Annotated in this window: 61 protein-coding genes (1 of these 61 running past the window's edge); 31 read left to right on the forward strand and 30 right to left on the reverse strand. The window is 37.8% G+C overall.

From position 1 onward, the window contains the following. Window positions 1-259: 259 nt before the first annotated feature. Window positions 260-1,105 carry a CvfB family protein gene (locus BLR60_RS19860; protein WP_090503050.1) on the reverse strand — a complete coding sequence of 282 codons (846 nt, stop codon included), beginning with the start codon at window positions 1,103-1,105 and terminating at the stop codon, window positions 260-262. A gap of 194 nt (window positions 1,106-1,299) precedes the next feature. On the opposite strand from BLR60_RS19860, the gene BLR60_RS19865 reads away from it, so the two are divergent. From BLR60_RS19865 to BLR60_RS19890, 6 genes are all read left to right on the forward strand, one after another. Beyond that, window positions 1,300-3,036, forward strand: coding sequence for an ABC transporter ATP-binding protein (locus tag BLR60_RS19865; RefSeq protein WP_090503052.1), 1,737 nt, complete (start codon window positions 1,300-1,302; stop codon window positions 3,034-3,036). Then, the gene (locus tag BLR60_RS19870) at window positions 2,981-4,780 is read left to right on the forward strand and encodes an ABC transporter ATP-binding protein (RefSeq protein ID WP_244155709.1); all 1,800 of its coding nucleotides are present in this window, start codon (window positions 2,981-2,983) and stop codon (window positions 4,778-4,780) included. The genes BLR60_RS19865 and BLR60_RS19870 overlap by 56 nt, the downstream gene beginning before the upstream one ends. Window positions 4,781-4,923: 143 nt before the next feature. Then, on the forward strand, window positions 4,924-5,814 hold the full coding sequence (locus BLR60_RS19875; protein WP_090503056.1) for an SMP-30/gluconolactonase/LRE family protein: 891 nt from the start codon (window positions 4,924-4,926) through the stop codon (window positions 5,812-5,814). A gap of 736 nt (window positions 5,815-6,550) precedes the next feature. After that, complete coding sequence (locus BLR60_RS19880; protein ID WP_090503058.1) at window positions 6,551-6,829, forward strand: hypothetical protein; 279 nt, start codon at window positions 6,551-6,553, stop codon at window positions 6,827-6,829. A 172-nt stretch (window positions 6,830-7,001) separates the two neighbouring features. Continuing rightward, window positions 7,002-7,190 (forward strand): cold-shock protein, encoded by a 189-nt coding sequence (locus tag BLR60_RS19885; RefSeq protein WP_090503206.1) that lies wholly within the window; start codon window positions 7,002-7,004, stop codon window positions 7,188-7,190. A gap of 241 nt (window positions 7,191-7,431) precedes the next feature. Continuing rightward, window positions 7,432-8,103, forward strand: coding sequence for a hypothetical protein (locus tag BLR60_RS19890; RefSeq protein WP_090503059.1), 672 nt, complete (start codon window positions 7,432-7,434; stop codon window positions 8,101-8,103). A gap of 1 nt (window position 8,104) precedes the next feature. Here the strand turns inward: BLR60_RS19890 and BLR60_RS19895 are convergent, their stop codons facing one another. The 11 genes from BLR60_RS19895 to BLR60_RS19945 form a co-directional block, all read right to left on the reverse strand. After that, window positions 8,105-8,446, reverse strand: a complete 342-nt coding sequence (locus BLR60_RS19895; RefSeq protein ID WP_090503061.1) for a hypothetical protein — start codon at window positions 8,444-8,446, stop codon at window positions 8,105-8,107. A gap of 298 nt (window positions 8,447-8,744) precedes the next feature. Then, on the reverse strand, window positions 8,745-9,653 hold the full coding sequence (moaCB, locus tag BLR60_RS19900) for a bifunctional molybdenum cofactor biosynthesis protein MoaC/MoaB (RefSeq protein ID WP_090503063.1): 909 nt from the start codon (window positions 9,651-9,653) through the stop codon (window positions 8,745-8,747). A gap of 2 nt (window positions 9,654-9,655) precedes the next feature. Further along, window positions 9,656-10,099 (reverse strand): molybdenum cofactor biosynthesis protein MoaE, encoded by a 444-nt coding sequence (locus BLR60_RS19905; RefSeq protein WP_090503065.1) that lies wholly within the window; start codon window positions 10,097-10,099, stop codon window positions 9,656-9,658. Between the two features lies 1 nt (window position 10,100). After that, on the reverse strand, window positions 10,101-11,207 hold the full coding sequence (locus BLR60_RS19910) for a ThiF family adenylyltransferase (protein WP_090503067.1): 1,107 nt from the start codon (window positions 11,205-11,207) through the stop codon (window positions 10,101-10,103). 5 nt (window positions 11,208-11,212) lie between these two features. Next, window positions 11,213-11,446 carry a MoaD/ThiS family protein gene (locus BLR60_RS19915; protein WP_090503069.1) on the reverse strand — a complete coding sequence of 78 codons (234 nt, stop codon included), beginning with the start codon at window positions 11,444-11,446 and terminating at the stop codon, window positions 11,213-11,215. A 182-nt stretch (window positions 11,447-11,628) separates the two neighbouring features. Then, window positions 11,629-12,369 carry a sulfite exporter TauE/SafE family protein gene (locus tag BLR60_RS19920; RefSeq protein ID WP_090503071.1) on the reverse strand — a complete coding sequence of 247 codons (741 nt, stop codon included), beginning with the start codon at window positions 12,367-12,369 and terminating at the stop codon, window positions 11,629-11,631. A gap of 3 nt (window positions 12,370-12,372) precedes the next feature. Further along, complete coding sequence (locus BLR60_RS19925) at window positions 12,373-13,551, reverse strand: molybdopterin molybdotransferase MoeA (RefSeq protein WP_090503073.1); 1,179 nt, start codon at window positions 13,549-13,551, stop codon at window positions 12,373-12,375. Window positions 13,552-13,558: 7 nt separating this feature from the next. Further along, complete coding sequence (gene moaA, locus BLR60_RS19930) at window positions 13,559-14,539, reverse strand: GTP 3',8-cyclase MoaA (protein WP_090503075.1); 981 nt, start codon at window positions 14,537-14,539, stop codon at window positions 13,559-13,561. Continuing rightward, complete coding sequence (locus BLR60_RS19935; protein WP_090503077.1) at window positions 14,536-15,126, reverse strand: nucleotidyltransferase family protein; 591 nt, start codon at window positions 15,124-15,126, stop codon at window positions 14,536-14,538. The genes moaA and BLR60_RS19935 overlap by 4 nt, the downstream gene beginning before the upstream one ends. A gap of 13 nt (window positions 15,127-15,139) precedes the next feature. After that, entirely contained in the window at window positions 15,140-16,243 is a 1,104-nt protein-coding gene (locus BLR60_RS19940; protein ID WP_090503079.1) for an XdhC family protein, read from the reverse strand. A gap of 304 nt (window positions 16,244-16,547) precedes the next feature. Beyond that, entirely contained in the window at window positions 16,548-16,778 is a 231-nt protein-coding gene (locus BLR60_RS19945; protein ID WP_090503081.1) for a hypothetical protein, read from the reverse strand. 214 nt (window positions 16,779-16,992) lie between these two features. Here BLR60_RS19945 and BLR60_RS19950 point away from each other — a divergent pair, with 214 nt between their 5' ends. From BLR60_RS19950 to BLR60_RS19960, 3 genes are read left to right on the forward strand one after another with little or no spacing between them, the layout of a single operon-like run. Beyond that, window positions 16,993-17,574: a sigma-70 family RNA polymerase sigma factor gene (locus tag BLR60_RS19950; RefSeq protein WP_090503209.1), complete on the forward strand. Its 582-nt coding sequence runs from the start codon at window positions 16,993-16,995 to the stop codon at window positions 17,572-17,574. A gap of 1 nt (window position 17,575) precedes the next feature. Continuing rightward, window positions 17,576-17,842: a zf-HC2 domain-containing protein gene (locus tag BLR60_RS19955; RefSeq protein WP_090503082.1), complete on the forward strand. Its 267-nt coding sequence runs from the start codon at window positions 17,576-17,578 to the stop codon at window positions 17,840-17,842. Between the two features lie 57 nt (window positions 17,843-17,899). Beyond that, window positions 17,900-18,481: a peroxiredoxin family protein gene (locus tag BLR60_RS19960; RefSeq protein WP_090503083.1), complete on the forward strand. Its 582-nt coding sequence runs from the start codon at window positions 17,900-17,902 to the stop codon at window positions 18,479-18,481. Window positions 18,482-18,629: 148 nt separating this feature from the next. Here the strand turns inward: BLR60_RS19960 and BLR60_RS19965 are convergent, their stop codons facing one another. Beyond that, a complete protein-coding gene (locus BLR60_RS19965; RefSeq protein ID WP_090503084.1) occupies window positions 18,630-19,604 on the reverse strand; it encodes a Gfo/Idh/MocA family protein in 975 nt (324 codons plus the stop codon). 260 nt (window positions 19,605-19,864) lie between these two features. On the opposite strand from BLR60_RS19965, the gene BLR60_RS19970 reads away from it, so the two are divergent. Continuing rightward, the gene (locus tag BLR60_RS19970) at window positions 19,865-20,062 is read left to right on the forward strand and encodes a hypothetical protein (RefSeq protein WP_090503085.1); all 198 of its coding nucleotides are present in this window, start codon (window positions 19,865-19,867) and stop codon (window positions 20,060-20,062) included. Between the two features lie 91 nt (window positions 20,063-20,153). On the opposite strand, the gene BLR60_RS19975 is transcribed toward BLR60_RS19970, so the two are convergent. Beyond that, window positions 20,154-21,107 carry an alpha/beta hydrolase gene (locus BLR60_RS19975; protein WP_090503086.1) on the reverse strand — a complete coding sequence of 318 codons (954 nt, stop codon included), beginning with the start codon at window positions 21,105-21,107 and terminating at the stop codon, window positions 20,154-20,156. Window positions 21,108-21,586: 479 nt separating this feature from the next. Between BLR60_RS19975 and BLR60_RS19980 the strand changes: the two genes are divergently transcribed. Beyond that, window positions 21,587-21,817 carry a hypothetical protein gene (locus BLR60_RS19980; protein WP_090503087.1) on the forward strand — a complete coding sequence of 77 codons (231 nt, stop codon included), beginning with the start codon at window positions 21,587-21,589 and terminating at the stop codon, window positions 21,815-21,817. 71 nt (window positions 21,818-21,888) lie between these two features. On the opposite strand, the gene BLR60_RS19985 is transcribed toward BLR60_RS19980, so the two are convergent. After that, window positions 21,889-22,971 (reverse strand): sensor histidine kinase, encoded by a 1,083-nt coding sequence (locus tag BLR60_RS19985; RefSeq protein WP_090503088.1) that lies wholly within the window; start codon window positions 22,969-22,971, stop codon window positions 21,889-21,891. A 93-nt stretch (window positions 22,972-23,064) separates the two neighbouring features. On the opposite strand from BLR60_RS19985, the gene BLR60_RS24960 reads away from it, so the two are divergent. Then, entirely contained in the window at window positions 23,065-23,220 is a 156-nt protein-coding gene (locus BLR60_RS24960; protein ID WP_167354790.1) for a hypothetical protein, read from the forward strand. On the opposite strand, the gene BLR60_RS19990 is transcribed toward BLR60_RS24960, so the two are convergent. Beyond that, a complete protein-coding gene (locus tag BLR60_RS19990; RefSeq protein WP_090503089.1) occupies window positions 23,209-23,955 on the reverse strand; it encodes a LytR/AlgR family response regulator transcription factor in 747 nt (248 codons plus the stop codon). The genes BLR60_RS24960 and BLR60_RS19990 overlap by 12 nt on opposite strands. Before the next feature lie 287 nt (window positions 23,956-24,242). On the opposite strand from BLR60_RS19990, the gene BLR60_RS19995 reads away from it, so the two are divergent. Then, a complete protein-coding gene (locus BLR60_RS19995; RefSeq protein WP_208600687.1) occupies window positions 24,243-26,639 on the forward strand; it encodes a TonB-dependent receptor in 2,397 nt (798 codons plus the stop codon). Window positions 26,640-26,844: 205 nt separating this feature from the next. Here BLR60_RS19995 and BLR60_RS20000 read toward each other — a convergent pair whose 3' ends face one another. The 5 genes from BLR60_RS20000 to BLR60_RS20020 form a co-directional block, all read right to left on the reverse strand. Next, a complete protein-coding gene (locus tag BLR60_RS20000; RefSeq protein WP_090503090.1) occupies window positions 26,845-29,985 on the reverse strand; it encodes an efflux RND transporter permease subunit in 3,141 nt (1,046 codons plus the stop codon). Window positions 29,986-30,011: 26 nt separating this feature from the next. Beyond that, entirely contained in the window at window positions 30,012-31,100 is a 1,089-nt protein-coding gene (locus BLR60_RS20005) for an efflux RND transporter periplasmic adaptor subunit (RefSeq protein ID WP_090503091.1), read from the reverse strand. Window positions 31,101-31,107: 7 nt separating this feature from the next. Beyond that, on the reverse strand, window positions 31,108-32,376 hold the full coding sequence (locus tag BLR60_RS20010) for a TolC family protein (protein ID WP_167354791.1): 1,269 nt from the start codon (window positions 32,374-32,376) through the stop codon (window positions 31,108-31,110). A gap of 142 nt (window positions 32,377-32,518) precedes the next feature. Continuing rightward, a complete protein-coding gene (locus tag BLR60_RS20015; protein WP_090503092.1) occupies window positions 32,519-33,883 on the reverse strand; it encodes a HAMP domain-containing sensor histidine kinase in 1,365 nt (454 codons plus the stop codon). Beyond that, window positions 33,884-34,561 (reverse strand): response regulator transcription factor, encoded by a 678-nt coding sequence (locus BLR60_RS20020; RefSeq protein ID WP_090503093.1) that lies wholly within the window; start codon window positions 34,559-34,561, stop codon window positions 33,884-33,886. A 198-nt stretch (window positions 34,562-34,759) separates the two neighbouring features. Here BLR60_RS20020 and BLR60_RS20025 point away from each other — a divergent pair, with 198 nt between their 5' ends. Further along, the gene (locus tag BLR60_RS20025) at window positions 34,760-35,389 is read left to right on the forward strand and encodes a DNA-3-methyladenine glycosylase family protein (protein WP_090503094.1); all 630 of its coding nucleotides are present in this window, start codon (window positions 34,760-34,762) and stop codon (window positions 35,387-35,389) included. Window positions 35,390-35,624: 235 nt separating this feature from the next. Here the strand turns inward: BLR60_RS20025 and BLR60_RS20030 are convergent, their stop codons facing one another. The 3 genes from BLR60_RS20030 to fucP form a co-directional block, all read right to left on the reverse strand. Then, on the reverse strand, window positions 35,625-36,407 hold the full coding sequence (locus BLR60_RS20030) for an L-fucose dehydrogenase (protein WP_090503095.1): 783 nt from the start codon (window positions 36,405-36,407) through the stop codon (window positions 35,625-35,627). A 243-nt stretch (window positions 36,408-36,650) separates the two neighbouring features. Further along, window positions 36,651-38,288, reverse strand: a complete 1,638-nt coding sequence (locus BLR60_RS20035) for a UxaA family hydrolase (RefSeq protein WP_090503096.1) — start codon at window positions 38,286-38,288, stop codon at window positions 36,651-36,653. 7 nt (window positions 38,289-38,295) lie between these two features. After that, the gene (fucP, locus tag BLR60_RS20040; RefSeq protein ID WP_090503097.1) at window positions 38,296-39,606 is read right to left on the reverse strand and encodes an L-fucose:H+ symporter permease; all 1,311 of its coding nucleotides are present in this window, start codon (window positions 39,604-39,606) and stop codon (window positions 38,296-38,298) included. A 269-nt stretch (window positions 39,607-39,875) separates the two neighbouring features. Here fucP and BLR60_RS20045 point away from each other — a divergent pair, with 269 nt between their 5' ends. Both BLR60_RS20045 and BLR60_RS20050 read left to right on the forward strand, forming a co-directional pair. After that, on the forward strand, window positions 39,876-40,745 hold the full coding sequence (locus tag BLR60_RS20045) for an AraC family transcriptional regulator (protein WP_090503098.1): 870 nt from the start codon (window positions 39,876-39,878) through the stop codon (window positions 40,743-40,745). 204 nt (window positions 40,746-40,949) lie between these two features. Further along, entirely contained in the window at window positions 40,950-41,162 is a 213-nt protein-coding gene (locus BLR60_RS20050; protein WP_090503099.1) for a hypothetical protein, read from the forward strand. A gap of 387 nt (window positions 41,163-41,549) precedes the next feature. On the opposite strand, the gene BLR60_RS20055 is transcribed toward BLR60_RS20050, so the two are convergent. Beyond that, window positions 41,550-42,509, reverse strand: coding sequence for a GlxA family transcriptional regulator (locus BLR60_RS20055; RefSeq protein ID WP_090503100.1), 960 nt, complete (start codon window positions 42,507-42,509; stop codon window positions 41,550-41,552). Window positions 42,510-42,643: 134 nt separating this feature from the next. Here BLR60_RS20055 and BLR60_RS20060 point away from each other — a divergent pair, with 134 nt between their 5' ends. From BLR60_RS20060 to BLR60_RS20125, 14 genes are all read left to right on the forward strand, one after another. After that, window positions 42,644-43,138 (forward strand): DinB family protein, encoded by a 495-nt coding sequence (locus BLR60_RS20060; protein ID WP_090503215.1) that lies wholly within the window; start codon window positions 42,644-42,646, stop codon window positions 43,136-43,138. A 3-nt stretch (window positions 43,139-43,141) separates the two neighbouring features. Beyond that, on the forward strand, window positions 43,142-43,648 hold the full coding sequence (locus BLR60_RS20065; RefSeq protein ID WP_090503101.1) for a DinB family protein: 507 nt from the start codon (window positions 43,142-43,144) through the stop codon (window positions 43,646-43,648). Window positions 43,649-43,667: 19 nt separating this feature from the next. Then, a complete protein-coding gene (locus tag BLR60_RS20070; RefSeq protein ID WP_090503102.1) occupies window positions 43,668-44,081 on the forward strand; it encodes a hypothetical protein in 414 nt (137 codons plus the stop codon). A 133-nt stretch (window positions 44,082-44,214) separates the two neighbouring features. Next, a complete protein-coding gene (locus tag BLR60_RS20075) occupies window positions 44,215-44,631 on the forward strand; it encodes a VOC family protein (RefSeq protein WP_090503103.1) in 417 nt (138 codons plus the stop codon). A gap of 368 nt (window positions 44,632-44,999) precedes the next feature. Further along, window positions 45,000-45,377: a DoxX family membrane protein gene (locus BLR60_RS20080; protein ID WP_090503104.1), complete on the forward strand. Its 378-nt coding sequence runs from the start codon at window positions 45,000-45,002 to the stop codon at window positions 45,375-45,377. 100 nt (window positions 45,378-45,477) lie between these two features. Further along, window positions 45,478-45,909, forward strand: coding sequence for a DUF2147 domain-containing protein (locus tag BLR60_RS20085; RefSeq protein ID WP_090503105.1), 432 nt, complete (start codon window positions 45,478-45,480; stop codon window positions 45,907-45,909). A gap of 7 nt (window positions 45,910-45,916) precedes the next feature. Continuing rightward, a complete protein-coding gene (locus tag BLR60_RS20090) occupies window positions 45,917-46,936 on the forward strand; it encodes a WD40/YVTN/BNR-like repeat-containing protein (protein WP_143009118.1) in 1,020 nt (339 codons plus the stop codon). 196 nt (window positions 46,937-47,132) lie between these two features. Continuing rightward, a complete protein-coding gene (locus BLR60_RS20095) occupies window positions 47,133-47,891 on the forward strand; it encodes a TerC family protein (protein WP_244155710.1) in 759 nt (252 codons plus the stop codon). A 104-nt stretch (window positions 47,892-47,995) separates the two neighbouring features. After that, on the forward strand, window positions 47,996-48,700 hold the full coding sequence (locus BLR60_RS20100) for an HAD family hydrolase (RefSeq protein WP_090503107.1): 705 nt from the start codon (window positions 47,996-47,998) through the stop codon (window positions 48,698-48,700). Next, window positions 48,687-49,523, forward strand: a complete 837-nt coding sequence (locus BLR60_RS20105) for a phosphoribosyltransferase family protein (protein ID WP_090503108.1) — start codon at window positions 48,687-48,689, stop codon at window positions 49,521-49,523. The genes BLR60_RS20100 and BLR60_RS20105 overlap by 14 nt, the downstream gene beginning before the upstream one ends. A gap of 2 nt (window positions 49,524-49,525) precedes the next feature. Further along, a complete protein-coding gene (locus tag BLR60_RS20110) occupies window positions 49,526-50,080 on the forward strand; it encodes a TerD family protein (RefSeq protein ID WP_090503109.1) in 555 nt (184 codons plus the stop codon). Window positions 50,081-50,084: 4 nt separating this feature from the next. Beyond that, window positions 50,085-50,699, forward strand: coding sequence for a TerD family protein (locus BLR60_RS20115; protein ID WP_090503110.1), 615 nt, complete (start codon window positions 50,085-50,087; stop codon window positions 50,697-50,699). A gap of 28 nt (window positions 50,700-50,727) precedes the next feature. Further along, complete coding sequence (locus BLR60_RS20120; RefSeq protein ID WP_090503111.1) at window positions 50,728-51,825, forward strand: toxic anion resistance protein; 1,098 nt, start codon at window positions 50,728-50,730, stop codon at window positions 51,823-51,825. 7 nt (window positions 51,826-51,832) lie between these two features. Then, window positions 51,833-52,795, forward strand: coding sequence for a hypothetical protein (locus BLR60_RS20125; protein WP_090503112.1), 963 nt, complete (start codon window positions 51,833-51,835; stop codon window positions 52,793-52,795). A 139-nt stretch (window positions 52,796-52,934) separates the two neighbouring features. Here the strand turns inward: BLR60_RS20125 and BLR60_RS25350 are convergent, their stop codons facing one another. From BLR60_RS25350 to BLR60_RS20145, 5 genes are all read right to left on the reverse strand, one after another. Next, window positions 52,935-53,162: a dienelactone hydrolase family protein gene (locus BLR60_RS25350; protein ID WP_262502335.1), complete on the reverse strand. Its 228-nt coding sequence runs from the start codon at window positions 53,160-53,162 to the stop codon at window positions 52,935-52,937. Between the two features lie 16 nt (window positions 53,163-53,178). Next, the gene (locus BLR60_RS25355) at window positions 53,179-53,796 is read right to left on the reverse strand and encodes a dienelactone hydrolase family protein (protein WP_262502336.1); all 618 of its coding nucleotides are present in this window, start codon (window positions 53,794-53,796) and stop codon (window positions 53,179-53,181) included. Window positions 53,797-53,859: 63 nt separating this feature from the next. Further along, window positions 53,860-54,864, reverse strand: a complete 1,005-nt coding sequence (locus BLR60_RS20135) for a phosphotransferase (RefSeq protein ID WP_090503113.1) — start codon at window positions 54,862-54,864, stop codon at window positions 53,860-53,862. An 87-nt stretch (window positions 54,865-54,951) separates the two neighbouring features. Next, window positions 54,952-55,677 (reverse strand): LytR/AlgR family response regulator transcription factor, encoded by a 726-nt coding sequence (locus BLR60_RS20140; RefSeq protein WP_090503115.1) that lies wholly within the window; start codon window positions 55,675-55,677, stop codon window positions 54,952-54,954. Then, window positions 55,674-57,164, reverse strand: coding sequence for a sensor histidine kinase (locus tag BLR60_RS20145; RefSeq protein WP_090503117.1), 1,491 nt, complete (start codon window positions 57,162-57,164; stop codon window positions 55,674-55,676). The genes BLR60_RS20140 and BLR60_RS20145 overlap by 4 nt, the downstream gene beginning before the upstream one ends. Before the next feature lie 493 nt (window positions 57,165-57,657). Between BLR60_RS20145 and BLR60_RS20150 the strand changes: the two genes are divergently transcribed. Beyond that, a protein-coding gene (locus BLR60_RS20150) for an ABC transporter ATP-binding protein (RefSeq protein WP_090503119.1) crosses the window boundary here: on the forward strand, window positions 57,658-57,671 show its start. It continues 886 nt past the right edge of the window; 14 of the gene's 900 nt are visible here — the first part of the coding sequence; the start codon lies at window positions 57,658-57,660; the stop codon falls past the right edge of the window.

Raw genomic sequence — 57,671 nt, forward strand, 5'->3', positions numbered from 1 at the left:
AATTTATTATTTTCACAGCAGTAATATTGGTCAACACTAATTTAAGTGAATATTACCTTGCTGCAAAACATTGTTTATCAAAGTTTTGCAGCTTTATTTTTTTTAACCTGCGGATGTTAGGAGCTATCGGATCAAGCTGAGCATGACGACATCGCCAAATTCAATGTTCTTGCTATTGCTGAATCTGTTATTTCGAGACAAGCTCTTCATCGGCTGAAAAAGCCTTCTCGCAATAACGATTCGAGAATAAAAAAAATTACTATTCAGCGTCTTCGTCTGTTATTAATCTAATCGAATCATCAGAAAGTACAATTAAACGTTCTTTATACAATGAGCCAATCGTTTTTTTGAATGCGCTTTTACTGATCTGGAAGCGAAGGTAAATCTCTTCCGGAGAACTTTTGTCGCCCAGTTCAATCACACCGCCATTTTTTTTAAGTTCTTTCAATATCATCTCTTTTGAATCGAGGATATGGCCATAACCACTAGGTTGCAGGGTTAAATCAATTTTGCCCTCCACACGGATTTTTTTGATCCAGCCTTTACGCATCTCGCCCGGTTGGATATTATCGAAAACCTCATTATTGTAAAGTAAACCAATGTAGGTATTGTTGATGATGGCATTGTAACCAAGATCGGTTTCTTCGGTAATTAATAAACTCACTTCATCACCCTCTTCAAAATCGAAACCATCTTCTTCAACAAAATCGTACAATTTAGATGAAGCCAAAAGACGGTCGTTATTTTCATCTAAATAAAGGTAAACTACATATTTGTAGCCCTTTTGCATGGGTCTTTTTTGTTCGCGGGTAGGTACGTATACATCTTTATCGATGCCCAGATCCATAAAAACGCCGTCATCACCATCAGAAACCACTTTTAAGAAAGCAAAATCACCTACTTCGGCATATGCTTTTTGAGTAGTTCCGGTTAAGCGACCATCTTTTTGTACAAATACAAAAACATTAATGTTATCGCCAATTTCTACTCCGTTCGGAACGTATTGGTAGGGCAGTATGACCAGTTTATCTCCGTCGGTTAAGTTTAATCCAGCTTCTGTTTTGCTTAAAATCCTTAACTCGTTGTATTTTCCTATTTCAATCATTTGTTTTTGGGTTTAACCATTTTCTCCAATGGCTTTTATTGCAAAGGTAGCAATGTTAGTGGTAAATAGGTTTAAATTATAAGCAACCAGCTTAGTTAGTTTATAAATATCTCTCTTCTTTAATATCTTCTTACAAACGATATCAATTAATTCGGCTAAATTTGGAACCTACAAATTAAGGTATCTTCATTGATATGAAAAAAACCAAAGAAGCCAAAAAGCCAGGTATTTTCAGTTTACTTGGAAATTATAAGGGCTTAGTATTTATGCTGATCCTGTTTGCGTTGCTCAGTAACGGCATCAACTTACTTTTACCCAAGATTATTGCCAGTGGTATCGATTCCTACACCAATAAAACTTTCAACCTTCAATCTATTCTGCTTCAGTTTTCGCTGGCCATAGTATTGGTTTTCATCTTTACCTATTTACAAAGCATTGTGCAAACCTATGCTTCTGAACGGGTGGCCAGAGATTTGAGGACAAAGTTATCTGATCAGATTTCGCGGCAGAGTCATGCTTATGTTATTCAGGCTAATCCCTCAAAACTGCTCACCAACCTTACTGCTGATGCCGATTCGATTAAAATGTTTGTTTCGCAGGCTATCGTTTCCATTTGCTCGTCTATTTTTTTAATTGTTGGGGCAAGTATTTTCCTGCTGATGATCAATTGGAAACTGGCACTTTGTGTAATTGCCATCGTACCGATTATTGGCGGGGCATTTTTCTATGTGCTAAGCAAGGTTAGGGTGCTTTTTAAAAAGAGCAGGGAAGTAATCGATTGGCTTAATAAGGTCATTAGCGAAAGTATTTTGGGCTCAGCTTTAATCCGCATCATTAATTCGCAGATGCTGGAATACAACAAGTTCTTAGATGCAAATGCCAAAGCCAGAGATTTGGGGATCTCCATACTGAGGATGTTTGCCGCCTTGATTCCGGTTATCGTTTTTACAGCCAATTTGTCCAGTTTATGCATTTTGGTACTCGGTGGTCATTTTGTAATCACCAATTCGATGACTTTGGGGGAGTTTACCGCTTTTAACAGTTACCTCACGCTCATCATATTTCCTATTTTGGTAATTGGTTTTATGAGTAATGTTATTGCACAGGCCACAGCATCTTACCAAAGGATAGAAAGCGTGCTCGATGCTGCGGAGATTAGCCATCCTGGAACGTTAAGCACTTCCTTAAAAGGCGATGTGGAGGCAAAAGACATCAGTTTAAGTTTTGGCCAAAAACCAGTTTTGAAATCAATTTCTTTTTCTGCTAAGGCAGGCTCAAAAACGGCAATTATTGGTCCTACGGCTGCCGGTAAAACTCAGCTGCTTTATATTTTAACAGGTTTGATTGATGCTGATGCCGGATCTGTATTGTTTGATGGGGAAGACATTAAACAATATAAGCAAAAAGATTTCCATAAACAGGTTGGCTTTGTATTTCAGGACAGTATTATGTTTAACATGAGCATCAGGGAAAATATTGCTTTTAGTGATACGGTTACAGATGAATCGCTGGCTAAAGCAATTGCTACGGCTGAACTTAAGGACTTTGTGGAGGCTTTGCCAGATCAACTTAATACGATTGTTTCAGAACGGGGAAATAGCCTTTCTGGCGGGCAAAAACAAAGGATTATGCTGGCCCGGGCTTTAGCGGTGAATCCGAGGATTTTATTACTCGATGATTTTACGGCCCGTGTTGATACCAATACAGAGCAAAGGATTTTAGAAAATATTCAACAAAATTATCCAGGTTTAACTTTACTTTCCATCACTCAAAAAATAGCTTCTGTTGAACATTACGATAAAGTGATCTTGCTGATGCAAGGCGAAATTATTGCAGAAGGAACCCATCAGGAATTGTTAAAAAGCAGTCCTGAATATGTTCAGATTTACAATTCACAACAGAGCACCAGTAATTATGAACTACAATCTTAACCAGCTTAGCACCGGGCAGGAAAAGCAATCTACTTATAAAGCGCTGAAAAGCCTGCTAAAACTGATTTCCGGAGAGCATAAAAACCTTTGGCTGGCACTGATCGCCATTTTGGTCAACTCAGGATTATTGCTTTTGGGTCCGTTACTGGTAGGCCATACGGTTGATACCTATATCCGTACCAAACAATTTCATGGCGTACTTATTTTTGGCGGTATCCTGTTGGTGATGTACATGATTGCGATGGTTACAGGCTATACCCAAACGCGGTTAATGGGCGGGGTAGGTCAGCGAATGTTATACACCTTACGCAATGCCATTTTTAATAAATTACAGGAATTGCCCGTTTCTTTTTTTAATCAGAACAAAGCGGGAGACCTGATTTCGAGGGTAAATAACGATACAGACAAACTGAATCAGTTTTTTTCGCAATCCTTAATGCAGTTTATCGGTAGTATTGTAACCATGATCGGTGCTGGTATTTTCCTGCTTTCCATAAACCTCGAATTGGGTGCCGCTACGCTTGCGCCTGCTGTGGTTATTGTACTTTTTACCGTGGCTTTATCGCCCTGGGTAAAAAGAAAAAACGCTAAAAATTTAAAAAGCGTTGGCGGAATGAGCGCCGAAATACAGGAAAGTCTGAACAACTTTAAGGTCATTATCGCCTTTAACCGCAGGGATTATTTTAGGAAACGGTTTAACGAAGCCAATACCAAAAATTATAAAACAGCTATCGGTGCAGGTTTAGCCAACAATATTTTTGTGCCTGTTTATGGACTATTATCCAGCATTGCGCAATTAATTACCCTGTTATTTGGTATTTATTTAATTTCTAAAGGCAATTTTACCTTGGGTTTATTGGTGAGTTATATTTCTTATACCACCAATTTTTATAACCCATTAAGGCAACTGGCCGCACTATGGACCAGTTTTCAGGTGGCTATGGCCAGCTGGGATAGGATTTCGCAGATTTTATCTTTGGAAAGCAATTTGAAACAAATATCATTAAATGAAACGGCGACTTCAAGTGCGCTGATGGAATTTAAAAACGTGCATTTTTCTTATGATGATAGCAAGGAAATTCTGCATAACATTAACTTAAGGTTCGAAAAAGGTAAAACTTATGCTTTAATTGGCCCAACCGGTGGTGGAAAAACAACAACAGCTTCACTTATCTCCCGTTTATATGATCCTACCAAAGGAACTGTTTTATTAAACGGGAAGGATATCAGGTCGTTTTCTGCAGCAGAAAGAACACAAAAAATAGGATTTATCCTGCAAGAGCCTTTTTTGTTTACCGGAACCGTAAAGGAGAATATTTTATATGGCAACAGTCAGTATGCAACGGTTACAGACGCTGAACTGGAAAAAATAATTGAAGAAGCCAACCTGAATGCACTCCTGGCCATATTTGATGAAGGATTGAATACGCAGATTACTTCAGGGTCAGACAGTATCAGTTTAGGACAGAAACAGTTGATTGCCTTTATGCGTGCGGTGCTTAGAAATCCTGAATTGTTGATTCTTGATGAAGCGACAGCGAACATTGATACCATTACCGAGCAACTTTTGGGCACTATTTTAAATAAACTTTCGAAAGAAACAACCTTGGTCATTATTGCCCACCGTTTGAATACCATTGAAAATGCCGATGAAATTTATTTTGTAAACGAAGGGGAGGTGCAAAAGGCAGGAACGCTGAACGATGCATTAAATATGTTACTAAAAGGAAAGCGGGTAAGTTGATATCTTTACTTTAGGTTGGTCGGGATTTGCAATCTCGAACTTATGAGTTATGGATTTGCAATCCAGGTAAAAAATTAGATATTCTGGAATGGATGGGAGTGCAAATGCCAACTAACGTTAACTATCATTAATAACAAACACAAATGAAAAAATACTTCTTCTCTCTGGTCTTTTTGGCTTTAAGCATCACCTCTTTTGCACAAAATGATGAACAAAACCTTTTTGTCCAGGATAGTTTAAAATTGATTTCTTCACAGTTTAAGTTTACAGAAGGTGCTTCGGTTGATAAAGCAGGAAACGTTTTTTTTACGGATCAACCTAACGATAAAATCTGGAAATACGATGTTAAGGGTAAACTGAGCCTGTATATGGACAAATCAGGAAGAGCAAATGGTACTTATTTTGATAAAAAGGGAAATTTAATTGTATGTGCAGATGAAAATAACCAAATCTGGTCGATTGATAAAAACAAGAAAATTAAAGTGCTCTTCAGTGATTTTGAGGGTAAAAAAGTAAATGGCCCTAACGATATTTGGTTGGATGCAAGAGGTGGGATATATTTTACCGATCCTTATTATCAACGTGATTACTGGACACGGAAATCGCCTGAAATTCAGGGTCAAAAAGTGTACTATTTACCTAAGGGGAAAAAAGAGGCAATTATTGTTGCAGATGATGTAATTAAACCTAATGGGATTGTAGGTACACCTGATGGTAAATTTTTATATGTGGCCGATATGGAGGCAAATAAAACTTACCGTTATCGTATAGGTGCTGATGCCCAGCTAACTGATAAACAACTTATCCTTAACCAACATTCTGACGGGATGACTTTAGATAACAAAGGAAATATTTATGTAACCGGAAAAGGAGTGAATGTTTACAAGCCAACAGGCGAAAAAATTGCCCATATTGACGTACCTGAACCGTGGTGTGGTAACATTTGTTTTGGCGGAAAAGATAAAAATCTGCTTTTCATTACGGCATCAAAATCATTGTATGTTATGCCAACTCATGCAAAAGGCGTTGAATAATAGTTCTTTAAGCTATATGTAGAGCCTAAAAGGCAATGATGAATTGAGCCGAAAAAAAATCCTGTTCAGTTTATTCAATCCCCCAAAATATAAATCACATTAATTAGTTTTGAAATTCCTACTTATAGGGATAGACGACTATGAAAAAGCCCTCTCAGGATTGAAGGGCTTTTCTATTTTAAGTGCCCCATCCAAAAAAATCTGAGGTTACACTTCTGCATCTTGATGGTGTACTATGGTTACTACTAACCTGAGTTCGATTATTAATATTATCTGTAGGCAGTTTATAACGGCTTTTTTTTTGATTAATCTGCCGTCACTCTGAATTCATTTTACAAGTAGAAATAGTATTTTCAATGGCCTTGTAGCTACTGCGCGGTCTGGGCTTTCCTGTTAAAAAGATGCTGAATAAGTTCAGCCTGACGCATCGGTTAGGATGGAGCATTTATAAAACAGTATTTTAATTTAATAATTATTGAGTTCAGGTTTATAATCAAATTTTTAATGCGTGTAGTTATTGTAACTGCTGTTCGGAATTGCAATTTAGATAGGTTTGCTTATGGGAAAGTGCATTAGGATTCCCGCCTGACGTATGGAGAAGTACTGTTAATGAATGAAAACCTTGGTGTTCCGGCATATGTTAATCATTATACAAATTGTATATGTCCTGTTACAATTAATCTTATTTGGAATAATTTTTTAAATTAGCATATATTAAAAAAAACCTGATAAGCTTATGGAAAATCTAAAAGAAGAAACCAAAATCAAAGCTTTTCTTACCAGGATAAAAGCAGAGTGGCCGGGAGTGGTAGAACGCTTTGAGTTTAAAACAGGCAGTGTAATTTATGTTCATTTAAAAGAAGGTATATCAAGCATGGATTTTCTTGGTAAACTTTCCAGACAGGTAGAACGTTTTGTCGATTTCAGTATGCCTATTATCTTATATCACATTGAAAGTGATGGCATGAATTTAAGGTCGCACCCGATAAATTGGTACTCTTCCATCAAGCAGTAATTTTTTTTTGACGCGCGTAAATATTTTTTTAATACCTTAAACTGTAAATGGCAACCGTAATTTTTACAGTGGTAAATCTTTTTTTACATAATTAGCAATTTTGTTGCTCAGTAATTTTGGTTTTTGGGTTTTAATCCTATTTTTGATTTTTAATTTAAAAACATCCAGTATAATGAAAAACGGAACAGTAAAATTTTTTAACTCAGAAAAAGGCTTTGGTTTTATCAAAGAAGAAAACGGATCTGAGATTTTTGTGCATGCATCAGGCCTGATTGACGAAATCAGAGAAAATGATACAGTTGAATACGAAGTTCAAGAAGGCAAAAAAGGCCTTAATGCAGTAAAAGTAAGAGTTGTTTAATTCTTTCCCAAAAAGATTTAGAGCAGGATTTATTCCTGCTTTTTTTTTGTAAAGATATTTTTTGATCGATCAATCTTAATTGAAGCTGATACTGAACAAAAAGGTTGAAAATTTTCCTGCTCATTTCTAGTTAATTACCCTTCTGATTATTTTTATCCAAAAGCCATATTATTATATTACCAAAGGGATTTTTATTTTTGCCATATTGATATAGTCAGCCGGAAACAAACAAATTAAATTTTTGCAACTCTCTATTTTTTCAATTCAGGAACCTGTTGCCTGTAAGAAACCTCTTGATAAGGGTATTTTTATGGCTGCTGCACAATTTGTAACTGCGCTTAACTTTGCTGATGAATTTGAGCTGTTAAGTCTATCGGCTGTTAACACTCAAGCAGGCACGGCTAAAAAAGGCGGACTCGTGTTTGTACGTAATGGAAAACTTAAAATGCATCCCGAAATTTATGATCATTTAGCGCTGATATCCATATCATCTATCTGTGCAGGGAGTGTTTATATCCATGGCCGGGATAAAATTGCTGCAGAAATTGTAAATCTTCCTTACAGCGATGGCATTTTAAACCTGGCAGGTGCAGAAGAGGATTATATGGCATTTAAACGGTTATGCAGCCCGGTATCACGATTCTTTTTGCTTCATACTAAAAAAGTGCAATGGTCTGCGATCCTATCTGTATTCCGGTTTTTTATGATAGATGGCATTTGGGATGTGGTTAATTTTGTTGCCCAAAGGCTCCAGCAAGCTGATGCTGATGTATTGTCTTGTGCACAACTTTTAGGAAGTATGCTAGAACAAGAATGGTATCCTGTTTTTTATCAGTCACTTCAAGATTTCCATGTCTCGCGTTATCCTTTAAGTAAAGTTGGCTTAACGTTAGAGTTGCCAGAGATGGCTTAAATTATTTTAGATAATTTTCCAGTAAAGCACTTATTTCCTCTCCAACAGGCCTATTGCCCATATTGTTGAGTTTCTGTTGCGAAGAATTGTGTTTTTCGATATAGGTTGCCTCTGTTTTATTAAATTTAAGATAACCCTGTTCAAAATATCGTTCTTCAATTTCCGTAGACGAATCCATTGATCTGAACCATAACTTAATCAACGATCCCGTAATTTTATCATAGTAAAGCCAATGGTAGGTCGCCTCCGCATCAGCATTTTCTGGCAAGCCAAGACGCTGGATTTCCAGGATAGTAGTATCAGAATTTTGGAAAAAGTATAAAATCTTATATTTAGACGACATGCCGCAAAAATAGAACTTAAATTTTGATCACAAAAAACATTTTTGTGGTTTAAGTTTAATATTTGTTGGTTTAAACGAATTCGTCTTTCCCGTGCAGGCGGAATCTTAATGCAAAATAAAGCTCTTGCTAAAGTATTAGGATTCCAAACAAATTACTACTCACAGATTCTAAAAATCAGTCGTCATTTCGACCGCAGTGCCAGCCCGTACAGGCGAGGAGAAATCTTTGAACAATGTTTATTAAATAGTTCAAAGATTTCTTCATTTCGATGCGCTTCAGTCGAAATGACGATTTAACTCAATGTTTCCCGCCTTTAATTACCTTAAATAAATGCAAAACCTGGGGGAATAGGGCATCCATACTTTCTTCTGCACCACTTTTGGAACCTGGGAACGTAAGTACCAATGTTTTTCCGATAAAACCAGCTATACCACGTGAAAGCATAGCATAGGGCATACGTTCTTGCCCATAACGCCTGGCCGTTTCCATAATGCCATCAATATTCCTGTCAATTAAAGGTGCAAGGGCTTCTGGAGTTACATCGCGTGGTGAAAGGCCGGTTCCCCCTGTAAAAATGATCAGATCGTAGCCACTGTTACTTAATTCACTTGCTTTATCTCTGATCATCTTAATTTCATCAGGAACGATTTCATACTTCCTTGTATGAATTTCCCATTGTTCCAATCGAGCAATAATGGCTTTGCCAGAAGTATCCTGGGCTTTATTTTCGAAAATAGAATCTGAACAGACCAAAACAGCTGCTTTTATTTCAGGAAATTTGGCATTTTTAAGGTCAGATTTTCCTCCTGATTTTTTTAACAACCTGATATTTTCTATCTCAACGCCTTTGTCAATTGGTTTTAACATATCATACATGGTTAAAGCAGTAACCGATGCACCGTGCATGGCTTCAACTTCTACCCCTGTTTTGTAAATGGTATGTACTTCAACATTTATGATGATGGATAAACCTACAATTTCATAAGTAATAGCGGTATATTCAATCGGAAGCGGATGACAATCGGGAATAACGTTACTCGTTTTTTTTACACCAAATAAACCCGCCGCACGGGCAAATTCAAATACATCGCCTTTAGGTATTTTGCGCTGTTCAACGGCATCAATGGTTTCCTGTTTCGATACCTTAACAGTAGCGCTTGCAACGGCAATCCTTAAGGTATTGGATTTTTTTGTGATGTTTACCATGTTTAACTATTTTCTTTCCACTGATGGCTTTCGTCTTCAAATATTTCTTTGCCCCATATTGGTAATTCTACTTTTAATCGGTCTACAACTTCACTGCAAGCAGCTATTGCTGGCTTTCGGTGCGCTGAAGAAGTAAAAACGAAGAGGCAGATTTCTCCCGCTTTAACTGTGCCTAAGCTATGGTAAATATGCATGCATTTGAGTGGGTATTTTTCAAAAATTTCTTCTCTGATCTGGTACATTTTTTCAAGGGCAAGTTCCTCATACGCAGTATATGCTATCGCACTAACAAATTTGCCGTTAATTTCATCTTTTCTTACCTGACCCATAAAAATACTATGGCCCCCAATAGCGGTTTTGCTGCTGTGTTTTGCAATGCTATCGGCTATAAAAGCAGGTGCTATGGGGCCGTTAACAAAGATGTTCTTTATATTTTTTTCGCTCATGTTAAGATTTAAGAAAATGATCTCTCCATTTAATGATACCACCTTTTAAACTGTAAATCTTTTTGGCATCACCATATTTTTCCTGCATGGCCTCTGCTGCAGCTACACTTCTAATGCCGTGCTGGCAAATTAGCACCACATGTTTTTGGTAAAATTCTTTACCCATAAAAGCGCCAAACTCCGACATAGGCACTTGCGTAAAGATTTGTTTATCTAATACCGGAACTTCATGTCTTTCGCGTACATCGATTAAAATTGTTGAATCTAACTGCTGAAGTTGCACTAGTTCGGTAGCATCAATTTCAATATAACCTTGCGGTCCTTCGCTCGTGTCCTGATAATCCATATTTAAAAATTCATCAACAGTTTTAGGCAGTATGTAATCGTCTCCGTGACTGATGTTGATGGTATATTGTTCTTGTGTGAGTAAATTATAACTTAATATTTTATTGGTCAGAGGTTGTCCGATTTTAGCGATAAGTTTAATGGTTTCTGCAGCAGCCATGGTGCCTAAAACACCTGGTAATACACCAATAATACCATTTTCTGTACAATTTGGGATTTCACCTTTATGGGGCGGAATGGGAAAGATATCGCGGTAATTGGTGCTGGGCGTTAAATGATCAGGTGTATTGAATATGGCTAACTGACCTTCGAAACCGGATACTGCAACAAATATGAGTGGTTTGTTCAGCAGTGCACAGGCGTCATTAATCAGGTATCTGGATTCAAAATTATCTGTACCATCTAATATGTAATCATATCTGGATAAAATATCGAGGATATTATTTTTCTGTAAACGGATAGGGTGACGAATGATCCCGATCTGGGGGTTCATGTCTTGTAGCCGCTTTGCCGCTACCTCTACTTTTAGCTTTCCAATATCGGCGGTGGTAAAAAGAATCTGTCTGTGTAGATTGGATAATGAAATGGTATCATCATCAACAATACCAATATGGCCGATGCCGGCGGCAGTTAAGTATTGCAATGCCGGACAGCCTAAGCCACCTACACCAATAACAAGAACTTTTGCCCTTAAAAGCTTTTGCTGTGCTTCCTCCCCAAATCCTTTAAGGATAATCTGTCTGTTGTATCGCTCTGCACTCATACTACTTAACCGCCAGAAAATGGCGGCATTATGGCTATTGTGGCCTGGTTTTTAATTTCGGTATTCTGCTGTACAATGTTTTTGTTCAGGGCAAGTTTATATTTCATGCCTTTCAAGGTTGGAAACCGATCTTCGAGGTACCGTTTAAAGGCATCAGTATCTGCAATGCCATCGACTTCAATTTTTTGATGATTGATGAATTCGGCGATTTGGCCAAAACTGATGATTTCGATTTCCATGCTGCTAATTTACCTGTAAGATGCTATTTTATGTAATATGATTGGTTGAAAATTTTCAAACCATTTATATTAACGTATTTATAATTACTTTAATTGCTTAAAGTGATGGTTAAAGGCTTTATTACTCTTGTTCTGCGAGTTCGGATTAAACGTAAATTTATGCAATAGTCTGATCTTTGATGTTATGCGTGTGTGAATAGTAATTTGTACGCCGCTAATGCCAGCACACAGCCCAGTACGTTTTTTAAAACCGTTTGCGGAAATTTTAAGGCGCCAAAGTAAGCACCGCAAATGCCTCCAGCAAAAGCTACCCCAACATAAGCGAGCATATGGCTGTTAAATTCGAAACCTTTAATGAGCTGACCGGCTAAACCAGCAACTGAGTTAACAAAAATAAAGGCTGCACTGATGGCTGCAGTCTGCTTTTGATCTGTCCACTTTAAAAGCAATAGGATAGGGGAAAGGATAATTCCGCCACCGATACCAATCATGCCTGAAAGTAAGCCAATAATGCCTCCAATAGTAAGTGATAAAGGGATGCTAGAGGATTTGAAATTTTTGGGATCGGTGTTTTTAAAAAAGAAAAAACGGATCACCGGGATGAGTAGCAGCAGGCCCAAAATCTTTTTATAAATGGAACTTTCGATTACCATCATCCCCCCCACAAAGGAGAGCGGGATAGAAGCAAGCGCAAAAGGCCAAAAAGTTTTCCATTTAAAATGGCCGCCACGGTAAAACTGGATAAAGGAAGTGGAAGAAACAAACAGATTAAGTAATAACGCCGTAGGCTTCATAATAGTCGGCGAAACGGCAAAAATAGCCATCAGTGCAAGGTAACCACTTGCCCCGCCATGCCCAACCGAAGCGTATAAAAAAGCAACTATAAAAAGTAAACAATAAAACAGAATAAAGCTTTCTTGCATGGTTTAGCCAGGTAAAATTAATACGGTTTGGATGTCGCCTTCTTTAAAGTGTTCTTTTGTTTCATCTAGGCAGATCAGGCAATTGGCTTGTGCAAAGGAACTCAACCGATAAGATTCCTGCGCATGGAGTGGCGTAACCAGTCCGTTTTCATATTTCCCTTTCAGGAAATGCGTTAATCCCAAAGGTTTAGAATAGGTATGTGTAAGCCTGGCCTGCATTTCAATTACACTATTGCTTTGATGAGATAAAGCTTTGATAGCAGGTAATACATAGTTATAGTAGCAACTGAGCACGGATGATGGGTTACCCGGAAGTCCGAATATGAGTTTTCGATCTTTTGTGCCAAAAAACAAAGGTTTGCCAGGTTTCTGTTTTACCTTATGAAAAATCTGTTTGATGCTGCAATGTGAAGCTGCTTCAATTACGAAATCATAATCGCCTACGCTTACGCCTCCTGTAAGCAGTACAACATCGCTGCTTTCTATTGCAGTTTGTAATGCTTTTTTAAGGATTTCGAGATCATCATCGGCTTCATAAACTGCAATCTGCTCAATTCCCTCCTGTTTTAAAGCTGCAGAAAGCGAATAGGAATTCGATTCATACACTTGTCCAAATTCGAGTACTTTGCCAGGTTGTTGCAGTTCTTTTCCTGTTACAATAATCGAAATCTTTGGCACAGGGTAAACACGAACTTCATTAATGCCAATCCCTGCAAGAAAGCCAATAGCAGCAGGACTCAGAAAATCTCCTTTTTCCATTGCCACTGCCCCGGCTTTAATCTCCGAACCCTTATCTCGTACATTTAAACCGGGTTTTAAATTTGGGTCCTGTAAAGTAATTTTTTCATCAATCCTTGTAATTTTTTCCTGCATCACCACAGTATCGGCACCTTCTGGTAAAGGAGCGCCTGTAAATATCCTGCTCGTTTCGCCATTTTGGATGGTAATATTAGTTGCCGTTCCGGCAGCCATTTCACCAATTAAGGAGAGCACCTTTTGGTGATCAGCAAATTTTAATGCATACCCATCCATTGAGGATTGGTTAAATGCCGGGATATCATATTTTGCGTAAACATTGTCTGCAAGAATATGGCCTGATGCTTTTGCCAAGTCAACTGAAATGGGATTTAGGGTTACCAGATGTTGAGAAATGAGGTGTTTTGCTTCGTTAACGCTAATCATGAAAATGTTATCCTCCAATGGTAATCATACTTCTGTTTTGAATGGTTGTCGCGTCAATTTTTTCGAAATCGGCTGCTAACTGTCCGCCCAATGCTTTCTTTTTGCTCCAAATAGCCGATTGAATTAGTGGGAGTACATCTTCGTTTTTCCGTAATGCAGTAAGCAGATCGGTTTCGCTATCCGAAAACAGGCAGTTTTTTAATTTCCCATCCGCAGTCAGGCGCATGCGGTTGCAGGTATCGCAAAAAGGGTTTGTCATGGTGCTGATAATGGCAAACGAACCCTCGTGGCCAGGAATCATGAAACTTTTGGCCGTATCATGTGCTTCTCCTTTAACAGGTAACACCGAAAAATCTTTTGCTATCACTGCCAGTATTTCATCTAATGAAAACATTTTATTGCTCCTCCATTTGTTGCCACTAAAAGGCATAAACTCAATAAATCTGATCTGAATAGGGTTATGTTTGGTCCAACTGATGAAATCGGTGATCTCATTATCATTAAGCCCTTTCATTACCACCATATTTACTTTTACCTTAATTTTATGCTGCAAAAGCAGTTCGATATTGCTGCGTACCTGATGGAAAACATCCCGTCGCGTAATCATAAAAAACTTCTCAGGTTGTAAGGTATCCAAACTGATGTTAATGGTTTGAATGCCTGCTTCTTTTAATACAGGTAGCATTTCTGCAATGCGGGTTCCATTTGTAGTGATAACAAGCTCAACCGGAAGTTTACCCAGCGCCGCAATAATTTGGGCTGCATCCTTTCTTACCAATGGTTCACCACCGGTAAGCCTGATTTTTTTTACGCCATTGGCAACAAAAATTTCTGCCAGTTTAATAATTTCATCGGTTTGCATGAGCCGGGAGGCAGGAGTAAAGTCGTATTCTTCTTCGGGCATGCAATAAAAACAACGAAAATTGCAGTTATCTGTAAGCGATATCCGCAGGTAATCGTGTATTCTTCCAAACGAATCTGCTATCATTCCTGGCTAATTAAATTATTGTAATCCGTTTCTGTATCAATATCAATTCCTCCCCGCTCAAAAACCACTGTCTCCAGATCATGGGGATATTGCTTTAAAATATTTTTTGCACCTTCCGTTCCTTTTAGTGATAAAAGTGCTTTGAAGTAGTCTTTTTTGAAGAGAACAGGCGTTCCTATTGTTCCCTCATAGGCACTGGCAATGATATTTTTGCCTGTTTCTTTTTGCTTTTCAATTAAGTGATTAAAGTTACGCTTTTTTATAAAAATCTGGTCGGCCACAGTGATAATAATACTTTCTATTTCGCTATTGAGTTTGATCATGTTTGAAATTCCGGCCACAATACTTGATGCCATTCCATTTTCCCAGTTTTCATTTATGACGATGTTGACCTGATTATGCTTGTGCAAGGCAGCTATTTCCTGGGCATGTGCACCTAAAACAACAATAACCGGGTTGTAATTTGTTTTTAGCGCTTCATTTATTACCGTCTGCAAGAGCGTTTTTCCTTTATAATCCAAAAGCTGTTTTGGTCTGCCTAAACGTGACGAACTGCCCGCTGCCAATATGATGATACCCGTTTTCAATGTTAATTATATTTTATTCATAATCGTGGATCGGTTTTTTCTTCTCTTTTAAGAAAATTGCCGAAGCGCCTGTAAAAACAGATTTAATCTCCGCGAGGATAGAAATGGCAATTTCTTCCGCAGTTTCTGCACCAATATCCAGCCCTACCGGTCCATGTACCCGTGTTTCGTTTATAGTCGTGGCTAAATCCAGTTCTTCTAGCATTCTGAGCAGCTTTTTTTTAGGTCCTAATGTACCTATATAGGGTGTATTTGTGCCTAAAAGATATTTAAGCAGTTCGAGATCATAATTGTAATTATGGGTCATTAATACAAAAGCGGTTTGCTCATCTATCTGAATTTGAGCTAATACATTCTCCGGTTTGCTGACTAAAACGCTGGTTGCGTTTGCAAAACGTTGCGGTGTGGCATGTGTAGGCCTTCCATCTATTACAGTTACTTCCCAACCCAACAGGTAAGCCATTTCGGCCAGGGGCTGTGCGTCGTTACCTGCACCGGCTATTATTAATGAAATGGGAGGTTTTATAAATTCCAAAAAGGCATCAATTTGTTGATTCTCTTGATTATAAATCTTAAAAGCCGAAGTTTTATTTTCAAAAACTTTTTGAACATCTTTCATTACTTCATCGCTGATTAATTTTGGAATTTTAGAAAGTACAGATTTATTTTTAAAAAGCATCCCAGTACCTAATTGTTGCCTGTTTGTTAACGAAAAAAGTGTTACCAATGCAGCAGTTTCTCTTTTGCTTTTCAAAGCGGTTAAAATAGCAATTGGATTTAACTCATCAGTTGCTATAATGGGTTCGAAAAGAATATGTACTATACCATTACAGCCTAGTTGCACGCCAAATTTAGCATCATCTTCGTCGGTGGTATCGTAAGTAATCAGTTTATTTTCTTGCTGTACTATTGCAGAAAGCGCTTTGCGCAAGGCATCACCTTCCAAGCAACCTCCACTAATGGCACCTGTCAACTGACCATCTTCAGTAACCAGCATCCTGGCACCAGGCCTGCGGTAAGAAGAACCATCTACTTTAACTACCGTTGCAAGAGCTGTGCTTTTTCCCTCTTTAGTCGCCTTTTGGTACGCTTTTATAATATCAGTAATTTCTTTCATTAGGGGGTGATGCAGTAGATGACACAAATTAATGATAATCTATTGCAAATGTTTAAAGGTAAAAAGGAAAGATATATACTTTAAAGTAATGTTATTGGCAAAAAGTTTGGATTTTTTGGTTTTTTTTGGTGCGTTCAGCTGTTGCCATCTAACTGATAAAGTAGATTCCAATGTGGAATTGCAGTAAATCCCCTGGTAAAAGGTAGCAACTCCAATGCTTATTCTCACTGAGAACGGGGTTAAGTGTCAGATAGTATATCTGACACCACTAGAATATAATATCCGTAATTATTGAATCTTAAACTTAAAAAGGCGCTGAATGAAAAATTTCGAGATTGATACAGTGCAAACCAATGCTGTTAAAAAGTTCGGTGATTTCTTTTGTCCAATCTTTTGGCGAATCTACCCGAAGGATTTTATCGCTATCCCACAAATCGATATTCCATTTAATTTCTTTGAAACGGCTGTTCAGCAGTGGTCTGATTACGTTTAACTCGTTATCGGTTGATACATTTGTTTTGAAAACGGCTATCATATAGAAAGTTTTTAGGTTGTTATCAGCTGTAGACGTTTAAGATTAGCAATTACTTTAAATCAGGATGATTTTTTTTAATTTTTGTTGAGCTCACTTAGTTGCAGGGGCGTTTCAAAAAAAATGAATTAATTTGTAAGGATATTTCATCTCTTACGACTAATAATTAAGGCGTATATTTATACAAGACAAAATTAACATGCAAAACGAAGCGGATATGGAATATACAGCTAAGCGCATTCATTCAGACCCGCTAAGCTGGGTAGAAAAATATGCTGATTATCTGTATGGCTTTGCCATGTCGAGAATAAGGGATGAAGACGTAGCCAAAGATTTAGTTCAGGATACCTTTTTGGCAGGTTTGCAGCAATTAGACAGTTTTGAGGGCAATAGTAAAGAGAAAACATGGCTAACCGCTATCCTTAGGAACAAAATTGCCGATTTTTATCGGAAACGATCTGCTATCAGTTTAAGGGATTTAAAGGTAATTGGCGCTGAAGGTGAGCTGAAGGATTTTTTTGATGCTGAATCGGGGCATTGGACCGAAAAAGACTATCCAAGAGCATTTGGTTTGGAAGAGTATAACCCCTTAATAGTGAAAGAACTGGGTAACATATTAGACGGGTGTTTGGCCAAACTTCCCGGATTATGGTGTTCTGTATTTTCGATGAAACACATGGATGATCTGGCATCAGAGCAAATTTGTGCCGAATTAAAGCTCACCCCTGCTAATTTCTGGGTGATTATGCACCGAACAAAACTTAACCTGAGGGCTTGTCTTCAAAAAAACTGGAACTGATATGAAAGGGGCGCTAAGAAATATAATCTATAACTGTAAACAAGCTACTTTTTTGATCGAAAAAAGAATTGCCGGAAAAATTACCGCTGCTGAAACGCTGCAATTGCATATTCACCTGGCAGGCTGTTCGGTATGCAAAATTTATCAGCAACAAAGTATATTAATTAATAAGGTGTTTACAGGAATTGAAAACACTGATTTTAAACTGGATGAAGCTTTTAAGAAAACATTGATTGTGAAAATTAAAAAAGAAATCAATAAAAATTGATTTCCGCTGTAAGGTTAACGCTTTTGATTCGACTAAGCATAAAAATATAAAGACAAAATGAAAAGAATTATCTTATTTACAGCGCTGGCTGTTGTATTATCGTTGCAAACAAAAGCGCAGCAGGGTTTAAAAGAGGGGGATAAAGCACCGATGTTTAGTGGGATGGATCAAAACGGCAAAACAGTGAGTTTGAAAAGTGCACTTAAAGGGCACCGCTCGGTGGTACTGTTTTTTTACCGCGGTCAATGGTGCCCTTATTGTAACAAACACATTAAAGAACTTCAAGATTCGCTAAGCTTATTAACCGGGAAAGACGCTTATGTTATCGGGGTTACACCCGAAACAAAAGAGAACATTGATAAAACCATTAAAAAAACGAATGCCGGTTTCTCAATTCTTCAGGATCAAGACGATGAGATTATGAAAGCCTACCATGTTAACTTTGTGATGGACGAAGCAACCTTTACCAAATACAAGGGCTACGGGATAAATTTAGAAGAAAACAATGGTAATACCCGGCATACCTTACCTGTTCCCGCAACCTACATTATTGATCGTTCTGGCAAAATTAAATATGTGCATTTCGATCCCAATTATCAAAAAAGAGCCTCTGTAAAACTTTTGCTTTCCAAACTTTAGCGCTGTTTAATATAATAGTATTAAAACACCCCGCACTATTTTTCGTGGTACGGGTGTTTTTACTGCAAATCTTCGCTTCGACAAAAGAAAAAAGGCTGAGTGCTATGTAAAACCGAGAGGGATGGCGATAACTTAATGTACCTGTTGTTTACTTTCGTGTAAACTCATCCATTAATTTCATCGTAATTAACGCATCTTCACCGCTGCATGGGTTTTGCCCTTTATTTAAAAAGTAATCAACTACTTTTTCGATCATAGGTTGTTGTACATGTTGTAAAGGCTCAAATGTATATTCGTCAGTTGTTTGGTTGGTTGTGACCGTAATTTTATTGCCAAACATTGGGAAATTAATGTGTCCTTTTGAACCATATATGATGCAAAGATCTGCCTCATCTTGGGGTGCTACAGAGAAACACCAGTTACCGCTGAAAACCACCCCATTTTCGAAAAGGATATTTCCTACAACCAGATCATCTACTTTAGTATTTTCTTGTTGCCTGGTTGCAATGCCAATGGCATTTTTTACGGCGCCGAAATAGTAAGTCATTAAGTCTAGTTGATGCGGCGCCAGATCATGAAATAGACCACCACCAGAAATGGCAGGGTTAATTCGCCAATTACTGGCAGTTTTTGCAATAAGTGAAGGGTTGGGCTGCTGGAGCATTTTTAAGCTGACTAAACGGATATCGCCAATAATATTTGTAGCCAATAGTTCTTTAACTTTTAAGAACATGGGTTGCGCCCGCCGGTAATGGGCTACACATAGCTTCACATTTAATTTATTGGCTACATCAGTCATGCGTTGAGCAGCTTCAGCATCTAACGTCATTGGTTTTTCTACATATACCGGCTTTCCGGCTTTTAAGGCCTCAATGGTGTAAGCTTCATGCTGTAAGGGTGGGGTAGCAATGTAAATGGCGTTCACTTCCGGGTCGTTAATCAATTGAGTGGCATCATCAAACCATTTGGGCACTTGATGCCGTTTGGCATAATCAGCAGCCATGGTACCATCGCGACGCATAACTGCAACAAGTCTGGAATGATTCACTTTATGAAAAGCAGGTCCGCTTTTTACTTCGGTCACATCTCCACAGCCAATAATGCCCCATCTGATTTCTTTCATGATATACTTGATTTACAAGGTTGAATTTAGAAAATATTGTTTGTACTACTCGATGGATAAAGCATTTTATAAAAAAAGGGATTCACTTTGAGGGTGATCCCTAATCAACTAACCAAACAAATCTATTCCGGAAACCACGCCGGAATCAAATTATAAACGGAAAAATCAAGGGATTGTTTTAAAGGATGTATCTATTTTTTTAAAAGAAAAATAAAGGCAATTTTCCAGAAATTTGCCTCTTCTTTTTTTAGCTTTGTATTATGCAAAATCTTTCCCAAAAGCTTCAGATTGATCTCATAGAACTTAAGGCAAAATACGCCTTTATTATGGATGAACTTGAAGTAACATTTGCTGATGCTTACCTACTGAAATTAAAGGCTAAACATCGTTTGGCCGAGCAAATGATGATAGAAATGGAAAGGATACTAAGTAATGGGGCCGGGGCAGACGAGCAATGATCCATGATGGAAATCGGAACTTTTCTTTTTTTGCCGGATTTAAATCTCAGTTGCGCTAGCAAGTAAAAATTGATGTAAAAGAATAATTTAACTATCTTTTTATTAAAGCAGGCGGAATGTTAAACGTGGGTTTTTTATCGGCATCTTTAAAGTCTACTTCCATAAAATAGCGCTTTTGTTTAATGATGTAATGGTCTATAAACCATAGAATATCGGGCAAATTTTCGACCATTGGTGAGCCAGCTATTTCATGGCCCATATCTTGCACATATTGAAAATAATATGGATAGCTGTTTGTTTTGAAAGTGTGCGCAAGGTACTTCGAGCCAAAAAAGCCTCTGTTAAACAATCTCACCTTGTTGTAGGGTACAAGTTTATCGGCTGTGCCGTGAAAAAACATCGTAGGAGCTGGAGGTATGGTATATTTTGGTGCCCCATGATAACTTAATATCGCTCCGGCAAACGAGATTACCCCTTTGTACTGGAAATCTCTAGGCAATTTGGCGGATAATGCCGAGGCATTCCGCTTGTTATAGTCTGCATGTAGTGCTGTAATAGCGCCCGCGCTTGATCCCGATAAGATGATCATGGCCGTATCGATACCGAGTTCTTTTGCATTTTTGATCAGATAAGCTGTTGCATCGAAAACATCTGCTGTAGCAGTATCAATTGCAGCTTTTAAGTTTGAAGTGTTAAATGGGCTGGGAAATTTCTTTCCCTTAAGGCCTAATCGATAATCAACTGAAACTACTTTATAGTGATGTGCGATTAAGGTGTTAAAGTACTGATCAAATAATTTGCTATCTCTGCGCCCCATTACAAAACCGCCACCGAAAATAAAAAGTACTGTTGGCTTAGTTTCTGTTATCGTTCCGCTATAATAAATGTCCAGTTTCAGTGTGCCAGAGTCGGTTTTGGAAAACACTTTAGTGTCTACGTGATATTTTTTATCCTGGAGTACAATTTGCCCTGTTGAAGCTAAAGAGCTGAATAAAAGCACCAGGAAAAGTGTGCTTAGTAGATATAATCTGTAATCAGGCGTCATATTTTTTAAGGAAAGAGTGCATATCAGCTATCTGATCGGCTTTAATTTTTATGCTAATTTATTGCATTTTCAGCTCAAGTGCAATTAGATCTAAACTTTATATAGTCAATTGTAATTACTATATAGCCATGTTAGATGAGCTATTAAAAATCATGAATCCATCTTTTTTAGAACGGCTAAAATTAAAAATAAGTGCCAACAGCAATGTTGATATCGCAGTAAAGATATAATATTGGCGTTTAGTCAGTTTTTTGCGGTACGCATGAGTTATTATTTATACAAAACTATTAGTTATACATGATCTGGAAGTGAAGCGAATATCATATTAAATCAGCTAAGGTGATTTAAATAGCCAGTTTTCAGTAGAGTAGAAGCTGAATTCAAAAAATACAACATTATATTTCTTAATAAGTTAATATGAAATTGCAGATAATTTAAAACGCTTTGTGTTGCTTTGCGGCTATAGAACTAAATTAATTATGCAAAACAATCAGATAAAAGTTAGTCCAGATTTACAGCAGTTTATTGATAAGTTTGAACCTAGCAAGTTTAAGCTGCTGCAGGGTGGGATCGAAATCAGGGGAATAAACGATATTCATAGAAATATTGCTCAGGCCAAAGAAATTATAGCAAGGTTAAAACTTCGCTTAATTGTTTCGCATAATGCTGAAATGCTTAGTTATCGTGGTTTTGAAGTAAATAACTTCTAGCAAAAAATAGAATGTAGAAAAAGACGTTTAGTCTTTAATAAACAATGATATCTATTTAACGACACTTTAAATCATTTATAAAATGATTGTGCTTCTGTTAGGTTGATTGTAATTAACACTTCAAAATAGTTGCCTTTCGGGCCCGAAATGATTTTTGCCTTTTCTTCGTAGGTATGCAATAACCTATGCCGTATGTTTTCAAGACCTGTGTGGAAACCAGTATCATTCAGGCCTGTGTTAATCAGGTTATTTGTTAGAATGCTAAATATCCCATCCTGCAGTTTTACTATAATCTTTCCGGGGTCTTCCCGTTGGCTAAGGTTACCATGTTTAACCATATTTTCGGTTAGGCTAAGTAAGAGTAGTGGAATTACTTCCGTCGATTCTGTTTTCTGATCATAAATAAAATCTATAAATAAGTCAGGCTGCTTTATTCTGCAAAGCTGAAGAAGGTTTTCCACCTGACGGATCTCTGCTTCAAGCGGCATAACCTCTGGTCCATGTTCACATTCCAATGCGTAACGCATCAGTTTTGAAAGATACCGTACTGCTTCTGCAGCGCGGGGTTCACTTTTATGTGTGCTGTTGTAAATATAAGTTAATGTATTAAACAAAAAATGTGGATTTATTTGTGCCTTTAGATAGGCATTTTTAGCATTAGCCAATTCAAGTGTTATTTGTTTTTTCTTCAACACTTCTTCAATTGCTTTTTTTTCCAGTTCGGTCGTTCGGTTTTTTTGATGTATATAACTTTTAATAAAATAATAAGCTGTTGAGAATAGCAGAAAGTAAATGCCTCTCCATATCGTTAAGGAAATTTGCTTCCAGTCTGCAACTGTCATTTTACCGATAGAAAGAGTTAACACTTTCGAAAGATAACGGTCGGCAAGGTATGACGCTAATGTATATAAGCAAATTTCCAGCACAGACAGTATGATTATACTAAAATAAGCGGCTTTTCGTGTTTTCAAGCCCCGTTTCAATACAAGTTCTGCATGTACGTAAAAGAAGGTGATAATAATAATGTAATGAATACCATAGTTTATTACTGGGCTATTTATTTTAAGAATCAGGGAGACTAATAAATATTCATAAAGAATGAAAGTAGCCCATGAGATAATATGCCAGCGATAATTTGTAAGCCAGTTCTTCATTTTTTCTTTGGTTAAAATTCAGTTTCGCAACAGTCAACAATTGCTTTGCGTAATGTACTCTTTTGATGGTTTTTAGGCGGCTAATTTTCTTTTATGAAAAGAATAACAGACTTAAAATCAACCCGGAAAACTGCATTTGTTTTCCGCTCGGAGAAAGCGGCTCATGTTCGCTCCCAAAAAACTGATCCAACAACCAGTACGGTAACAGTAATTACCACACTTACCGGTGTACAGAGATCAACCCCTTAAACGTTTTGATACCAGCGTTTGGTTTTCAATGTAATTCATAAATGCCTCTTTGTATTGTGGGGTCATGAGCACTTCGTACTTTCCAAGGTCAATTTTGTGCCCATTGATCTCCTGTACATAGGAGGTGTTTATGATGTATGATTTGTGAACACGATAGAAGTGTTCATTTTCCTGAAGTTTTTCTTCCATTTCCTTAATGGTCATGTACACCGAATAATCATTTGTTGGTGTATAAATGTGTACATGGTTGTTTGATCCCTGGAGATAAATAATATCCTTTTTAAGTATTTTGGTCAATTTACCCCGTTCACCATTTGTGCGCAAGAAAAATGCACCTCCATCTTCGTTTACAATTTGCTGTGCATCATAACACTCCGAAATTACTTCATTAACCACTATTGTAAAATCTCCAATGTCAAATGGTTTTAACAGGTAATGTTTTGCCCTTACCTTAAAAGCATCCAATGCGAATTCCGGATAGGAGGTGGTAAAAATTATATTATGCGATTTGTGTTTAATGTTGTCAGCAAGTCGTAGTCCAGACATTGCTGGCATATCAATATCCAAAAAAATCAATTGTTTATTTCGCTCTGCACTGATTTCACTTAGTGCTTCTATCGGTTTAGTGAAGACACGGTGGACCTTTAACCTTGGCATTTCCTCAATATGGTCTTTCAAAATGTCGATTGCCGTAGGATCATCATCAATGATGATGCATGAGATAGGATTTTTCATGAAGATCGATTTAAATTAGATAAAGGCAATTTAACAAATTATCCTTAATTGGCGAGTAAAAAAGCGTAATACTATGGTAGGAGTGCAGACGTAAAAGCGCTTATTTTTTCGATTCCATTTTAGCATAAAAAGAAAAAATAATGGGTGAGGTCTGAAAAGACGCATGATTTATTGGTATAGACTATGTCTTTTTTAAAGTACAAAAAAACTTTATTCGGCTGTTGTTTTTGACGCACAAAATGCGCTTCTTTGCGTCCTAATTTTAAAGCAGTCTAAATAAGGATAAAATGATTATAAATTTATTTTCTACTCATAATGTTAAAACTAAGCTGAAGGTAATCACCTTGCTTTTCATGCTTCAATTCACTTCGAGTTTGGTTATGGCCCAAAGCAGCAAGCCTGAAAAAGGAAGCATTACCGGCAAAATTACGATAACAGACGGGAGCAGCGCTCAGGGCGTAACCGTGAAACTTAAAGAAATTAAAAAGGGAACCGTAAGCGATGCAGATGGGAAATTTGAGCTGCGAAACCTTTCATTTGGTCAGTATACTGTACAGATGATCAGGGTAGGTTTTGATGGTTCTACACAAACGGTTGAAATCACTCCCGAAAATCCTGTAGCCCAACTCGAACTAAAACTGGATTATACTTCCCAAAAACTGGAGGAGGTCATTATCAGCAGCGGCGGAAACCGGTTTGCGAAAAAAGAAAGTGAAGATGTTTCTAAAATGCAGCTTAACAACATGGAAAACCCGCAGGTATATAGTGTTGTAAGTAAAGAGCTGATGAAAGAGCAATTAATAACCGATTATAACAGTGCTTTTAAAAATGTACCAGGGGCAGGTATTGCCGAGGTCCGTAACCAGGGTAGAACAAGTAACATTTCAAGAGGTTTTAGCACTCCTCAATTGGTCAGAAATGGGGTTGGAAGTTTTACTTACACCACCATTGATCCGGCTAATCTGGAGCGTATTGAAGTAATTAAAGGTCCTGCGGCAACGTTATTTGGCAGTACAATATCATCTTTTGGTGGTTTGTTTAACCGTGTAACAAAAAAACCTTTCGATACCTTTAAGGGAGAAATATCTTATTCGGCTGCAAGTTACGACCTTAACCGTTTAACAGCCGATGTGAATACACCATTGAATGAAGAAAAAACAGCACTATTAAGAATTAACACCGCTTTACACAGTGAAAGAAGTTTCCAGGATGCAGGCTTTTATAAAAACTATTTAATAGCACCAAGTTTTTCTTATGCGGTAAATGATAGGCTTACCCTGGCTTTAGATGTAGAATTGAGCGGTTCGAAAGCCACTTCACCTACACGTTTGGTAATAGCACCAACATTGGTAAACTTAAAAGCCAGAAGTATAACCGACTTGCAGATGCCCTACAAACTCTCTTTTGCCAATAATACGGTTAACTACACCAGTCAACAGTATAACATTTTTGCACAGGCTAAATACAAAATATCCGAACAATGGAAATCGCAAACGATTTTATCACGTACCCGTTCCTCTTCTGAAGGTTATACCGTGGCGCTCAACTTATTAACAGACTCTACTTTAAGGCAAGCGGTTACCAATCAGGATTATCCTTATTACGGAACCGATATTCAACAAAATTTTAATGGCGATTTTAAAATTGGCCGTTTACGTAACCGGGTAGTATTAGGCGTAGATTTTTACAGCCTGCGTGCTACACGTAATGATGCTACGGTAAATATGCCTGCTTTAAATTTTAAAAGACCTGGTACCGCCTATAATAACTTTAATTCAACCAGGATAGCACCATTATTCACAACGGCAACCTATAATAATCAGGTTTCGAATGAGGAAACCACTTATAGTGCTTATGTTTCTGATGTGTTGAACCTAACGGATAAATTGCTGGTTATGGCCGGGGTAAGGGTAGACCGTTATTTTAATGGAGGAACTTATGATTTTGCTAACGACATTACCAAAGGAAAGTATAATCAAACCGCTTTTTCGCCAAGGTTCGGTGCGGTTTATCAAATCGTGAAAGACAAAGTTTCGATATTTGGTAATTACATGAACGGGTTTAGCAACAACGGCGGTTCTGATTTTGAAGGAAATACCTTTAAGCCGAGTTATGCCAACCAGTTTGAGGGTGGTGCCAAGTTTGATCTTGATAAAATCAGTGCCACTTTTAGCTATTACGACATTAAGGTAACCAATACATTATATGATGATGTTGCACACGCTAACTTTTCATTACAGGATGGTACCCAGTTAAGTAAAGGGTTTGAGGCTGAAATTATTGCCAATCCAGTGCCCGGATTAAACATTGTTGCTGGTTACACTTATAATGATAGTAAATATACCAAAGCCAATGCCAGTGTTGAAGGTTTAAGACCAGCCACTGCCGGAGCACCAAAAATGGCTAATATATGGATCAGTTATCGTTTAATTGATGGTCCTGCTCAAGGCTTAGGATTGGGTTTTGGCGGGATTTATGGTAGTGCTTATAACCAGGTAAATACGGCTACATTTAAATTCAGTATTCCGTCTTACACCGTTCTTGATGCAGCTGTATTTTACGACAAACCCAAATATAGGATCGGTTTAAAGATAGATAATCTAACTAACGAAAAATACTGGTCGTTCAGGTATGCCGCTCAAAGTCCGGCTAAAGTTACCGGTAATTTTACTTTCAAGTTTTAAGAGGAAATTTCTAAATAGTATTTAAAGGCTGTTACCATTTTGGTATCAGCCTTTTTGTTTTAATACAGGGATCTTTAAACGTTGTTATAATTGATAGACGCTAACAGAATGGTCGTCATTGCTTCGCCGGATAAAAAGATTTTCTGGTATTGACGATCTTGAAATGAGTAACTAGCCAGATGATCAGTTGTTAAGTAAATCTCTCTTATCGAGCCTGTATTTTTTCATCATTAACTCCTCCATAAACTTTTTTCCGGTACGACCAATAAAATACGATCGGATAAACAAAAAGATTAAATAAAGTATTCGTAATCAACCCACCAATAACGACGATAGCCAACGGTTTTGATGCTTCTGAACCGATTCCTGTAGAGAGTGCCGCGGGCATCAGACCAATAGCCGCCATTAATGCCGTCATTAATACCGGCCTAAACCTGCTGGCAATTCCATCACGCATGGCATCGGTAAAAGTCCAGTTTGGGTGGTATTTCAGCTCAGTGATATTGGTTTTGAATCGGGTAATGAGAATTACACCATTCTGTACACAGATGCCAAACAATGCGATAAAACCAATCCCTGCCGAGATATTGAAGTTTACACCCGCAGCCAGGAGGGCTAGGATGCCACCAATCATGGCAAAAGGAACATTGTTTAATACCAATAATGCATCTTTGATATTTCCAAAAAGTACAAAAAGGATAAAAAATATGAACAGCAAACTTACCGGAACGGCCTGCGATAACCTCGCAATAGCCCTTTGTTGGTTTTCAAAATCACCAGCCCACTCCAGCTGATAACCTTGTGGCAATTTGATTTTTGCATTTACCTTTTGCTGTGCTTCGGCAATTACACTTCCCATATCTCTGCCGCGGATAGAGAATTTAATCGCCCCGTAACGTTTATGTTTATCACGGTAAATCATACTTGGCCCTGTAATTTTGCTAATGCCCGAGATTTCACCCAATTGAACATTTGAACCGGATAGGGTAGGTACGCGTAATTTACCGATTGAACTTTCATCATTCCTAAAATCTTCGGGATAACGGATAATCAGATCAAATTTGCGCTCGCCTTCATAAATTTGCGTAGCAGCTTTTCCGCCAATAGCCATTTCAATAACGGCATTCGCATCTGCTGTGCTTACCCCATATAAGGCCATTTTTTTCTGATCAAGATTAATCTGCAGTTCGGGCTGACCAAGATTTCTTAAAATTCCTAAATCTTCAATACCATCAACCGTTTTTAAAATGCTTTCTATCTTTTCTTCTTCCTGTTCAATGTATTCAAAGTTTTCGCCAAATAATTTCACTACAATCGACCCCTTTACACCCGAAACCGCTTCTTCCACGTTGTCGGAAATGGGTTGCGAAAAGTTGAGGCTGATGCCCGGAAAGCTCTTTAATTTCTCCTGCATGCGTTCAATCAGTTGTTCTTTGCTCTGCCTGCGTTTCCACTCTTTCCGCGGATAAATATCCACATGGAATTCCATATTATAAAAACCAGTGGCATCTGTTCCGTCATTCGGTCGGCCAGTTTGCGACATCACCTGTTTTACTTCCTCAAAACTTAAAAAAATCTTTCTCATCTCGTTCGAAAGTTTTTTGGTTTCGTCCAGCGAAATACTCAAAGGCCCGGTAGCGCGGACATAAATGGAACCCTCATCCAAACTGGGTAGAAATTCGGTACCTAAAAATTTGAAGCTGAAAGCACCTAAAAGGAGTACTATAATCGAGATGGTAAAAACAAGTTTCTTTTTTTTGAAACATATATCATAAAATTTAAGGGTTGCTTTGGTAATCCACGCTAAAAAGATATTGTGTTTCTCTTTTACATTTTTTTTCAAGAGTACACTGGCCATGGCAGGTACCAGGGTAAAGGTTAAAATTAGCGCACCTAATAAGGCAAAACTTAATGTCCAGGCTAATGGAGAGAACATTTTGCCCTCTACTTTTTCGAAAGTAAAAATGGGGAGCAAACCAGTAATAATAATCAGTTTGGCAAATAAAATACCTTTTCCGTTTTCAAGACAAGCTTTTTTGATGAAGCCGAGCTTGCTCATCTTATTAAACTTTTCCATGCCCAGTTTCCTGGCCTTTGCATCCAATACGACGAAGATCCCTTCAACCATTACTACTGCACCATCAATAATAATCCCGAAGTCGATAGCGCCCATGGAAAGCAGGTTGGCAGGCATGCCCTTTAATTTGAGACAGATAAAGGCAAAAAGTAAGGCCAATGGGATAATCATCGAAACGATTAAAGTAGTGCGCCAATCGGCCATGAAAAGAAATACAATCAGCGTAACAAATAAAATCCCTTCGAGCATATTGCCCATTACGGTATGTACGGAGTAATTAACCAGGTCTTCACGGTCGTAAAAAGATTTGATCTTAACATCACCGGGCAAAATGGTGTTGTTTATGGTATTGATCTTTTCTTTTAATCTCGCTATTACCTCACTGGGATTACCACCTTTTCTCATTACGATAATACCCTCTACCACATCAGGATCCCTGTCGCGGCCAACCTGCCCCAACCTGGGTAAGGCCGATTCGGCTACATCGGCAATGGTTTTGACGTAAATTGGGGTGCCATTGATGTTGTCAACAACCACGTTTCTGATTTCGTCGATATTGTTGAGCACACCGATACCACGTACCACATAAGCCTGACCGCTCTGCACAATTACATCACCACCCACATTGATATTGCTTTTAGATACCGCTTCGAAAAGTTCGGTTGCACTTACACCATATTGGATTGCTTTTTGCGGATCTACCGTGATCTGGTAGGTTTTAACCTCGCCACCAAAACTAACTACATCGGCAATGCCTGAAACGGATAAGAGTTCGCGTTGTACAACCCAATCCTGCAAGGTTTTTAATTCTCGGACCGATTTTGTATCACTTGTTAAGGTATAGCGGAAAATTTCTCCGGTTGGTCCATAAGGAGGTTGAACTTCAGGCTGGATGCCTTCGGGCAGATCGGCTTCTTCAAGATGGTTATTTACCTGAACCCGTGCCTCGGCATAATCTACATCATCTTCGAAACTTACCTTTACGATGGATAAGCCAAATAGCGAGGAAGACCGGATGCTGGTTCTCTTTTCGGTAGGGTTCATGGCAATTTCCAAAGGTCTGCTCACAAATTTTTCCACTTCTTCCGCACTACGGCCCGGCCATTGGGTAATAATGGTAATATTGGTATTGGTTACATCGGGAAAGGCATCAATCGTAGTATGCTTGAAGCTTAAATAGCCTGCCAGGATTAAAATAAAAGTGGCAAAAAAGATGAAATATTTATTCTTCAGTGCAAAGCCGATAATGCTTTTTATGAATTTATTCATTTTTAAAATCTAGGTAATGGAAAAAATTATTGTGTTTTTAGGCTTTCGAACAAGAAAACCTGTTTGGAGGCAATGATGCGGTCGCCGGCCTGTACACCTTTGCTGATGTAAGTTTTATCAGCGGTTTTACGTCCAATTTCGATCTCTCGGACCTTCACCTTATGATCCGGCCCCAGAACGAGTACATAATTTTTATTTTCATCGAAAATTACCGTTCTTGAGTTTAAAACCGGAAGATCAACTGCCGAATTTGCAGAAACCTTTACTGTTCCGAGCATGCCTGGTTTAAGCAAAAAGCCCGGATTTGCGATCACTACCCTCGCATTCATGACTTTGCTTTCCTGATCAACCTGGTTATATAATTTCTCTATTTTTCCTTTAAAAACTTTATTTGGATAGGATAGGGTAGATAAACTCACCTCATCACCTGCCTTAATGCGTGAAATATCGGATTCGTAAACGTTAATCATGGCCCAAACGTTAGACAGATCGGCAATGGTAAAAAGACTTTTGTCGTTATCGCCGCGCAGCTGCATGTTCTGCGTAACATTTTTTTCGATCACAAAACCGCTAATAGGCGATTTAATTGCGTATAATCCTGTACTGCTTCCACCATTGAGTTTTAATACAGAACTGGCCCTTTTCGCCTCGGCTTTTTTGATCTGATAGTCATTTTTGGCTTCTTCGAGTTCTTTCGCCGATGATAAACCACTCTGGAAAAGTTGTTCGGCCTGTTTTACAGCTCTTTCTGCATTTTTAAGTTCAGCATTGGCCGCTATAACTTCTTTATCAAAACCTGCCATTTCAGAACTGGTTAGCGTAGCCAGTGTTTGTCCAGCCGAAACCTGATCGCCCAACCTTACCCCAACCCGGTTTACCGTTCCACTTACCATGGGGAAAAGTTCTGATCTGCGTTCTTCATTTGCAGCAATTTTGGCCGAAAAAATAAGTTCGGTTTTGCCATTCGCTTGCTGTACAGTATCAATTATTAAGCGGCTGATCAAAGAATCGGTAATGGCAAATTTATGATTTGGTGTTGCCGTTTTGTGTTCGCTACAAGCCAAGAATAAGCTGGTTGCGGCAATGAGTACAGTGTTTTTATAAAGATTTTGCATATGAATTTTAAAAAATATTAGAACCGGTTACATAATTGAGTTCAGCGCGTGTGCTCATTCTTTCTGATTGGAGTTTGTTGAGCTGAAGCGTACTTTCTTTATAGGCATCATAGAGGTCCAAAAATTCGATCAGACTGATGTTCCTTGCCTTAAAATTTTTGATCAGGCCAGAAACAAGTGTATTAAAATCGGTACTGAAGGCCGGATCAATCTCTGCATACAATTTTTCGTTGCGTAAAGCAGTCTTGTAGCTGTTAAATACCTCGTTCTCCAGTAAAGCTTCCAGTTTTTTAATATTTACATCTGCCGCAGTTATGCCAATCTGGGCTTTTTTAATTTCTCCCTGATTCCTGGAGAAAAGGGGAATGGGAATTTTAATGCCTAAACCGGTATATTTTTCTGGATAATTGCCTTTGAGGTCGTAACTCAGTCCAATTTCTATATCAGGAATGGCCATAGCTTTTTGCAGCTTTAAATTACGTTCGTTATAAAGCAGGTTGGTTTTGGCGAGTTTGAGGTCAGCGCGGTTGGCCCTGGCCGAATCAAGTAATGCCTGGTAGGGAATTTTATCTACAGCGGGGGAGGTGAGGACTGATTTATCTAAAACCAGAGTGATTGCAGCGGAAGCGTTGACTCCGCAGAGCAGCTTCAAGTCTTTATAGTAATCTTCCAGATCATTCAGTAATTCAGCGTGTTCTGCCTTAAGGTTGATCAATAATGATTTAATCCTGATTACATCCTTCGCAGCCACATTGCCCATTTGTAACTGTAGGTCATAAGCCTTCATCAACTGCTCTGTAGAACTGATTTGTTCCTGATATACATTAACCGATTGCGCAGCATAATAGGTTTTGTAAAAGGTACTAACAAGTTCAAATTTCAGCGTTCTAATCAGGTCGAAATATTCGTATTCGGCCATTTTAACTCCAGTTTGGGCCAGCTTAATATTCTTATTTCGTTTGCCGGCAAGTTTGAACAGCTGCGAAATGGATCCGGCATATTGACCATGTGCATAAGAGGTTTGCAGGAATTTCTTTGTTTCCTGGTTGTAAAAAAGGTTTTCGTACTCTAGCGTAGGATTTTCGAAAAGCTTAGCCGTGATGATTTCTGCTTTTGCCTGATCAATTTCATAATTACTGGCTAACAAATCGAAATTATTCCTTAAAAAGAGGCTTTCGGCCTGGCTTAAGTTTAAACTTAATGTATCGCGCTGTGCGAAAGTTGCACCGGCTGATAATACCCAAAAAAGAATGAGCCACGAAAATATCCTTATCATGTAAGCAAAACTATCCTTACCAGATTAAAAAGGGATTAAATTGAACTTAAAAGCGGATTAAAGTTGTTGGGCATGCCTGCGCCCGTTTCCAAACGAGTGCATAAATAGCTACACGATTTTATCGTTGTAAACGATAAATTATTCAACGCTCGTTAGAAATAAGCGTTAGCGAAACCGTGAAAGTGCAACCACCGTGTTCTGAATTTTTAATTGTGATTTCGCCTTTAAGTAAATCGATAATTTTTTTGGACATATAAAGCCCCATGCCTTCGCCATGATGCCCTTGTTCTTTTGCACGGGTATAAAAAGGCTTGAAGATATCTGCCTGATCATCTATTGCAATGCCAGATCCATGATCGGTGATATGAATGAGCAAATGGTTTTTAATGGTTTCTACAAGAATATTTACGTCTTGATTATTAGAAAATTTAAAAGCATTGGATATGATATTATCCAGGGCAATCTGTAATAAAATAGCATTGGCCAATATTTCAGGTTTTGGATCAATGGAATTTTGATAAGTAATTTTAAGTTTAAGGTTTTTCTGTAATTTCCATTCAGTTTGGATTTTAGAAAGCAAATCATCAAGTTTGATCGGAACAAGCTTCGAATTAATCAGGTCGAGGTCCATTTTTGCCAGGGTCACTAAACCAGTAATGGTGTGTTCCATTTTTTCGGCATCCTCAAGCATTGAAGCGATTACTTTCTGATAGGCAGCCTGATCTCTCTCTTTTGAGAGGGCAAGCTCGGCGGTCATCATCATTCGCGTAACAGGGGTACGAAGTTCGTGCGAAGCATTGGCTACAAAGGTTTTTTGCAGCATAAAAGCCTGTTCAAGTTCTTCCATCAAATGGTTAAAACTTTGGGCGATGAGGTTAATTTCGTCTTTATTCTTATTTTCTTCTACCCTAAATTCCATGTTTCGGGCGCCGGCCTGTTTTACTTCGAGCATAAATTTTTGCAACGGTTTTAGCATTTTCTGTGCAACCCACCTGCTCAACAATAATACGACGAGCGAAATAAGGAAGAAGATAAAAATCATGATCTTCAACAGTTTGTTAAGCCTGTTGTGCGAACCCTGATCATCAGCCGAAGCGAGGATGACGAAGTCGCCCTGGTTATCTTTATAATAAATACCGACAACCTGTCGCTGTCCGTCCGTATACTTTAAACGACCTTTTCTGCGTACCTGGTCAATGGTGGCAGGGGTCCAGTATTGAGCAGTATCACCTATAAAAGTCGCCCTATTCTTTTGGTCGTAAACACGAATTACTTCGCTGTTTAACTTTTGAAGGTATTTATGACGCACCGTATTTAATGCATCTCTACTGATTTCGTCGGCTTCGAGATAAAGCTTAGCGGTAACCATCGTTCGGTCTGTCAGGCGTTCGAAGAAATCGGCCTCCAAAAATTTCATAAAGGTGAAATATACCGTGCAGAGCACTGCGAAGAGCATAGAAGTGCTGATCAACGTAAAATACAGTGCTATGCGGTCCTTTATCTTCATTTATTTCAGAATATAGCCCATATTGATTTTGGTGTGGATAAGTTTTCGGTCGAAACCCTTTTCAATTTTTTTTCGCAGAAAATTGATATACACATCAATTACATTGGTGCCGGTTTCGAAACTGATATCCCAGGCTTGCTCTGCTATAAATTGTCGCGAGAGCAAACGGTTGGGGTTGCGCATAAATAGCTCGAGCAAGATAAATTCTTTGGCGCTTAATTCGATCGGTTTATTTGCACGGCTTGCCTCTTTGCTATAGGTGTCAAGAATAAGGTCTTCGAAATATAGTTTATGGTCAGTTGGCATTTCAATAGGTGGCTGCCTGCGCAAAAGTGCTGAAACCCTGGCCAAAAGCTCCTTTAGGTGGAAGGGTTTTACAAGATAATCATCTGCACCGGCTTCTAAACCAGTAACTTTATCATCAATGGTACCCATAGCCGTAAGCATCAGGATTGGCGTGTGTAATGTGTTTTTTCTAAGGTGTTTACAAAGCTGAATGCCATTGAGGCCGGGCATCATCACGTCGATAACCAATAGGTTAAAACTTTCACTTAAAAAAAGATCCAGGGCATCAATACCGTTAGATACGGTGAGTACCTGATAATCGTTTTCTTCTAGTGCCGACTTTAAAAGTTCGGCAATTTTAGGGTCGTCTTCAGCTATTCCAATCTTTAGCATTCAACAAAAGTAACCATCTCATCTTAAAATTGGGTTAAAACACGGGTTTTTCCGTTACCGAGGGAAATGGAGACTATTATGTACGTTCATACCGAATAAAGAAGGTTGCCAGGAGTTAAGTAATATTACATTCTATCGCTCGGTGTCTTAATAACCGAAACCGACTTTTTTATTCACCATCCTTATTATATTTGAATCATGTTTGAAAGATTTGATCAGACCAATTATCATCAACTTTGTGATTTATTGTGTAGCCGTCATCCGGATTTACAATTGATTTTGGATCGATACGGTTATCCACCCTTTTGGTCGAGGCCAAATACTTTCGAATCATTGGTACATGTTATTTTAGAGCAGCAGGTTTCTTTGGCTTCGGCATTGGCCACATTGAATAAATTGAAAGAAAAAATAAAGGAGGTTACACCTGTAAGGTTATTATCACTCACCGATCAGGAATTGAGAGATTGTTATTTCAGTCGGCAAAAAACGGCTTATGTACGCCATTTGGCCGAAAATATAGTTAGGGGAACATTGTCTTTAAACGAAATGGAGAAAATGGACGATTCAGCTATTAGAAACCAGCTTAAAAGTATCAAAGGGATTGGCGATTGGACGGTTGATATTTACCTGATTTTTATGCTGCACCATCAGGATATCTTCCCGATAGGGGACTTGGCCGCGGTAAACTCCTTGAAGAAAATAAAAGGTTTGGCAAAGGGAGTAAGTAAAGAAGTAATGTTTGCGGTGGCCGGTCAGTTTAAACCTTACCGCACTATTGCCACGATGCTGTTGTGGCATGCGTATTTAGAAGAAAGAAAAAGGAAATAGGCAAAAGACCATGGTGTGATTTCTGTATGTATTTAAATTTCGGTCTGTGAAGACGCAGACCGAGGGGTTGAGGAAATAGATTAGTGAAACGTGCTACGTCATTCCCAACTTGATCCGATGGCTATCGAATGGGAACCTTAATGCCATACCGTGCCTTTGGATTAGCTTCGATGAGCACTTCATGGTTCCCGTCTGCGCTGGAATGACGCGTCTTGTTGAATTGAACGTAAATATTTTACAACAGCGCCCTATCCAGGTGTACATAACCGCCATCTACATGAATCAGTTGGCCCGTGGTATGACTAGATTTATCTGATAATAAGAATACGGCGGTATTGGCAATTTCTTCCACAGTCGTCATTCGGTTTTCGAACGGAATTTTATCGGTGATATTTTTAAGTTTTGCATCACGATCTTCAAAAGAGTTTATCCATTTCTCGTATAACGGAGTCCAGGCTTCGGCAACAATAATGGCATTTACACGGATGCTAAACGGTAATAGTTCTACCGCCCACTCACGTGTTAAAGCGTTTCTGGCGCCGTTTGATGCTGCATAACCAGATGTTCCGCCTTGCCCGGTTTCTGCAGTTTTGCTCCCAATATTTAAAATTGAACCTTTGCTTTGCTTTAGCGAAGGAAGGGTATATTTGGCCAAAAGATAATAATGCACCACGTTTTTATGTAGCGATTCCATAAAACTCTCGTAGGTTCCACTCTCCAAACCTACACCATCATTAACGCCTGCATTGTTTACTAAGCCATCAATTCTACCATACTTGGTCAAGATGGCATCAATAATGTTTTTACAGTGATCGGGTAGGGTAAGCTCAGCGGTGAAATAATCAGCTTTTAAACCTAAATCTGTTATTTCCTGAAGCATTTTTACGTTATCAGTTTCGCTACGGCCAATAATGATCGGGAAAGCATTTTCAATAGCCAGGGCTTTAACAATTGCCCCGCCGATGCCTTTTGCTCCACCACTTACCAGGATTATTTTGCCGTTTAAATTTAAATTCATATTTGGTTATGTTTTTATTTTGTTTTTTACCACATAGGACGCAGAGTTTTTCACAGAGAACACGAAGTATAATTTGGAGAGTTGCGTCATCCCAACTTGATTGGGAATGTTAATGCCAGTACCGGTGTTTTAAGATTAGCTTCGCTGAGCACTTCGTGGTTCACGCTTGGGCGAGAATGACGACTTATCTCTTGAAACTTTTCTATGCACCTCTTCCATTTTACCTCGTCCATCACCCATCCTTTATAAGCTAACCCCTCTTTTCCATGGGATAAAATCATCCTGGTTAAGCTGTACGGCTTTTGGTATTTCTTCACCACTGGCCACTTTAATACAGTATTCCAATATATCTTCGCCCATTTCGTTAATGGTTTTTTCGCCACTGATTACTGGCCCGGTATCGATATCAATAATATCACTCATGCGTTTGGCCAGAACAGAATTGGTGGCTACTTTAATGGTCGGACAAACTGGGTTTCCCGTCGGGGTACCCAAGCCGGTGGTGAATAAAATTAACGTTGCGCCGGCAGCGGCCTTACCTGTAGTGGCTTCTACATCATTTCCGGGTGTACATACTAAACTTAATCCAGGTTTGGTTGCAGGTTCGGTATAATCTAAAACATCTACAATAGGCGAGGAGCCAGCTTTACGCGCAGCACCTGCTGATTTGATGGCATCCGTAATTAAACCATCTTTGATATTTCCTGGCGAAGGATTCATATAAAATCCAGATCCAACTTTATGCGCCAGATCATCATACTCCGTCATTAAGCGGATAAACTTTTCAGCTGTTAATTGGTCAACAGACCTATCGATCATTTCCTGTTCTACGCCACAAAGTTCGGGGAACTCTGCCAATAAAACCTTCGCCCCTAATGCGACCAATAGATCTGCGCAGTAACCAACTGCTGGATTGGCTGAAATGCCACTAAAACCATCGCTGCCACCACATTTCACCCCTACACACAACTTGCTGAGCGCCGCCGCCGCGCGTTCTTGTTTATTAATAAACATCAATCCTTCAAAAGTATTGCGGATTGCATTTTGGATCAATTGCTCTTCGCTTTGCGCTTTTTGCTGCTCAAAAATTAAAAGTGGTTTGTCAAAATCTGAATCCAGTGCAAAAAGGTCGCGTTTAAAATCTGCTACCTGCAAATGCTGACAGCCTAAACTTAAAACCGTTACGCCGGCTACATTTGGGTGATGGGCATAAGCTGCTAATAACTTGCTTAAGGTGTCTGAATCCTGTCGTGTTCCGCCACACCCACCATTATGCGTCAGGAATTTAATTCCATCTACATTGTTAAAAGTACGGTTGGCCTGATTTACTTTAGGTTCAAAACTAATGTTATTAATGTCTTCTCCCTGTTCAAAAGCCTGAACCAATTTATGGGTATAAGACTTATATTTATCATCTACGGCATAACCCAATTCACTATAGAGCGATTCTTTAATAATATCGAGATTTCTGTTTTCGCAAAATACTGTAGGGATAAACAACCAGTAGTTTGCTGTACCTACTGTGCCATTTTTACGGTGATACCCCTTAAAACTGCGGTTGGCATATTTACTCACATCAGGGGCGACCCACTTATAATTAACACTACGATAAGCAAATGGCTCTGCGGCATGTTTGGTATTCTCTATAGTCATCCTCATGCCCGCTTTTACATCAAACTGCACTTTTCCAACCAAAATACCATACATCAGAACTTCATCGCCAGCTTTCATATCCTGCATAAAGAATTTATGCTTGGCTGGAATTTCATCAGCGGTAACGTAAGTATTGCCTTCGTGTAGTATTGGGGTGCTTGCTGGTAAATCTTGTAATGCAACTAAAACGTTATCAGCATTGTTAATCTTGATGACTAATTTTTTCATTATCAATTTATACTTCTAAACTTATTTCTTTTTCGATATGATTGGGTTTCCATCCTTTCCAGCCAAAGTAGAAAACCACTAAGAAGCATAAAAAAGGTACCAGGTATCCATATTGGATGTTATGGGTAGCGTCTGATATCAAACCTAAAACCGGAGGTAAAAATGCACCTCCCACAATAGACATTACAATTAATGAAGAACCCAGTTTTGTATCTTTGCCCAAGCCTGCTATGCCTAGCGAGAATATGGTCGGAAACATAATCGACATAAAAAAGGCAACACCTATTAAAGCGTAAACAGTAATCATTCCGCTTCCAAAAATGGATAAAAGGGTAAGCACAGCACTGATTAAGGCATACAACATCAAGAGTTTATGCGGCGCTACAAATTTCATAAACACGGTGCCAACAAACCTGCCAATCATAAAAGCCAAGCCTGCTGCACCAGCGTACCATTTAGCTTCATCCTGACTTATACTTGCTGATGAGGTTACGAAACTGATAAACAAACTTAATACGCAAACCTGGGCACCTACATAAAAAAACTGACCAATAATTGCCCAACGCAAATGGCTATGGCCTAATACATGGCGAAAACTACTTTTTTCCTGAACATGTTCTTCTTCCTTAATATCTGGAAGCTTGGTGAAAATGAATAAAATAGCCACCACAATAATTAGGATGCCTAAAATTAAATATGGTGCTTTAACCGTCGACGCTTCTTCGAGCATATAAGCCTGTTTTTCTAAAGGCAGCATTTTCGCCAATTGGGCATCGGTATATTTTACTTCGGTAAAAATAAATTTACCTCCAAGTACAGGAGCTACAAAAGCCGCAAAACCGTTAAAAGATTGGGAGAAATTTAAGCGCTGTGTAGCGGTTTCTGGTGGCCCGAGCACAGTAACATAAGGGTTTGCAGCTGTTTCCAGAAAGGTTAAGCCACATGCAATAATAAAAAGTGCACCTAAGAAAAATATATATTGTGCGGTATTGGCCGCCGGTATAAATAATAAACAGCCAATGGCGAATAAAACCAATCCCAAAATAATACCGCTTTTATAACCGTATTTGCGCATGATGTAGCCTGCGGGTAATGCCAATAAAAAATAGGCGATAAAAACAGATGAATCGACCAGGGTTGATTCGAAAACATTCAGCTGGAATGCTTTACGTAAATGTGGAATCAATATCGGATCGAGATTATGGACAAATCCCCAAAAGAAAAACAGACTGGTCACTAGAATTAAGGGAAATAAATATCCCTTTCCATTTTTTGGCTGGTCGGAGACTTTAAAGTTTGTGGGTGTAATTTGGCTCATGTTTATTTGGTTATAAATGGTTTAAGCAGGTGTTGCTAAAATAAAAATAGTTAAACTTCTGGAAACCTTAAGCATCAACTTTCAATCGCGCTAGACAAGAATAAATAATCCAGCTTTTATCAGCTATTTCTGGTGAGTTGCGGCTTTACAAATTAAACCGTTCAGCGGTAATAAAAATTTAACTTTATCATCTAATTATTAAATGATATTAGCTTGATTTTTTACATTGTAAATTAATTTTGCATATTAGATTGATTTTTTAAGATTTTATGAAACCGCATTTACTCAATGTATCTACTAATTCTGTAGATTCTTTTAGCGCCCGAAGAGATGTTATGCCGGATGTAAATAACCGTTGGCATTACCATTCTGCGTTAGAATTGATCTATATTAAAAAAGGCAGAGGCACGCAGTTTATTGGCGATAGTATCAAAAATTTTAAGGAGGGTGATGTAGTTTTGCTGGGGAGCAATCTGCCGCATTACTGGCGTTTTGACCCGGAATTTTTTGATGGAAAAATCTGTGAGCCGGTTGATGTTTATGTGATTCATTTTAAAGAAGATTTCTTGGGAAGGGATTTTATGGAGCTTCCCGAAAATCAGGAACTTAAAAAAGTTTTGCTCCAGTCCACACAGGGAATTCAGCTGCATGGATTTTCAAAAGAAAAAATTGCTGGCTTAATGCCTCAGATGATTACCGCAAAGGGCACAATAAGGATTATCAAGATACTCGAAGTATTAACAGAGATAGCCAATTGCGAAGAACGAAGCACATTGGTTTCGCTAGGTTTTAAACCAAACTTCTTGGAGAACGAAAAAGACCGGATCCAATCTATTTATAATTATACCATAAGCAATTATAAAAATAAGATTGAACTTAAGGAAATTGCTGCAGTAGCTAAAATTAGCCCCAATTCTTTCTGTAAATTCTTTAAAACCAAAAGTAGGAAAACCTATACGCAGTTTCTGAATGAGATTAGAGTAGGGCAGGCCTGCAAATTATTGATCGAAAACAACCTAACCGTAAAAGAAATCTGTTATGATTGTGGGTTTTACAATTTTACCAGTTTTCATAAATATTTTAGGGAAATAACGGGTAAAACACCGTTGAAATATCAGCAGGCTTTTTCTAAGCAATAATATCTGTTAATGAATTCAATTTTAAAAATTAACAACCTTTTTGAAAATATTTGCAATGCTATTAACGTTAAATACATTATACTGTTTAGTGCATCTTTAAATAACGTTCTTGCGTTTGATTGATCTCAATAGCAAGGTATGTTGAAACTTATTTTGATATTTATGCGTTTATAGCTTAAATTTGTACCCTAACCAAATTATTTTATGAGCGATATCTCTAATCCGAAACCAAAAGAGAAAGGTGAATGGATAGACAATGACCATAATAGCCTTAATGATCCTTATAAGAATAGTCCTAAACCCAAATTTGAAGGATGGCCGATTTTATGGATCCTCATTGCTATATTTTTAATTGCTGCAGTTTTATGGTATACAGGAGCTGCTCCCTATTTAATTAAATGGCTGGCAAATAAATAAGATAATTTTATAAACGTTGAATACAGATTTGGCGTAGGTATTTCATTCTCGAAAAAGCTATCTTTTAACTTGAAGGGAGACGTTAATTTGGATGACGGAAATAAATTAATCAAAATTTTTCATCATCGCTGGGAATCTGTTCAGCGGAGAAATGACAGTACAGCATTAATCCAAAGGAGATAATATAAAATGCCGCTGTAACTAAAAGGAATGTGCTCATAATGTTTGTTATTTGGTTAGTGTAATTATAACGTTAAGTTATCCTTAAAATGCTATGATCGTGCATTAATTTTATATAAATTATTAACATTTTCGATTTCTTATGTTGAAAACTATTTTTTTAGTTTTTTGCTTTTATGTTCGTGCTTTGTTTTTTTAATCGTTTGTTTATTTTGGCTGGAATTTATCACGGTATTGCGTCGGTGTCATACCTACAGATTTTCTAAATACTTTTCTGAATGCTTTTGGATCATTGTAGCCCGAGTTGTAAATAACCTCTGTCATTTGTTGCGCAGTTTGTTCCAGTAATTTTTTTGCAGCTTCGATACGGGTTTGCTGAAGATATTCAATAGGGGTCATGCCAATCACCTGCTTAAAGCGGCGTACAATATTTCGTCTGCTGGAAGGAATATCTTTAATCATTTCTTCAATAGTGGCTATATCCTGATAATTATTTTCGATTTTTTCCTGCGCGGAAGCAACTATATCGTCATTATGATGACGGACAGGCTGGAAAGTGCTAAAATAAGATTGGGTTATGCGGTCCATATCAATTGCGAAAATTTTGGCCACCTTAATAGCCAGATCTTTTCCGCAATGAAGCTGTAAAAGATGCAGCAATAAATGAAAAGTAGAGGTGGCGCCACCGCTTGTAAATAATCTGCCGTCTTGTGTTACCGTTTTATCAGGCTTTAAATGAACCAAAGGAAAAGCTGTAGAAAAAGCAGAACAGGCATCAACGTGTGTGGTAGCAGTTTTGCCATTCAGTAGTCCGGACGCGGCCAGTAAGAAAGCACCGGTACAAAAGGTAGCAATTTCCGCTCCGCCGGCATATTGTTTGTTTAGCCATGGAATGTACCCATTGTTGGCGTTGATGCAATCTTTTATATCGGGGCTGGCAAAAGATGGAACCAAAATTAACCCCAACTGTCCCGTGCTTTCCAGATGTACGCGTGGATGTGTACTGAAACTATAATGGGTATCGCCCAGGGTAATTAAACTAATATTGAATGGGACTTCAAGTTCATCTTTTTTATAAAAACCATTCACAGTATCAAATACATCTAAAATAGCTGCTATGCTTAATAATCTGAAGTTTTGGGGCATTAAAACACCTACTTGCATCATTTGGTTAAAATTTAGGTATCGTAAATATATAAAATTTGTCTTAAATGCCCCTCAAGATTGACTTCTACGGCAATGATGTTCATTTGAATTAACCATTAACTTTATTTCAAGTTAATTACCTGATGAATAATGATATGAAAATTACGCCAACAAGTAGCAGGATGTATGGTTTTATGGTGCTCTACGAAATGCACACAGATTTTTTATTGAGGGCTTTAGCTGGCATAGACCAAAAAGATGCCCAAAAAAGATTAGAAACTAAAGCGAATCATATTGCATGGATTACAGGTAGCGTGATACACAGCCGGTACTTTTTGGCTAAATCATTCAGCATTAGCCTGCCTTCTGTAACTGATGAGCTTTTTGAAAATAACAAAGGAATTATGGATGATGCCAATTATCCGCCGTTAGTAGATCTTATTAAAGACTGGCAAGAGATTACCCCTCTTTTACAGGAAGTTTTAACAACAGCTACAGATGAAAAACTGGAAGAAAAATTTGTTATGCCTGAAATGGAAATCACATTGTTCGACATGATTGGTTTTAGCAGCTATCGCGAAGCCAATTGTATCGGACAGATTGCCCTTTGGCGAAGATTATTGGGCTACCCTGGAATGAATTATATGTAACTTATGGAAAAGGTAATGAAAGAAGCCGAAAAAATATTATCGGCATTAGAAAACACGCTATCAAAATTTGATACCACATGGATTAATACTGTTCCATTTGAAGGAAGCTGGACCGCCGGTCAATTGGCAGAACACGTGATTTTAGCAAATTCGGGCTTTTTGCAGGTTATAAATGGTCCGATAACTGAAACAGATAGACCAGCAGATATGATGGTAGCACAAATTAAAAATGATTTGTTAAATTTTAACATCAAGTTCCGTTCTCCTGATGAGATTTACCCTCAAGTTGCGGTGTATAAACAGCAAGAATTATTGGCGCGCTTAAAAGAAATCAGAAATGGAATTTCAATTGCAGCAAGCAGTCTGGATTTGACCAAAACCTGTAGCGTATTCAAATTGCCTGTTTATGGCTTTCTGACCAGATTGGAGGCCATTTATTTTGCGATTTACCATACACAGCGACATGAGCATCAATTAGAAAAGATGTATAGGGCGTTGGACACAAATTGATTTTTTTTTAACTAAATTTATGAGAAACAACAGGTTGGAGCTATTAAATCCATACATCGGCAAATGGAAAACAGAAGGTTTAACAAAATCAGGAGACGTAATTACCGGAACTGACACCTATCAGTGGGTTGATGGAGGCTTTTTTTTAAAACGTCAGGTTGATGTGATGTTCGGAAATAAAACGATCCAATCATTAGAAATTACACATTATGATGATATGGAAGATGTTTTTAGATCGCAATCTTTCGATAATGCGGGCTGCATTTCAATATCTACCCTTAAAATTTATGATGATATCATTTTAATATTTGCTGATGCCGAAAGATTTAAGGGAAATTTTAAAACCCATACGATTGAAGGCACATGGGAGCAATTTGATGGTAAAAACTGGGTGCAGTGGATGGATGTAACGTTGACGAAGATTTCCATGTAACGTCTGGCTGAACTTGTTTCATCATCTTAACTAAATGGATCCTGGAAAAAGTTCAGGATGACGAGCGTTCGTCACAATAACATAATAGCAAAACAAATCATAACAAACCCTAAAAGGATTAAAACAACAAAAAATGGCAACACTTAACACGTATTTAAATTTTAACGGAAACACCGAAGAAGCATTCAACTTTTACAAGTCAGTTTTTGGCGGCGAATTTTTGGTATTGCAACGTTATAAAGATTCACCAGGTTGCGAAGGCATGCCTTTGAGCGATCAGGAAAAGTTGATGCACATTGCTTTACCCATAGGCGGTAATATTTTAATGGGTACCGATATAACCAATCCGATGCCACCAGCAACATTTGGTACCGGCATTTCACTTTCAATCGATGCCACCAGCGAAGACGAAGCCAAACGTTTATTTAATAGTCTATCAGCAGGAGGTACTGTAACTATGGCGCTAGAAAAAACTTTTTGGAATGCGCTTTTTGGTATGGCTACAGATAAATTCGGCATTCAATGGATGGTGAACTATGATTATAAGTAGGAGGGGGAGTCTGGAGTCCGTAGTCGTGGGTCTTTAGTCCAGGATTAGCAATATAACAATGATCAAATACCATGATTGATCTACCAATGAACTATCAACAATAAATAAATAGACCATTAAGAAGTTAATGGTGTTAAGGCTTTATTAATTGTTATAACTTATTTGGCTATCAATCTATAAGCAAAAGAGGCAGTTTAAAATTCCGCATCTATTATTAATTAGTTCAATGTTCAATCACCAATAAACTAATGACTAATGAACTAATGACTAATAAACTAATGACCAATGAACTAATGACCAATGGACTAATGACCAATTGAACAAATAAATTTTACTATTTTTAAATATAAAACCAAAAATTAAACCATATGAAAATTGCAGTAATTGTTGTACGCGTACTTCTGGCCGCCATGTATCTTTTTGCTTCTGTAAGCTTTTTTCTCCACTTAATGCCGAAAGCACCAGAAATGACAGCGGCTCAAACCACATTTATGTCGGGCGTAATGGCATCTGTTTATTTAATGCCCTTAATTAAAGCCACCGAGTTAGTTGGTGGAATACTCTTGCTTATTAACCGTACTGCGCCATTGGCTGCATTGATCATTTTTCCGGTCACACTAAACATTTTCCTGTATCATGCATTTTTAGGTCCTAAAGATTTACCCCTGGTTGGTGCAATGCTTATATTTAATTTATTTCTTTTTTATGCCTATCGCGCCAAGTATCTGCCCATCGTTTCAAAGTAATTTTAAAGTTTTTTAAAATTCTCATACTTTTTCTCTTTATTTAGTGTTTCGATATAAGGTGTAATGATTATCTTTAAAAACTAACTAGAAATAAAAAAATATGAGAAAATTCCCATTTTTAATGCTGCTCTTTGTAGCCATATCGTTTTCTGCTTTTGCGCAGAACAAAGATGCAATTGTAGGCAAATGGCTTAATCCATCGGGCGAAGGACAAATAGAAATCTATAAAAAAGGTGATAAATTCTATGGTAAACTGGCCTGGATAAAAGAGCCAAACATAAACGGCAAGCCAAAACTGGATGTTAAAAATCCTGACGAAAGTTTGCAAAAGCGTCCTTTGTTAAATCTGGAAATATTAAAGAATTTTGTTTATGATGACGGCAAATGGACTGATGGAACTATTTATGATCCTAAAAGCGGTAAAACGTATAGCTGTAATATGAGCTTAAAAGGTGCTGATGTGTTAAATATCCGCGGATATATAGGTATTTCACTTTTAGGCCGATCTGAAACTTTTAGACGGGTAAAATAATTTATAAATGAAGAAAATTTTATGGTGCCTTTTATGGGCACCTTTTTTTTGCGCGGCGCAGTCGTATTCTATAAAACCGCTGAATGAGCATGCTAAAACCAGCTTACGCGGACTAAGTGTGGTATCCGATCAGGTTACCTGGGTAAGCGGGAGTAATGGGGCAGTTGGTAAAACTACAGATGGCGGTATCACCTGGAAATGGGTAAACCCGAAAGGTTACGAAAAAATCGATTTCAGGGATATTGAAGCCTTTGATGATAAACAGGCCATTGTTGTAGGTATTGCCTCGCCAGCTTATATCCTAAAAACCATTGATGGAGGAGAAACCTGGACAGAAAATTATAAAAATGTAGATTCAGCAATATTTTTGGATGGTTTAGGTTTTTGGGATAAAAATAAAGGAATCATTTTTGGCGATCCCATAAATGATAAAATGCAATTGCTTAAAACGGTTGATGCAGGCAAAAGCTGGCAGGATATTTCGAAAAGTCTGAAAATCAACCTGACGAAAGGAGAAGCTGGTTTTGCAGCCAGTGGAACAACTATCAAAACATTACCTGGAGGTAAAACCTGGATTGCAACGGGGGGTATGGTTTCTAACGTTTACTTTTCTCCGGATTATGGACAAAGCTGGCAGGTATTCAAATGTCCGATTTTACAGGGCGAGGGAAGTACAGGCCCTTTCTCTATTGATTTTTTTAATGAAAAAACGGGTATAGTTGTTGGCGGTAATTATTTAAAGGATAAAGATAATTCGAATAATGTGCTTTTAACAAACGATGGGAGCAAAACCTGGCTAAAGCCTGCCGGACCTGTTTTAGGGTTTCGATCGGCTGTGGCTTATATTAATGCTAAAACTTTAATTGCTACAGGTACTTCAGGCACTGATATTTCTACCGATGGCGGTCAGCACTGGAAACAGATTTCAGATAAGAGTTTTAATGCTGTTCAAAAGGCTAAAAAAGGCAAAGCAGTTTTGTTAGCTGGCAATAATGGCGTAATCTATCAGTTAGATGCCGCCAATTAATATTAGGCTTCGAATATGTAACAATTTTAATAACTGCCATTCTAACATTAAAACAATAATTTAAATAGCAGAAATGATAAAATTTTGTTTCTTTGCTGTTAACTAAAACTTTAATTTTAAACATACACACAATCGCTCGATGGATTTTTTGCACACAATTTTAGGGGATGATATACAAGCTGGATTATTAATTATTTTGAATTTAATTGTAATCGAGAGTTTATTATCGGTTGATAATGCTGCTGTTTTGGCAACCATGGTAATGGATCTGCCTAAATCGCAGAGAGAAAAAGCACTAAAATATGGCATTATCGGTGCTTATGTTTTCAGGGGTATCTGTTTATTCCTGGCAGCGTGGTTAGTTAAAATCTGGTGGTTAAAACCACTTGGCGGTTTATACTTATTATATCTTGCTTTCGATTATTTTAGAAAAAAGAACAATAAAAAGAATGAGGAAGAAGAGGAAGTAGATAAAAGCAAAAGCTGGATCTATAAATCTACTGTTGGCCTGGTGGGTACTTTTTGGGCTACTGTTGCCCTGGTAGAAGTGATGGACTTAGCTTTCTCTATTGATAACGTTTTTGCTGCGGTAGCCTTTACCGATCACATCTGGTTAATTTATATTGGTGTTTTTATCGGGATTCTGGCCATGCGTTTTGTGGCACAGGCTTTTGTGAAACTAATGGAGAAATTTACCTTTTTAGAAACCGTAGCCTTTATCGTAATCGGTGTTTTAGGTATTAAACTTACTTCGTCATTATTTACGCATTTTTATCCCGAATCGCCAATTTCTCATGCCATTGAAGGGGAACAAACAGATCTTTTTGTGTCTATTTTTACCGTAGCCATTTTCATTATACCCGTAATAACCTCTGTTTTGTTCAACTATCCCAAAAAGCACAAGAGTGATATTGTTATCTCGGAAGAAGCTGAAAAAGTATTGGATAAGTCGTAAATTTTACGGCTTGTCTGTCATAAATCTTACAATCAACCGCTTCTAATTATACAATCAAATGTGTAATATTAGAATTTATTAAACAGATTACGAAACAGGGTGCAATGGCTTTTTACAAACACTACTCATTCGATCTTTGGTTAACGTTGATTAAGTCTAATCCAACTTATAAGCAGGAACGGGTACAGTATTTTTTCAGAAATTTTAATAGCAAGCATAAAAGCATTGATGAAATTGCCATCACTTTCCGCCAGGTAGATTTGATGGTAAACGCCATTAATGAAAAAGCCGGTAAAAATGTGGATGCTGATGAAATGTATTTAATGATCATCAGCATGATCAATGATTACGATTTCAACTTTAGTGAGGTAGACCTTGAAGTACTCGATCAGGATATGGAACAGATCGTATTTAACCATATGCCACAACTTTACTGTACCGATTGTTTAACTGTATTGGACAAAATTAAAGATTCGGGCAAAAGCTCTACCAATATACTGAGTAACACCGGTTTTATTAAAGGTAAAACCTTAAAAAAGGTCATCGAACATTTAGGTATCGGTCAGTTTATAGATTTTCAGCTTTATTCTGATGAAGTGCGCATGTCGAAACCCAATGCTGGCTTCTTTCAGTTGATGTTAGATCGTATTGACAGAACAAAACATCCTGGATTATTGTTATCAGACGTGATCCATGTTGGAGATAATCCCCATGCCGATATCCGCGGTGCAGAAGCACTGGGGATTAATAGTATGCTGATCAATTCCAACAAATTATCTATCTTAAACCTACTCTATGATACCGTATAATTTCTCTCTTCACAAAATAGACAATACCGTCGATTTTGGCTTTAGTGCCGATGATTACAGTCGTTTTAAGTTTGGTGATGATCTGGTAGCCAGAGCTTTTGGAAAAGACCTCGCCGATGGTTTTATCAGGTATTACCTGGCCGATAATTTAATTGCCGGTCAGATTGTGGTGATTTCCAGCCCTTACAGTTTTATCCCTACGGCAACTTTTGCCATGAAAAACTATTTCGTTTGCCAGCTTAACCGTTGGCTGGTCGAAAATGGTGGTTTAGTTGTACAGGAAACGAAAGTACACAGAACCATTACCTACAAAGAAGATTATGGCGAGTTAAGTGCTGAAGAAAGACTGTCGCTCATTGGTAACGATTCATTCCATATTGATAAAGATTTTCTAACGGGTAAAACGCTGTTATTTCTGGATGATATCAGGATTACCGGAAGCCATGAGCGGATGATTTTAAAAATGGCAAAAGAGTATGGCTTAAAAAATGAAATGCATATGCTTTATTTTGCCGAACTGGTGAATAAAAACATTCATCCCAATGTAGAGAACTTCCTGAATTACCATCAGATCAAATCAATTTTTGATCTGGAAGATATTATTGATAGCGGCAATTTCAGGTTTAATACCCGCATTGTAAAATACATTTTAAATACGAATTCGAGCAGTTTTACCATCTTTTTAGAACGCCGGAGCGCCGATTTTATCAATCAGCTTTACGACCTGTCGTTAGGGAATAATTACCATACAATAGAAGCGTACGCTAAAAATTTACATCTTATAAAAGACTATATCAAAAACAACAATTATAAATTAATTTAAATATGGCTATTAATTTGCAGAAGGGGCAGCGTGAAAATATCGATGCGCCTAAATTTACAATAGGTTTAGGTTGGGATACCAACAGCTCTTCAACAGGTTCAGCATTCGATTTAGATGCTTCAATTTTTATATTAAACGACCAGAAAAAACTGATTTCTGACGAAAATTTTGTATTCTACAATAACCTGGTTTCACCAGATGGTGCTGTAGAGCATACCGGTGATAATTTAACAGGTGATGGTGACGGCGATGATGAGCAGATTAAAATTGATTTAACTAAGGCTGATGCCAAAGTAAGTGAGATCTGTGTGGTGGTAACCATTCATGATGCAGAAAGCAGAAGACAGAATTTTGGTCAGGTTAGAAATTCTTTCATCCGTATTTTCGATGCGGTAACCAATGAAGTAATTTTAAAATATGAATTAGAAGAAGATTTCTCTATTGAAACAGCTGTGGAATTCGGAAGGATTTACAAACGTGAAGGCAAATGGAAGTTTGAAGCTGTTGGCGTAGGTATGAAGGGCGGTTTACAGGATTATTTAAACAAATATCAATAATATTATGGCAATCAATCTTCAAAAAGGACAGCGCATCAGTCTGGAAAAAAGCAATGGCAGCAAACTTCAGAATGTTTGTGTAGGTATTAACTGGGGCGCTATTGAAAAGAAAGGCCTTTTCGGTTTCGGATCATCAAAAGAAGCGGTAGATTTAGACGGAAGCTGTGCATTATACAACGAAAACAAACAGCTTTTAGAGGTAGTGTACTTTGGTAACCTTAAATCTAAAAACGGTTCGGTAAAACACAGCGGCGATGATTTAACTGGCGATATGGGTGGCGATGATGGTTTAGATAACGAGATCATCACACTTGATTTTTCACAGTTGGATGCCAATGTAAATTATGTTGCCTTTGTATTAAACAGCTTTAGAGGTCATGATTTTGGTACGATTCCTTTTGCTTCCATTCGTATTTATGAAGGCACAACAAAACGTGTAAACGAGGTTTTTGCTAAATTCGACATTGCCAACGGAGCTAATTTTGCAGGTCACGTATCAATGGTAATGGGTGTTTTTTATAAGAAAAACGGCGAATGGAAATTTAATGCCATTGGCGAACCAACTAAAGATAGAAAATTGGAAGATACCGTTAAAACCGTGACTCAAAACTATTTATAAGCCGTAAAAGCTGGTCATAAATCAAACTATGGAAACCAACCCAAACGTTACTCAGGACCTTACTCCGGTTAAACTGGATAAGGACGGAAATGTTGACCTCGAAAAAATAACAGCCGAGGAAACAACCAAATATAAGGAAATTGGAAAATCGCTAGAACCATCGGATGTAAATTCGATTCTGAATTATGGAAGCGATGCCCAAAACTCCATGGAGAAATACAGTAATGATTTTTTATCATCTGTACGTACCTACAACAGTGGCGAAGTTGGTGGTTTAATTAACGAGCTGCTAACCGAACTAAATTATATCGATGTATCTGAATTGGAACAGAGCGGCTTTAAGAGTTTTATCTCGAGGATTCCATTCTTGAAAAATTTAGTGGTTGATGTGAAGAAGCTTTTCCAGAAATATGATGTGGTGGTTAATAATATTGATAAAATTACCAACAAAATAAAAGCTGGAAGATTAAACTCAATCAAAGATAACAGCTCGCTGCAAACCATGTTCGATAGCAACGTTGGGTATATCCACCAGATGGAAGAACTGATTATTGCCGGACAGTTAAAGTATAACGAACTGAGTATCAAACTGGCCGAAATGGAAGGTCGCCCGGCCGATTACCAGGATTATGAAATTGCCGATTTAAGGGATTTTATTAGTCGATTGGATAAAAGACTGGCCGATATGAAGATTGTACGTTTTATTATGTTGCAATCTTTAGCACAGATCCGTGTGGTGCAGAACAACAATACTTCCATTGCAGAAAAAGCACAGTCGATAGTTTCTACCACCATTCCGGTATGGAAAAACCAATTGACTATTGCGGTTGCTTTACAAAGGCAAAAGGCCAATGTAGAGATGCAGAAGAAAATTTCGGATACCACCAATACTATTTTGCAGAAAAACGCAGAGATGCTAAAACAAAACAGTATTGATGTAGCCAAAGAGAATGAAAAAACAGTAGTATCTTTGGAAACCTTGAAACGAACCACTTCATCGCTGATTGAAACCCTTAACGAAGTGAAACAGATCCATGAAGTAGGTGCACAGAGTAGAAGAGTGTTAGATGGCGAACTTAAAACTTTGGAAGCAGAGTTAAAAAAGAACGTAACGAGGGTGAATTAATTAAAATATGGATGAATACCGTTTAAATATTCTCAAAAAATCAAGCGCAGAGATCAACCGTTTACAGTTGCTCTCTGTGTTTTTTGATGATGAGGTGATTTACAAAATTTACCTGCGGAGCCAGGTTATTCATCAACTTTTTGCCAATAATGAAGAACTGGAAATAGAAAAATTAGATCTTTTTCATCTTCAATTTACCGATAGTGTAATCGAACTGCTCAGAAAGATTAAAAAGAGCAATGAGAAAAATGTATCCCTTATCTATGATGAAATTGATCTGAATGAAGAATTGATTGATCGAATGGCAGGGTCGCTCGTTGATCAGAAAAGTTTTCAGCAGGATAAGCAAAAACAGTCGCTTAAAATTAACTTATCGCTTCGGAAGCTTTTCAGCGTACTGTCTGATCTGAGTTCAGATTTTCCCTTTTCAAAAAACATCAACGTTTTTAGTTCCAAATATGCTAACGGTTTTTATTATGATCTCACTACGGATCAATTTTCGAAACTGATTGATCTTCAGGATAAACAAGTATACACGAATGTTTATGCCACCATTGAGAAAAAATTAATGGGCAAACTTTGTAAGAACGATTTCCGGACCGAGTTTTATATTGGTTTAAAAGCTGGAGAACTGGTGATTGAAGTTTATAAATTTTTAGATGAAGATTATTACTACCTGTTCTTTCCAAGCAGAAACCTATTCCTGTTTTGCGATCTCACTATTTTAAAAGACCTGGACATGACAAATAACCTTTCAGAACGGGAGCGGATTGTACAGGAACTGCAGTATAAAAACGATAAATTAAAAAGTAACGCTGCTGTTTTAAAAACTGCCATTCCGAATGAAGTTGCCCAATTATTGGAAGATAGTTATGGTAAAATATCGGATATCAATTTCCTGAATCACCTCAATAATTTTGATGTTCAGTCGAATATTTTAAAGACGATGTTGAAGACGGATCTGTTTTAAGGTTTTGGTTGATTTCGTTAAACCGACACGATCGTCATGCTGAATTTATTTCAGCATCTTTACCACAATAGACCCTGAAATAAATTCAGGGTGACGACTTTAGGTTTTAAACTTGAATTTTTCTTGTAACGATGAGATCCTATCGTGTCAATACCGCCAATTTATGTTTAAACAAGTCAATGGTCCTGTTCCAGGCCAGTTTTGCTGCGGCTTCGTTATATCTGGTTGGGGAAGTATTGTTGTTAAATGCATGATTTACGCCATCATAGATGTAAATTTTGTAATTAATTTTATTGTCTTTTAAAGCCTGCTCGTAAGCTGGAATTCCGGCATTAATCCTTTCATCTAAACCAGCGTAGTGAAGCATTAAACTCGCTTTAATTTTAGGCATCGGCAGCATTTGCCTGCGCCCCGTAATAAGCTACTGCGGCTTGCAGTTTAGGATCATTAACCGCTAATTTATTCGCCATTCCACCGCCCCAGCAAAAGCCAACACAGCCTACTTTGCCGTTGCCATCTTTTCTCTTTCGTAAATAATCAAGTCCCCTTAAATAGTTCTGCAGGTTTTTTTCAGGATCTAATTTACCAATCAGCTCGCGTGCTTGATCTTCATCAGCTGGCGTTCCTCCAAGCGGTGAAAGGGCATCAACACCCACAGCCAGAAAACCTTCGGCGGCAATACGTTTGGTTACATCAATAATATGTGGATTTAAGCCTCTGTTTTCATGGATAACCAATATACAGCCCAAATTCTTTTTACCTTTCGGCTTAGCTAAAACTGCTTTCATTTCACTTTCAACACCTGTGTAGGTGATATTCTCCACTTCGATATCATCACGGTTAAAATCTGCAGCAGCGGCATAATTATTCTCCAGCATAGGCAGGATAGTCATGGCTAATGCTGTGCTGCCAGCCATAATGGCCAGCTTTTTCATAAAATCTTTTCGGCTTAGCTCACTGTGGGTATACTCATCGTACAGGTTAATTATTTTCTGGTCCATCTTATTAATTTTTGAATTGCTATACAAGATAAAAAAGCATGTTGAGATTTAAGACCGCATTGCCTAAAAGTTACAATACATGTCTTCCCATTTTTTGATCAACGCCACACGGTGTTTCGTATATCGGGGGGTTAAAAAAACATTTGACCAATCGTCGTAATTGTCGTAAAAGAATTTTAAAAAGAAAATATGAAAGGTAATACCCAGATAAGGAATGGCTTTTAATTCATCCGCAGTTAATGGCCTAACTTTTTGGTAGGCATTTAAAAAAGTATCGAAATCCTTTTCTGCCTGTTCTTTGGAAATTAGGTTATTCAGCTGATGGAAGAAATAGTGGTTAAGGAACGACATTAAGTCGTTAATTAGGTAACCTTTTCCTGCAAAATCGAAATCAAAAAAGGTTATTTTCCCCTGTTCATCAAAGTGGAAATTTTTAGGAAAGAAATCATAGTGGCAATAGCCATAACTGAATGTTGAAGTATCGAATTCCTTAAACTTTTCAACTACTTTTTCTGAAATGCGCTTTAAATATTCATATTCTTCTTTCATTTCTGAAAAATGAACCTCTAGGTCTTTTAAGGGCTCAAATAAAGTAGTTTCGAAATTGAATACCGGCCTTGGGTTGTTCAGGTTTATTGATGAAGTACTTTGGTGCAATTTAGCCATATCATGTCCCAACTGAACGAGGTGCCGGTCCTCGAGGTCTAAAACTACTTTCCCCTCTGCAAAAGAAAATAGGATTCCATTTCTTAAACCCTCAATAGCATTAAACTGTTGAATCTGTTTTCCTTCGACATCCCTGATTGGATAAGAAACTGAATTTCCATTTGCGCTTAAAATGTTTAGCAATTCCACTTCAGCTTCAATTTCGTTGCGCTTACGGTGCGCATCGCGGTAAATTTTGAAGATATATTTCCGGCTCAGATTTTCCAGAATATAGGTGTCACTTACATTTCTGATGAGTAACCGGCAGGTCGTAGACCGATCTAACTGATAAGTGTCAATTAAATAATCTTTTAAAGCGGCGGCAGATAACGTGGAATATTGTGCGGGGAATAAATGCTGCATGGAAATATAGGTTTAGGGGCGCTAAATATAAATTTTTTAGCCGGGATCTTATCCTTACTCTTGAAATACGAATGAAATGGGCACTTTTTAATCCGCTATATCAAGCAACTGTTTAATGGTGCCCTTGTAACTTTTACCGATAGGAACCTCCTGACCATTTTTAAGCACAATGGTGTTGCCCTCTAAATAGTCTACATATTTTTTGTTAAGCATAAAAGATTTATGGATTCGGATGAAATCTGTTGACAACTGGTCTTCAAAACTGGCCAACGTTCTAGGTGTTAGTAGAAAATCACTGTTTTTCCAAACTTTTACATAGTTACCGAGACTTTCCAGATATTGTATTTCGTCTATTTTGATCAGAATGTGCTTTTTGTCAACCTTGATGGCGATTTGTCTATTGTTTTTTTGCGCTGTTTTTTCAATTTCGAAAGATTTAATCGTTTGCTTATTAAGGTTGTGCAATTCAAGTGCACGGTTAACGGCTTTTAAAAAACGGTCGAACCTGAAGGGTTTTAAAAGATAATCGCAAACGGCCAGGTCAAAACCCGCTAAAGCATATTCTTCGTACGCAGAGGTTATAATCACAAGAGGTTTATGCACTAAAGTCCTTAAAAAATCCAGACCATTTAGTTTTGGCATCCGGATATCCAGGAAAATGAGATCTACTGGTTGTTTACTTAAAAAATCTGATGCTGCTGTAGCGCGGTAACAGTTTCCAACGATGTTAATAAAAGGAATATCTTTTGCATATTCAGTAATTATACCATGTGCAAGCGGTTCATCATCTATTATCAAACAACGTAAGCTCATGTTAGCTGGAGTTTAAGTTCTGCTTTAAAGATATGATCAATTGAAGTGATATGCAATGTATAGCGGTTAGGATAAAGTAATTCGAGTCTCTTTCTTAAATTACCAATCCCAATCCCCTTATGATCAGTATTTTCGTTAGGATCAAAGGAATTTTCGCAAGAGAAAAAGAGAACGGTTTGGTTAGCGGTTAGCATTAGTTTCAAAGAAGCTTCGTCTTCAGCAGGTTCAATACCATGTTTAAATGCATTCTCTACAAATACAATCAGCAGAAGAGGAACGATCTCAATCTGATCATCGGTAACCTCCTTATTAAATTCAAAATGTAAGTTTTTTTGCAAACGGATTTGTTGCAATTGAATGTAATCATTAATGTAATCAATTTCCTGCGAAAGCTTAACTGATTTTTCCTGCCCTTTATAAATGGTATAGCGCATCAGTTCTGATAATTGTAAAATACTGTCGGGCGTTTTAGCTGATTTTTGCAAACTTAAAGCATAAAGGTTGTTCAACGTATTAAAGAAAAAATGAGGATTAAGTTGTTGTTTTAATAAGTCAAGTTCATGTTGCGATTTTTCCTTCTCTAAAGAAAGGATTTTGTTGTTCTGTTTGCCCCATTGCAGTGCCAAAACTACCGGTAAACTGATGAGCATAATAGCAAAGGCGCCTAATGCATTTTCAAGTTCGAATGGATTGGTTTCGAAAATGTTCCGACCGAAAACCGTATTAATGGGTAGTGAAATTAATAATTGAGCCAATAGGGGATACAGCAAGGCAAGGGTTGTAGAAAGTGCTAACAGATAAATAAGCAGTCCTTTTTCTTTGAGGATTTTAGATACCAGTAAACGGCTATTGATCAGAAAAAGCAGGTATCCACAGAGGTACATGATTAGAAATTGCAAAAAGAAGCCTAAAAATGTTCCAACATTAAACCAAAGCGCTTTTAAGCTGAATTCAAAACCTACTAAACGGAAACCATTTCGTTGGTAAATGGGGTTGTCTAAACTTGAAACGGCCATTATGGAAATGGTTGCAGCAAGTAGAATAATGGTGATGAGTACTGCATGTTCCAGGCCAATTTTTTTGATCCATTTAATATGCTTCACTTTTTTCTGGTAATAATGATTGGCAATTAATATCATTTCGAGGGAAGTTGCTGCCAAAGCTGTTGAAATAAAAACAGTATGGCTAAGCTTCGCAATTTGCAGGTAAAATGCTAGATCGGTAAAAAGCGGAAGCAGGATAAAGAAGCAAATGCACCAGTAGGCAACGTATCGATTTCGGGTTAAGATGTTTTTTAGTGTGGCTTTAAGAAAAGAAAAAACAAGTACAGGGAGCAAACAAAAACCCAAAGCCAAAATACAGCTGGCATAGTTAAGCCAAATATTGCTGGTTAAATGGTAAGTATTAAATATGGCTATCCATAATAACAGGCCAATATTTAGGGAAAAATCCTGGTATTTATAATTAAAGTTCTTGGTATTAAGCATTTTGTTAACTTATAATAGGAGTAAAATTGTCAATCCTGAGGATAATTTATGATATAAAAATCAATATGATTGCCAGATAAAATTTAATTAGGTAATATCCATCAAGAAATCGTCATTCCCAACTTGATCCGATGGCTATCGAATGACGACCGAACTAGTGGATTCTGTTAATGGTAGCTTGTCGAAGGATCTTTGTTAAAAGCGTTAAAAATGTGTTTTGATGCCTTGTCAAACTAATTTCTAAAGTTATTAAAGTTTAAAGCCATGCTGAAATTTAGATGATGAAAGGCCTGTTTTTCATGATGAAAGGAATTCCTGTTCTCGTTTCGTGGAGACACGAACCGTGTCAATGGATGATGAAAGACCTGTTTTTCATGATGAAAGAAAATTACTAGTAAATACTTCCCTTCGTCATCAGTTCTGCTTCCTTTGTCACTTAAATTTAATAAACTGGTTTCATCAGTCTAATTTGCGGTCATCTTAATTATTTAATATGGTACGACTTAA

This window comes from Pedobacter terrae (assembly GCF_900100705.1).
Taxonomy (GTDB): domain Bacteria; phylum Bacteroidota; class Bacteroidia; order Sphingobacteriales; family Sphingobacteriaceae; genus Pedobacter; species Pedobacter terrae.

Bases quoted from the DNA above. Each gene is read 5' to 3' on its own strand.
- BLR60_RS19860 (WP_090503050.1), bottom strand. From the start codon at position 1,105: ATGATTGAAATAGGAAAATACAACGAGTTAAGGATTTTAAGCAAAACA.
- BLR60_RS19865 (WP_090503052.1), top strand. From the start codon at position 1,300: ATGAAAAAAACCAAAGAAGCCAAAAAGCCAGGTATTTTCAGTTTACTT.
- BLR60_RS19870 (WP_244155709.1), top strand. From the start codon at position 2,981: ATGTTCAGATTTACAATTCACAACAGAGCACCAGTAATTATGAACTAC.
- BLR60_RS19875 (WP_090503056.1), top strand. From the start codon at position 4,924: ATGAAAAAATACTTCTTCTCTCTGGTCTTTTTGGCTTTAAGCATCACC.
- BLR60_RS19880 (WP_090503058.1), top strand. From the start codon at position 6,551: ATGGAAAATCTAAAAGAAGAAACCAAAATCAAAGCTTTTCTTACCAGG.
- BLR60_RS19885 (WP_090503206.1), top strand. From the start codon at position 7,002: ATGAAAAACGGAACAGTAAAATTTTTTAACTCAGAAAAAGGCTTTGGT.
- BLR60_RS19895 (WP_090503061.1), bottom strand. From the start codon at position 8,446: ATGTCGTCTAAATATAAGATTTTATACTTTTTCCAAAATTCTGATACT.
- moaCB (WP_090503063.1), bottom strand. From the start codon at position 9,653: ATGGTAAACATCACAAAAAAATCCAATACCTTAAGGATTGCCGTTGCA.
- BLR60_RS19905 (WP_090503065.1), bottom strand. From the start codon at position 10,099: ATGAGCGAAAAAAATATAAAGAACATCTTTGTTAACGGCCCCATAGCA.
- BLR60_RS19910 (WP_090503067.1), bottom strand. From the start codon at position 11,207: ATGAGTGCAGAGCGATACAACAGACAGATTATCCTTAAAGGATTTGGG.
- BLR60_RS19915 (WP_090503069.1), bottom strand. From the start codon at position 11,446: ATGGAAATCGAAATCATCAGTTTTGGCCAAATCGCCGAATTCATCAAT.
- BLR60_RS19920 (WP_090503071.1), bottom strand. From the start codon at position 12,369: ATGCAAGAAAGCTTTATTCTGTTTTATTGTTTACTTTTTATAGTTGCT.
- BLR60_RS19925 (WP_090503073.1), bottom strand. From the start codon at position 13,551: ATGATTAGCGTTAACGAAGCAAAACACCTCATTTCTCAACATCTGGTA.
- moaA (WP_090503075.1), bottom strand. From the start codon at position 14,539: ATGATAGCAGATTCGTTTGGAAGAATACACGATTACCTGCGGATATCG.
- BLR60_RS19940 (WP_090503079.1), bottom strand. From the start codon at position 16,243: ATGAAAGAAATTACTGATATTATAAAAGCGTACCAAAAGGCGACTAAA.
- BLR60_RS19945 (WP_090503081.1), bottom strand. From the start codon at position 16,778: ATGATAGCCGTTTTCAAAACAAATGTATCAACCGATAACGAGTTAAAC.
- BLR60_RS19950 (WP_090503209.1), top strand. From the start codon at position 16,993: ATGGAATATACAGCTAAGCGCATTCATTCAGACCCGCTAAGCTGGGTA.
- BLR60_RS19955 (WP_090503082.1), top strand. From the start codon at position 17,576: ATGAAAGGGGCGCTAAGAAATATAATCTATAACTGTAAACAAGCTACT.
- BLR60_RS19960 (WP_090503083.1), top strand. From the start codon at position 17,900: ATGAAAAGAATTATCTTATTTACAGCGCTGGCTGTTGTATTATCGTTG.
- BLR60_RS19965 (WP_090503084.1), bottom strand. From the start codon at position 19,604: ATGAAAGAAATCAGATGGGGCATTATTGGCTGTGGAGATGTGACCGAA.
- BLR60_RS19970 (WP_090503085.1), top strand. From the start codon at position 19,865: ATGCAAAATCTTTCCCAAAAGCTTCAGATTGATCTCATAGAACTTAAG.
- BLR60_RS19975 (WP_090503086.1), bottom strand. From the start codon at position 21,107: ATGACGCCTGATTACAGATTATATCTACTAAGCACACTTTTCCTGGTG.
- BLR60_RS19980 (WP_090503087.1), top strand. From the start codon at position 21,587: ATGCAAAACAATCAGATAAAAGTTAGTCCAGATTTACAGCAGTTTATT.
- BLR60_RS19985 (WP_090503088.1), bottom strand. From the start codon at position 22,971: ATGAAGAACTGGCTTACAAATTATCGCTGGCATATTATCTCATGGGCT.
- BLR60_RS24960 (WP_167354790.1), top strand. From the start codon at position 23,065: ATGAAAAGAATAACAGACTTAAAATCAACCCGGAAAACTGCATTTGTT.
- BLR60_RS19990 (WP_090503089.1), bottom strand. From the start codon at position 23,955: ATGAAAAATCCTATCTCATGCATCATCATTGATGATGATCCTACGGCA.
- BLR60_RS19995 (WP_208600687.1), top strand. From the start codon at position 24,243: ATGATTATAAATTTATTTTCTACTCATAATGTTAAAACTAAGCTGAAG.
- BLR60_RS20000 (WP_090503090.1), bottom strand. From the start codon at position 29,985: ATGAATAAATTCATAAAAAGCATTATCGGCTTTGCACTGAAGAATAAA.
- BLR60_RS20005 (WP_090503091.1), bottom strand. From the start codon at position 31,100: ATGCAAAATCTTTATAAAAACACTGTACTCATTGCCGCAACCAGCTTA.
- BLR60_RS20010 (WP_167354791.1), bottom strand. From the start codon at position 32,376: ATGATAAGGATATTTTCGTGGCTCATTCTTTTTTGGGTATTATCAGCC.
- BLR60_RS20015 (WP_090503092.1), bottom strand. From the start codon at position 33,883: ATGAAGATAAAGGACCGCATAGCACTGTATTTTACGTTGATCAGCACT.
- BLR60_RS20020 (WP_090503093.1), bottom strand. From the start codon at position 34,561: ATGCTAAAGATTGGAATAGCTGAAGACGACCCTAAAATTGCCGAACTT.
- BLR60_RS20025 (WP_090503094.1), top strand. From the start codon at position 34,760: ATGTTTGAAAGATTTGATCAGACCAATTATCATCAACTTTGTGATTTA.
- BLR60_RS20030 (WP_090503095.1), bottom strand. From the start codon at position 36,407: ATGAATTTAAATTTAAACGGCAAAATAATCCTGGTAAGTGGTGGAGCA.
- BLR60_RS20035 (WP_090503096.1), bottom strand. From the start codon at position 38,288: ATGAAAAAATTAGTCATCAAGATTAACAATGCTGATAACGTTTTAGTT.
- fucP (WP_090503097.1), bottom strand. From the start codon at position 39,606: ATGAGCCAAATTACACCCACAAACTTTAAAGTCTCCGACCAGCCAAAA.
- BLR60_RS20045 (WP_090503098.1), top strand. From the start codon at position 39,876: ATGAAACCGCATTTACTCAATGTATCTACTAATTCTGTAGATTCTTTT.
- BLR60_RS20050 (WP_090503099.1), top strand. From the start codon at position 40,950: ATGAGCGATATCTCTAATCCGAAACCAAAAGAGAAAGGTGAATGGATA.
- BLR60_RS20055 (WP_090503100.1), bottom strand. From the start codon at position 42,509: ATGATGCAAGTAGGTGTTTTAATGCCCCAAAACTTCAGATTATTAAGC.
- BLR60_RS20060 (WP_090503215.1), top strand. From the start codon at position 42,644: ATGAAAATTACGCCAACAAGTAGCAGGATGTATGGTTTTATGGTGCTC.
- BLR60_RS20065 (WP_090503101.1), top strand. From the start codon at position 43,142: ATGGAAAAGGTAATGAAAGAAGCCGAAAAAATATTATCGGCATTAGAA.
- BLR60_RS20070 (WP_090503102.1), top strand. From the start codon at position 43,668: ATGAGAAACAACAGGTTGGAGCTATTAAATCCATACATCGGCAAATGG.
- BLR60_RS20075 (WP_090503103.1), top strand. From the start codon at position 44,215: ATGGCAACACTTAACACGTATTTAAATTTTAACGGAAACACCGAAGAA.
- BLR60_RS20080 (WP_090503104.1), top strand. From the start codon at position 45,000: ATGAAAATTGCAGTAATTGTTGTACGCGTACTTCTGGCCGCCATGTAT.
- BLR60_RS20085 (WP_090503105.1), top strand. From the start codon at position 45,478: ATGAGAAAATTCCCATTTTTAATGCTGCTCTTTGTAGCCATATCGTTT.
- BLR60_RS20090 (WP_143009118.1), top strand. From the start codon at position 45,917: ATGAAGAAAATTTTATGGTGCCTTTTATGGGCACCTTTTTTTTGCGCG.
- BLR60_RS20100 (WP_090503107.1), top strand. From the start codon at position 47,996: ATGGCTTTTTACAAACACTACTCATTCGATCTTTGGTTAACGTTGATT.
- BLR60_RS20105 (WP_090503108.1), top strand. From the start codon at position 48,687: ATGATACCGTATAATTTCTCTCTTCACAAAATAGACAATACCGTCGAT.
- BLR60_RS20110 (WP_090503109.1), top strand. From the start codon at position 49,526: ATGGCTATTAATTTGCAGAAGGGGCAGCGTGAAAATATCGATGCGCCT.
- BLR60_RS20115 (WP_090503110.1), top strand. From the start codon at position 50,085: ATGGCAATCAATCTTCAAAAAGGACAGCGCATCAGTCTGGAAAAAAGC.
- BLR60_RS20120 (WP_090503111.1), top strand. From the start codon at position 50,728: ATGGAAACCAACCCAAACGTTACTCAGGACCTTACTCCGGTTAAACTG.
- BLR60_RS20125 (WP_090503112.1), top strand. From the start codon at position 51,833: ATGGATGAATACCGTTTAAATATTCTCAAAAAATCAAGCGCAGAGATC.
- BLR60_RS25350 (WP_262502335.1), bottom strand. From the start codon at position 53,162: ATGCTTCACTACGCTGGTTTAGATGAAAGGATTAATGCCGGAATTCCA.
- BLR60_RS25355 (WP_262502336.1), bottom strand. From the start codon at position 53,796: ATGGACCAGAAAATAATTAACCTGTACGATGAGTATACCCACAGTGAG.
- BLR60_RS20135 (WP_090503113.1), bottom strand. From the start codon at position 54,864: ATGCAGCATTTATTCCCCGCACAATATTCCACGTTATCTGCCGCCGCT.
- BLR60_RS20140 (WP_090503115.1), bottom strand. From the start codon at position 55,677: ATGAGCTTACGTTGTTTGATAATAGATGATGAACCGCTTGCACATGGT.
- BLR60_RS20145 (WP_090503117.1), bottom strand. From the start codon at position 57,164: ATGCTTAATACCAAGAACTTTAATTATAAATACCAGGATTTTTCCCTA.